Consider the following 57,671-nt stretch of genomic DNA (forward strand, 5'->3'; position numbering starts at 1 on the left):
TCGTCAAGGATGATGCCGGCAACGAAACGAACCTTCTCGGGAAGTTCCTCGGCGCGTTGCCGGCTGAAATGCACCTTGCAGTACTTTCGGGCATCCTCGCCTTCATGGACATCCCTGACGGCATCGTCGACCGGATGGCAAAGGTCTTCAAATCTTCAAAGGATACGAAGACGGACCCTACCGCGCCGCCGGCCGCCGATACGCCCACGATTGCGTCCGGCGGCTCATCGAACTCCGAAACGTAGCACAGTGGGCGGACCTGCCGCCAGAGTGGGTGGCTGAGTTGCCGGCGACGGCTTACGCCGAACTCAATCGACGGATCAGGGAACGAGACCGCTGGGTGATTCAGGATCGGGAGGCAATGAAAGTTTAGGGATGAGTGCGTTAGGCGGACAACTGGGATTCGGACTTCGGATCAGCGCCGAGAATGACACGGCGAGAGGACTGGCGTCATCTCTCTCCGGCATCACCTCGTTTCTGCGCTCGGCCGCCAAGCCGGTCACGATTCCGATTCGCATCGCCCGCAGCGGGCTCGGCCTTCTCCGCGATGTCAACCTTGGTCTGGCCCCGGCGCTGCGGCTGGCGGCGCGCGGACTTAACGGAATTCTCGATCGCGGCGGCGAGCTTGAGGTTCGACAGAAAGCCTTTAGCTCGCTCACAGGAAAGAGCGCAGCCGGGGCGGGGCACCTGGCCAAGGAATTGCAGCGGGCTTCCAGCGGGATGCTTGGATTCGGCGATGCGATGGCACTAGGGAATCGTGCGCTGGCGTCGGGGATGTCATTCAGTCAGTTGGCAACGGCGATTGAGTTTATCGGCAAAAAGTCTGTTGCCACGGGCAAGGACGCCAGGCAGTCGCTCGACACGGTGATCACAGGCCTTGTACGGGGCAGCACACTCTTCTTAGATGACTTCGGCATCCTGGTCGATGGCCTTGACGGGGTGAAGCGGTCCTACGACGCCATCCATGGAAGCGGGGCCTTCGAGTCGCTTGGCCCCGCCGCGCAGAAGGCAGAGACGGTGCGTCAGGCGATCTCCGAGATGAACGCCCAGATGGGCAAGATCAACATTTCAGGCCGCGAGACGATCTTCATTACCGCACGGATCAGGAACCAACTGAGCGACGGCGTCGATCGGCTACTGCTGGCGGCCGCGAAGAGCGACAAGGTCAAGGAATCCCTGCGCGGCGTGCGCGACACGGTCGAGGGTATCACCAACCACCTGCAGGGCGGCGGCTCGCTCAGCGAGCTCATCTTCGGCAAGGGCCAGAGCGGTGGCATCTTCGGCATCATTAAGGGTGGGCTGTTGGATGCCGGAGAAGCGCTGGGGCGCGGTATCTTCGGGGGCCTGCTCAAGGGCATCGGGACGATCGGCGGTCTGCTCATCGCCGGCTTCAACAATCTCAAGGGGCAGGTCGGCGATCTATGGGAGGGCTTCAAGCAAAAGGCGGGAGAAGCGCTGGACCGATTCCCGGCCATCGCAAAGACGGCGTTCACCGAGGTCGTTGACACGCTCACCTACCTTCCCCAGGCGATGAAGGATGTCTTCGGTCCTTTCATCGGCGACTTGAAGAGCGCGATGCTGGAAGGTGCCGGATTTCTGAAGGACGTGTTTGTCGATTTTCGCGTCTGGCTGAAGGACAAGCTGCCGAGTGTGTTCGGCGATGCGGAAGCGGATGTTGTTCCCGCAGATCAGCCCACCTTGCTTAGGGCTGCAGCCAAGGGCATGGCCACGGCATGGAACGGATTCTGGAGGGGCATCGGCAGAGCCCTCGACTATATCACCGGGCAGAACAACGTCGGCCCCGGACCTGTTGCGCTAGCGCCACTCCCCAGCAATCCCCTGCTGGCGGCGGCGGTTGCGGCGCAGCTCTCAGCATTCGGACCTACGAGCGGTGGCGCGAGCGGATTCTTTGGGGGACTTCGGCAGAGTGGTGAAAAAATTCTGAGTGGCGGAATCTTCGGCGGCAAGAGCCGGGCCAAAGATGCCTACGATCGCTTCCGCGAGGAGTTCCCAGCGCAGGTGCCGACCGACCCTCGAGACACGTCGACCGTCATTCCGTCGCCTTATCGCTTGACCATGCATGCCAGGATGTCCGCCCTTCGGCGAGCCGGCGTGCTTGAGAGCCAACTGCGCAACATTCAAGGCGGGGGCGCATTCACGCGGCAGCAGGCGCTACGGGACACTGCGGTCGAGGTGGCGCGGCTTCGCGGAGAGGGCAACTTCATCAGTCCGCGCGATCGCCGGGAGATTTTCGAGCGGATGCTTCGGCAAAGGCAGGACGCCGCCGCAGGCCCCATCAACGATGAGCTTAGCGGGATTCGAGCTCGCATCCTTGCCTCCGACGCGCGACGTGAGATCAATCGCGAGCGCCTCGGTGCCGCGCGAGCCAGCTTTGAATATGGAGATCAGGATCGGCGGCGACAGGCGGAGGAACAACTTGCCGAGGCCGCCAAGTTCATGCGCGACTCCGTCGCGAGGAGCGAGGCGACCGTCGCCCTGGCGATGGGACAGATCGGACGGTTCATGGATATTATGGCCGGCGCTGAAAACGAGATGCAGAAGATCGCTGGGAATAAGTGATATCAACCGCCGCGAATGCGGCGTGATGCAATGAATGGCAAGGATTCTCACATTCCGAAACGAAACCCTCGGCGACGGTGGCGTCATGATCCTACCGGCGACGGCTCCGGCCACGCCGCCAGCGGTCTTGACTTCGCTCTTTTCCGACAACGCTCAGATCAGCAGCGAGAGTCGCAACCTGCTCCACGCACTGACCGTCTCGGTTTACATGGTCAAGTCCGACGAAATCGCCCTCGCCAAGCGGGCCATGCAGATTCAGATGCTTGTGGGATTGTCGGGCGCGATGCTCGTCAAGGTCGACGGCGTGAGCAAGGTGCGATGGAACGACTGCATCCTCGCCGACGCGCCGCAGGTCGAAGTGCCCGAGGGATTCGGCGGACGCTTCACGCCGGGCTGGCGGCTTACGTTCTGGGGTTCATTGCCGCCGGAGTTTCCATAGCGATGCCGACGTATCAACTTCGCATCGACGGTTCGCTCGTGCCGCTTGGATCAGCGCTGCTGCCGTGTACGCTCGTGCGCTATGAGCTTTCGTATGACGGACCGGCAGAGTTGGTCGTGCGGTTCATCATTGACTGGCGCAGTCCGCCCTTCTCAACCGACGCACAGGTGGAGCTTGTGGTCGACGGCGTGCGGCGGTTCCTCGGGCTGTTCGATCCGGCGAGGCCCTACGTCGCGGCCGACAATGAAAGATACGTTGAGTACACGGCGGTCGATCTGTCTGAATGGGCAGGCCGGCTGATCCCATACTCACAGTTCGGCAAGCCGTCCTTCACGCTCTCGCCAGGACCCTTGGAGTCGGTTCTAAATCAATACCTCTCGGCACCCGAGGTGGTTGCCAAGCTTGAAGAGGTGGGGATCGCCACGGACTTCGCCTTTGTCGGCGGCGCGGCGGAGATTGAATGCTTCCCGGTTTCGCTGGAGACAGCCTCACTCGACGCGGCACTGCGGCAGATCGCGGCGGCCGCGGCCGGCGGCGTCGGCGTCTTTCTGGACTGCTCGCAGAGCCCCCCGATGTACACCTTCGTCGCGCTTTACGGCGCGCCGGTCTATGACCTGGTGGTTGACAGCACTCTTCTCGAAAAACTCGACATCCTCCAATCGATCGAGGGTCGGGCCGGCGCGGTGCAGACGCTGGCCGGCCAGACGACGGGCACGGCGGATGTCACGTCTTACCAGCGAATCGAAATGGTGCCGGCGTGGGACCGGACGCCGCGTACTTCCATTTTTGGCACCGTCATTTACCCGGAGAACGAATGGGTCATTGGCGATGCGTCTGCGGTGATTCGCACGGGAGAGGAACCCGAGATTACCGTCACGCCCGGCCCCCGCGCCGAGGTCTATCGTCGATGGTCATTCGCGGCGGCCGATCCGTCTCCAGCGCCCGGTGGGAGGATGATTGCGGAGATCCTCATCAATCGAGACGGCGACCTTGCCAACGGCGTGTGGAAACGGGTGGAAGTGCAATCGATCGACTTTGAGAACTCGACGGTCCTGCTCAAGGAACCGGCACTTGCCAACCCCGCCATTGGATTCGGCCGTTACAACGTGAATGAGCCTGGCCGGGCTAAAGGGGCAAGGGTCCATCTTGCTTGGTCGTCATCCGGTGTGGGTAGTGCGCAGATCAACATCCCTTCCGTTCGCTTCCCGGCACAGGGTTATGCGGGTCGTGTCGTCACGATGGCACCCAAGCGAGGTCGGACCGTGCGGCACATCGCCATTCCCCCTGGCGTCAACCGCGAGGCCTATGCCCGCTTTGCCCACGCGGCGATCAGCGAGCCGCTGGTTCGCGGAGAAGTGCCGATCGTGGGGCCACTGCCGGCCGCCCTGTGGGCGATGTCGCGACGGGTGAGTATCCGCTCGGCCCAACACGGGCCGACCGGTCACGAACGCATCGAGGCCCCGGTGAAGGGCGTTCGAGTCGAGTTCGAACGCGGAGGCTCGGCCCGCGTGCAACTGTCTCGAGACACTGCCTCGCTGGTGGAAGGAGGCTCGGCATGAGTCTCATCCGCCGGATCGTAACCAACTTCGACCTCGCCTTTAAGAGCACGCGAAAGCTCCGCAAGGACCTGAATGATCTGCAGCTTGAAGTGAGCGGCCTGCGAAGTCAGATCAGCGAGTTGCAGGGCGGCAGTGCGCACAGCCCTGGGCTCAACCTGGACTCTCCGCTGATCTTTCTAAAGATCACAGAGATTGCCGAGGTCGGCGCGGCGGGCCGGAGACTTAACATCGTGCCGTGGAATTCCCTGCCGTATCCTCCCGAGAATCCCGGTGACCCAGCGGGCCCCGCGATGGCTTACGAGGAGTTTGGCGAGCACAGCGCGTTTGTAGTCGACAAGGACGACACGCAGCTCTACCTCATCGAGACGGACGCAACCATGCCGCTCGTCTTCGTCGGCGCGCGCGTGCTCTGCGTGAACACGCGGCTTTTGTCTCAGGGCGACGAACCCGCCAAGGCCCTCTACCGACCGATCGCCGGTGAGGTCTTCGGCTTCTACGTGCAACTGGGAGACCCCGACGGCAATGACCGCTACCCCTGGAAACAGGTGTGGCCGATCTCTCACCAGGTCGAGGGGCACCCCGACCACTACACCGACGAGACTGAGCCGTTGGGCGTGGGCATGGGAATGCTGGGCTTGGCCCAGCCGTTTGAGCGCATCGCTCATGACACTCAGATCACCGTGCGGCATCGCAATTACGCCAACAGGAAGGTTTTCCTGTTCCAGAAGGCCCCGCCGCTCAGTGGCGGATTCTTTGAGTTCAACGGCTACGAAGAGCCGGAATACGTGGTGTGCAGCTGATGGCAGTTTACGCGTCGGGAAAGCAGAACGGGAAAGCAGAGAGAACCGGCGGACGCGCTACGCGCCGAACCGGCTGCGGCTGCCTGCTCGGCGACCTGGCGTGGGACAACTTCACGGTGCATCTCGTGAACTGGGAAGACTGTACGCCGAACGGCCCGTGCTCGGTATCGGGGGGCGGCAATCCGTTTGTCGAGGTCCAGCGCAATCTCTTGTGGACGCCGCCGCCGGGCAACTATGTGCTGCCCTACATCGGCCCGTTATCAGGACCAGGTCTGCCGGGTTGCCTCTTCGGATTGTTCAATCAGTCCGGTGAGGACTGCGGCAAGGCCATCGAATCGCCGACCTGTGATGCGCAGAGCGCGTGTCTCGATTCCATCTGCGAGTATGGCGCTGACATGATCGTTCTTGAGGTGAGATTCCAGGACAACGCCAACCCGAGCTTTCGTCGGTACGACTTCAGTCTGGGGATCGCGCTTCCCATCTATGGCACCGGTCCGATTTATCAATCGGAGGTGGGATTCCCACTGCTCAATAGCCGTATGATTGCTGGGTGCAACTTCAATCCAACCTGTGGGTGCTTCTATACGATTCCATCGCCGGCATACGTCAGCCAGTTCTCGCTCTTCAGGAACGACCTAATTGCTCAGCAGGAGGTGTTCCGCGGAAGTCTCTCCGCGACCCCATTCTGCCCGAGCGAAGGCGTGCTGAACGTCAACTGGCCCAGCAGCTCACTGAAGGTTCAACGGCGCAGCGCCTACCCGTACTCTCAGCCTCCGACCGACAACAACATCATCATCACGCAAGGACCCTGAATTGACGACGCAGGCGATCGACATCCTGACTCGCGACCGCGTCTGCATGGCGTGTGAATGCTCTGACTTCGTCGGGGATGGCGAGTATCTCACCTGCGAGCACGTGACCGATGACCACGGTCAGCCGCTCACATGCCGCCTCAAGGGAATGCTTGCCGATCCGACTGCGACGTGCCCGCATCCCGACCCGGCTCAATCGCGGCGATGGAACGAAGCGACGGTGAATCAGGGCAAGGGCTGTGGTGGCAGGTCTCCCGCCCGCGCGGCGAGTACTTCGCCGGCGAGCGTGTTGACGCTGCGAGTTCGCGCGTGCCTGGGGCACGGCGCGGACCAACCGCGATGTGAGCACGCCGGCGACGGCTGGTCTTGCGGATTGATAGGTCGATCGATCGCCGCTGACCTGAAGAATCCCGCGTTCGCTTGTCCGGGCGGGCGCTTCGCCGCGCAGGAGGATGCCGCGTCATGACGCTCATCCCCGATTTTCTGGTGACCAATCGCACACCGACCTTGCGGCTGCTGCGCTCGCACGATGTGGAGCCCGATGCGGGAGTGGTGATTCTGTGGAACGGGACGCGCGCCCCGAACGGTGATGGCGTTGGCGGCGGCGACGGCTTGATCGACTACGTGAACCCACTGGCCGGTCCGATTCAGATGTGGCGAGGCGGTCACCATCATTGGCTCGGCGGCGCCTTTCCCGGTGACGAGTTTCCGTTCTTCGGAGCCGGCTCGAATTTTGAGCTTGGCTTTTGTCACGGGCCTTTCTGCGCGGGGCCATTCGGCATCGGCACCGACTACATGACGTGGAAGTTTCCGTTTCCGCTGCGCGACGGCGACTATCGGTTCATGATGCTGCTCGTTGATGCGCTGGGCAATCGACGATCAGAGTTCGGATCGCTGCTCGCCTTTCGCGTGGAGGCCCCGCCGCGCCCGCCGAGCGGTCTGTCGGTCGTCGAGGCGTCGGGTTTTCTGCAGGCAACTTTTGATCCGTCTCCGGAGTTTGCGGCGGCGGCGTGAGGATCATATGGCTGAGCAACTATTCAGCGAACAGTACTTTCAGGATGGCGGATCGTTCGACGAGCTCACGTTCTTCAGCAACACGCCTAGGCCTGAGCTCGCCGGCCTATTGATTCCTCCGGCGACGGCGTCTGGGCCGAACAATCATCGCCAGCACTTCCTAAATATGCTTGAGTTTCTATCTCGGCGATGGTCCTCGACGTTCAAAGGCTACGTTTACAAAGCGGACACGGACGGCGACCTGGAATTCTCGGTGCCGTCGTTCACGAAGGATCACCGGGGACTCACCTACAGCTATGCCGGCGGCACCGGCATCGGCGGACTGGTTGCGGGCGCGACGCGATACATCTGGGCGAACCTTCTACCCGACAAGACCGTGACGATCGAAGTCGGGGCAGTGCTGCCGGCCACGACGCACGCAATCATCCTTGCGGCAATCGCCGCGCCGGCGACCGGTCCCTGGCGTCCCAATCACATTACGCGCATGACCGATCGACACGGCGCTTCTTCGAGTGCCGGCCAGGTGTTCACCGTCGAGACGCCGTTCACCTATCAAGACGTCGGAACCATCAGCCTCGGCAAGGTGCGCGCGGGCGGCCGCATTCACCGGATCACAACGGTGGTGGAGACGCCCTTTGACGGGGTGACGCCGACCGTCAAGTACGGTGACGCCGGCGACGATGATCGGCTGGTCGCGACCGGCTTTGTCAACCTCACCGTCGTCGAGAAGTACATCGCACAGCCGTTCCACCTGTACGCCGCCGAGACCGAGGTCATCGCCACCCTGGCGATCGGTGGATCTCCGTCACAGGGCGCTGCAACCGTCATCATGGAGCATTCATAATGAACCGAATCACGCGACAACTTACAGCGATCATCGTCGTCACCCTCAGCGCCTCGGCCGCGATCGCCGACGTGATGAATCTCACCGGCACAACCGCCACCACCTTCAAGATCGACGCAGGCTCCGCGACGCCGGTGACGCTCACGAATGACGGAGCTGGTCGCCTGCAACTGTCTGGCGGACTGCGCGTGCCATCCGGGACGATCGACCTGTCCGGTGCCACGGTGAGCGGCGGCTCGATCAACAGCGCGCCGCTCGGCGCGACCACGCCGGCGTCTGGCACCTTCACCGCGCTGACCGCAAACAACGGTCTTACCGTCACCGGCGGCAGCGTGAGCCTGTCGGGTATCACGGTAAGCAATGCCGGCATCGTCACCACCATCGACATCAACGGCGGCACGATCGACGCCACTTCGATCGGTGGCACGACGCCAGGCAGCGGAGCGTTCACAACGCTATCTGCGTCCAGTCAGTTTACGAGCTCGCTTGCGACGGGTACGGCTCCAATGTCGATTGCATCGACGACGAAGGTCGCGAACCTCAACGCCGACGCGGTCGATGGTGTCAGCGTCACCGCCGGCAGCGCGGGCGCTGTTACCTACCAGTCTGACGCGAACACGATCGCGGCCACGTCGGTTGGAACGTCTGGCCAACTCCTCGTGAGCGGCGGGAGCGGCGAGCCGACATGGACCGGGCTGGCCAGTGGCAAGATTTTCGTCGGCGGCATTGGTGGAACGCCCGCCGCAGTCGATGTGAGCGGCGACGCCACGCTTGCCTTCTCCGGCGCGTTGACGATCGCGAGCAGCGCCGTCACCGCGGCCAAGCTGGCCGACGCCGTCGTCGATGAAATCGCGGGATTTTCAGTCAGCGCGGGCGCAGAGGCATCGGATGTCATCCGCGTGACGGTGCAGATGAAGGACGCGCAGGGTAACAACCTTGCTCGTGCCGGCATGGTGTCGTGGGTGCTTTCGAGTTCGGTGGACTCAGCAGCCGTCACAATTCTTACGCCGACGATCGCCCTGGTGGATGGCACCCTGTGGCAGCAGATTACCGCGAACAAGAAGTACGTTCACTTCACCGACTCGACGGGCAAGCTCACGATCGACGTGACGCTATCTGGCGATTCGACACTGCAATTTGTCACAGCGGTCGCCGGCAAGATCACGTCCCAGGCCCTGGACTTCGACTAGGAGGAACCTGTGCCCGCATTGCTCCTGCAGAAGACGATTCCCGCCGAGCTCCTGGTACCCTGGGGCGGCTCGCCCTTGCCGGCGATTGAGCAGCCCGTCAACTCGCCCCAGCTGATGGAGATGAGTCTCGACGATACGGAGCCACAGTCGGTCCTGATTCGCTGCGGCCGAATCTTCGATGAACTGGTCTCGACGGCCGACCTGGTCATCGCCTGGTGGATGCACACCGGCTACACCAACGGGCCCTTTCAGTTCACGACACGCTGTGACTCCCGACGCATGGGCGACGATGCTGCGACCAACTCATGGGGCACAACCGTCAACGGGCAGTTGCTGGCATTCCCCGCGTCAGCGTCCGAGCTTGCCTTTGGTGAGATCGTGATCCCGGCCGGAGTAACGCGAGACAACATTCAGTATGGTGATGACCTCGACATTCAGCTCACGCTCCTGCCCGACGCTGCTCGCAGCGGCGTTTCACAGAAGCTCTATCTGAAATGGGTCGAGGTACGACTGGAGATCCCTGACGTTGCCTGATGCAGTGCTCAATTGGAAGCGGTTCGGCGGCTACGTCGTGTGGCTGCGTGCTGTTGCGCCGCCACAGATATCGACTGATGCGCCGATCGCCAGGTTGACGGCGGCCGAGATTCAATGGAACGAGTTCCTCGACCTGCTCGTCTTGGCCCCGGACACGCAGCATCACCTGATGGTGATGGCGTTCAATCGGTCCGGCTATTCAGAGCCGGTCCGCATTGCCTTCAAGACGGATGGGGCCGGATCGCCGTCGCTGATACCGTCCCCGGTGCACACGTTGCGTGTGACGCCGTTGGTTGGCGGTGAGGCTGACATCAAGTGGGAATACGACGAGCTCGTCGGCGAGGCGATCGCCGACAGCTTCGGCGTAGAACTGACTGCCCTCAGCGGGGGCGGCGAAATCATCGTGCCCGACGTTCCCTACGCTGGGCGTGTTGGCCAGGTGAGGATCGCTGGCGAAGACGGCGTCTATCGGTGCAAGGTGTTCAGCAAGCGAGCCGGGCTCTATGAGCCGGCGGTGCAAAGCGTTGATTTTGTGCTGGATGGGCTCGGCCCGGTCGGCCAGATATACGGCCCCGAGGCCGTGTCATAGAGCGGGCCTCGACGCGGCCGCGAGGCCCGTTCGAGGCGACATCGAAGGTGGACGCAAAAAGGCTGGCCCAGCGGGCCGGCCCTTTCCGCGCGCTCGAAATCCGTCCAGTTTTCCGGGCGCGCCGTCCAGTTTTCGCGGGCGCGCACCACCAACCCACGACCGCCACAAGCGTTGGCACAATCCCCGAAGCCCTTGTGTCACCTTATGTCACCTTCGATTTTGCAGGATTTACGCAAACGTCGCCGCCCCCGATCCGAGCCGCGCGCGTCAGCAAGCGGTACCAGAAAATCCGGACCCCCAATCGCAATCAACACCAACCGCCGGCCCAATCAGTACCGCCGCCTCTACATTTTCCTGGACCCTCTCGAATGCCCCCGCGCATCGCCGCCGCTCAAAATTTCGACGTTTCGACGTTTCGACTTTTCGACGTTTCCGCCCAAAAACCACCCAAATCGCGAACCACCCCAACCCACGACCGCCACAAGCGTTGGCACAATCCCCGAAGCCCTTGTGTCACCTTATGTCACCTTGCGTTTTGCCCGTCCCACGACGCCGATCCTGCCTTCAGACCGCATGGCGACTCGACGACGTTCCCCTTATATTGCCCGCGCGGACGATACCACGAGCGCCACAGGGAGAAAAAAATGGCCATCGGCAAGACCACCGAACCGTCGCCAAGACGATTCATTGACCAGTTGCAGCCCGGTGAACAGGTCGCCGATCAGGTCTTTCTCATCGCGAAGAAGGACCTCCGCACCACCACCAACGGCGGCCTCTACATCCACCTGGTCCTCGCCGATCGAACCGGCCAGCTCCTCGGCCGAATCTGGAGCGCCACCCAGGCCCAGTACGACACCATCCCCGAGGGCGGCTTTCTGCGCATTCGCGGCCGGACCGAGAGCTACAAAGGCGCATTGCAGTTCATCGTCGACGGCATGAAGCCCGCCCAGAAGAACGAGGTCGAGGTCGGCGACTTCATCCCCAGCTCCGCCTACGACGTCGACAAGATGTGGGCCCGGATGCTGGAGATCCTGCGAACCATCAAGCATCCCAGCCTGCTGGCCCTGATCAAACAGTTCGTGAAAGACGAGGGCATCGTGTCGGGCTACAAAAAGGCCCCCGCCGCCGTCGCCAATCACCACGCCTTCGTCGGCGGCCTCCTCGAGCACACCCTCAGCCTGATGGAAATGGCCACGCGGATTCTCGGCGCGACTGACGAAAAGGACAGTCACTATCCGCAGGTCAGCCGCGACCTGGTCCTCGCCGGACTCTTCCTTCACGACATCGGAAAGACGGTGGAGTTGACCTATGACACCAATTTCACCTACACCTCGCCCGGGCAACTGGTGGGGCACATCGTGCAGGCCTCGATCTGGATTGACCGAAAAGCCGCCGAGGTGGAAGACGAGACCGGCCAACCGTTCCCGGCGGACTTGCAGAATTTATTGACACATATTGTTCTTTCCCATCATGGCCAATATGAGTTCGGCAGTCCGAAGCTGCCCGCCTGCCCCGAGGCGATCCTCATTCACTACCTGGACAACATCGACGCGAAGCTGAACATGGCCTTTTCGGCGATCCGCGATGCGCGCAATGCCGAGAGCGACTGGACCGAATGGGTAAAACCGCTGGAGACGCGAATCTACAAGAAAGACGTACTGAGCCGAGAAACTCCCAACGACTAAGCCCGCCCGATGTTGCGCGGGCTAATTGGTATCGATTTTATACCAATGTCGTGCTTATGAGTGATGACAACTTCCACCGGATCGTGTAGGGTATGCGCAGAGATACAGGAGGCAATACTATGTTACTGGAGTTGACAGAATGGCTCGAAAAGTACTGACCGAACTGCAATCACTTCTCCGCAAGCTCCAAGCCGAGCGACAGTCCCATCTGGCCGCCATCCAGGAAATCGACGCCACCCTGAGCGAACTGGGTATAGACCCAGGCAAGAGTGGCGTCACGCGCGGGAAGCGCCGCGGACGACCGCCGGGCAAAGCCTCCGCAAAGATCGGCGGCCGACGCAAACGACGAAAGTATCCAACGAGCGGTACTCAGTCCATCCTGAGCTTCATCTCCAAGGGCAACCGCAACGGCGCCTCCGGCGCGGAAATCGCCAAGCATTGGAAGTCAGAAAATCGAGCGGGAAGCAGCTACAACATCATCAATATGCTGCTCAAAGCTGGCAAAGTGCGCAAGAAGAAACTCAAGGGCGAACGCGGCAGCCTGTACATGGCCGCTTAAGTCGCCGGACCGACCGATCGATAAATCTGGACTCGGCGCCGCGTTTCACCGTGGAGCGGAGTACTCTATCGCGCCCGACATCTTCAGAATCGAAGTACGGTGCTTACGAAGAATCGATCGCTGTCCGGCGCCTCACCGGTTTGCTCCACGAAATTGCCGGGTATGAAATGGGCGTACCCGATCTCGACGGTCAGCAGATTCGTGATCTTCCGTCTCGCCAAGAGGTCGATCTCGTGGCCGATGAACCGCCCGCTGTGGCCCTCGGGATCGACTCTTCCCGCACGAATCCAGGCATCCCGCTTGCTCGCCAGCCAATTGGCTCGATAGACGCATGAGAGCTGCGTTTTGGAATCCGGCTCAATGCGAATCTCCATCGCCGGCGAAAGCATGTTTGACCACTCGAAGAAATCGGTGCTGCCGTAATGGCCGTTCGACGAGCCGAACAACCGGTTGAATTGTTGTTGAACGCCATCGTTCGGCGATCGATCCCCGGAGGCGTAATTGAGCCAGGCCGCGAGCCGTGGCTTCCATTTGTGGGCAAAGGTGTAGCCCAACTCGGTGTGAGTTGCCAGGGCCCGATGAGATAGTCCAAGATTGCGACCATATTGAAAGGCGGCATCGACGTCGTAATCGAACCGGGTCTTGGGTATATCGCCGTAAGCCCGCAGGCCGAATGTATGAAGTTCGATGTCCTTTTGATCCCAACCGCGGCGGTCGTTGTCCAGAATCAGGTAGTACGGTTCAAGGGTGGTCACTGGCGCCCAGCCGCGCCATGCACCAACGAGACCGTATAGCCATCGCTGCTCGTCACCATGGTCAAATCGCCGCGGCCGAATGGCCACGGGCTGGGCCGCGAAGAATTCCAGCTCCCAAAGTGATTCCTGGTCGCCGGCGCGCAGGCGAAAACCATCAAAGGCATTCGTCGTATTACGGTAGCCATTTCGACTACGCAGGCGGCGATCGACATAATCATTTGCCAGCCGGCCCACTTGAAAGCTCAGCGGCTGTCCCTGGCCGGCGGCGTCCTTAAAGTACAGCTCGGCGTACGCCTGAAGAAAATCGTTCTCGTTCACATCCTGCGTCGAGTCGGGAAACTTGGTGTTAAACGCGCGAGAATCCTGGAACTCAACTCCGAATCGAAAGGGATCGAGGATGTCCTGAATCCCCAGGAAAGACCGAGATCGCATCAGGAATGGCTGGCTGCGTGTCAGGTCCTTGGTGTAGTCGTCGTCGAAGTAGTCATATCTTGTTCGCTGTTCCACACCGAAGAGCAACCAATCGACCGGTTCGAGCGGGTCGTAACCCCACTCGCTAATGGGCCTGGCGTAGGACGCCGGTTCCTCGCTGCGGCTCGTGGACATCGCCTTGGCGTGATAATAGTACTTTGGTGGTTTCTGATCGCTGGGCTGACTTGCGGAGCTTTCCGCAGGCTGACTTGTTACTGGGAGATTGCTGTCGGCATTGTGTTGTGGCAATGATTCGTCGGACGACTCCGACTGGGCGAGCGCAACGCCGCGCATTAAGAGCAGCAGGATGATGGAACAGGCAATTGGTAATCGGCCGACTCGCCCCGGTCCATCAATCGATGCGGCTTCCATTCAGGCAGGCCTCGCGACGATGTTCGTGTCCTGTGCCTCTTGCCGGACCCAAGCACGAACTGCTGTTCTAATCAATCTTCGCCAATGCTGAATCAAGATCCCTGGACACGTCGAAGAACTTGTCCAGATGGGTCGTCTTGAGCACAGCCTCAACGAAAGGACTGACCGCCGCAAGCATGAACTTGACGCCCTGTGAATTCGCAAGGGCGGTGATGCGCACCAGGTCGCCGAGGCCTGCGGAGCTGATGTAGCTGACCTGGGACATTTCAAGAATGACGCCGCCTTTGCCTTCATCCAGTAATTTGGTGACCGGTTCGACCCAGTCGCGATCGTCTCCCCCGGTCATCGAACCATTTAGAAAGACGACCTTGGCCGATCCTCGTTGTTCTTCGTGCACTTTCATGAATGCCTTTCGATCGGCCAGAATCGGGCCGAGTTCAATTGCCATCATTGCTCAGGGCGTCACGGTCGGCGCGGTCATCGCTAGTCTGCTGCTTGCGCTCCAGATCAATGCTCGCTCGCCCATCCTTCCAGCCGCGATCATATCCCTGGCCGTATTCCTTATCCATGATCCACAGCCACGCCCAGCCGGCATGATCATCCATCCAGGATTCCTTGGCCTCCCTCATGCCATCGCGGTAGCCACGATTGTATTCGCCGCCCGAATACTTGATGGTTCGAGCCTCGCCGGTGCTCATGCCGTCCTCGCAACCGGGAAGCGCAAGCCCGAACAGCATCGCCCCGCAGCACAGAAACAGCAGCGGTAACCCAAGATAGGCGGCGAGGCGAATGGGAAAAGATTTCGAGCGTGACCGCATCTGCTCCCCTCGAACTCTATTTCATTCTGGATTCGCGATATACGCCGCGTTCGCAGGCGACGACGAAAGTCTCTGCGTTTGTCTTGAGCAGCTCCCAATCGTGACGGATTCGGTCCGCTTCGTCCGCCTCGATGTGGCCGTCATTGGCCACGGCGTCGCTCACCTCATTGAGGAGCTCGCTGAAGGCGCGCACCAGTTGCTGGGTCGACTGGAGCAGGTCTGTGTTGATGTTCGCGCTTTGCTCCTCAGGATTGTGAACAAAGAAACCACCCGCCTCGTGGCACAGCCAACTGACCACGGGAATGTGCGAAGTGACGCGGACGATCTCTCTGATGCGATCGAGAGGATTGCGCGCGCCGCTGGCATCGGGGTCATCGCTTTCCGACTCTTCGCACCATTTGTAGACGAGCGCCGGACTGAGTCGCAACTCGGCGGCCAACGCCTTGACGCCGACCTTTTCGGCGGCTTCCTTGAGCACTTCGTGTGATTCCATTTCGCTCTCCGCCTACCGCCCTCACCCCAATGCGGCGAACAATGAACACGCCTGTCCGCTCAGCCATGCCCACGGTCGGGCTCCAATTAATTCAGTGTGCGCACTATAATCCCAACTTCGCGGGAGCACACGCATTGCCAAACGACGGCCCCATTCCTACAGCCCAATCGCTTACGAACATCAGGAAGCTCCTCGATGAGGCCGGCCTGTCACCGCGAAAGCGTCACGGTCAGCATTTTCTGATTGACGCGAATCTCATGCAAGTGCTCGTAGATGCCGCGGAACTGTCGCGAAACGACTGCGTTATCGAGGTCGGCGTCGGCACCGGAAGTCTGACGAATCTGCTCGCTGCCCGGTGCGGTCGGGTACTGGGGATCGAGATTGATACCAATATCCTGCGCGTCGCGGAAGAGGCCCTCGCCCATCGGACCAATGTCACGCTGATCAACGCGGACGCCCTGCGGAGCAAATCCACGCTGAGCGAGGAACTGCTGGCCGGAGTACGTGGCGCGATGCTCGATGGGCACAAGACCCTGAAGCTCGTCGCCAATTTGCCGTATGACATTGCCACGCCACTCGTGATCAACCTGCTGCTGTCGGACCTCCCCCTCGCGCGGCTTTGTTTTACTGTTCAGAAGGAAGTGGGCGATCGCTTCACGGCCGCGCCTGATACGTCCGATTACGGCGCGGTGGCGATCATCGCCCAGACCCTTTCGCGGGTAACCCGGATTGCGCGTGTGCCGGCGGAGGCTTTTTGGCCACGTCCAAAGGTTGAGTCCGCCATGATCCGACTGGACCCCTGCTCCGCGGACGCCCGACCGGCGGGACCACCGTCAGAATTCGCCCAGTTCGTCCGCGGCTTTTTCCAGCACCGGCGCAAGACCATGTCGCATTTAATCAAGCGGCGGCCTGAGCTGGCGAATGGCGAAGGGGCTTTGGAAGCGGCGGGCATTGACCCTCGCGCCCGTCCGGAACAACTCAGCGTTTCCCAGTGGCATCAACTGTACAAATCGACGCGATGACGGAGCAGGGTCCGGACGTTATACTCGATTCCAACGGCGCACCAGCCATTGCGGCCAAGACTCAGGATAGACGCATGCCCTCACCGGACCATCCTTACGAGACGCTGACCAACACGCACCTCGTCAAGGGCGAGGACCTGAATCATCACAAGACGCTCTATGGCGGGCGATGTGTTGAATGGTGCGTCCACATGGCTTACCTGACGGCGCAGAACTGCTTCGCGGAGTCGCGATCTCTTGTCTTTATGTCGATTCGCAGCCTCTCGATGAGGTCGTCCGCCCGAATCGGTGACATGGTCCAGTTTGTGGGCCGCGTCGATTATGTTGGTGAGTCCACGATCGGCATTCGCATCGACGCTTACAAGGTGCAACCCAAAGAAGACCAGAAGCCGGTCGCCACCGGCACGTTTCTTTTCTGCACAGTCGACGAAGACGGCAAGGCAATACCGCACGGGCTGCCGGCTTTGAAGGATCAGTCGGCCGCGAAGAACGCTCGATGGACGGCCGCCGCCCAGGAAGTCGTATCCGCCCGCAACTGACGCGGTCAGCATGAACCTCGACGACACGATTGTGGCCATCAGTTCGCCGCCGGGAGCGGGTTGGAGGGGGATTGTCCGGCTATCGGGCGATCGGGCTCTTGAGATCGCATCCGAGCATTTCTCATCTGCCGATCGAAGGCTGATCGCGGCGGCGGAGGGCGGCGAGGTGCTGTGCGGCCGTATCCTCGTCGACGGATCGGAGTTGCCCGGCCACGTTCATGTCTTCCGCGCACCTCGCAGCTACACCTGTCAGGATATGGCGGAGTTTCATTTACTTGGCGCTCCATCTGTCCTGGGAATGTTGGTCGAATCGTGCCTTCGCGATGGAGCCCGCCTTGCGGAGCCGGGTGAGTTCACCGCGCGAGCTTTCCTCGCAGGAGCGATGGACTTGTCGCAGGTTCACGGCGTCGCGGGAATGATCGCGGCACGTTCGGATCGGCAGTTGCGCGCGGCGTCGCGACTGCTGCACGGTGAACTGGCCCGCACGGCGGCGCAGGCGCGCGAGGAGATCGCCGATCTTCTCTCGCTTGTTGAAGGGGCACTTGATTTTGCGGAGGAACCCATCGAGTTCATCACCGCCGAGGCCCTTTGCGAACGGCTCAACGGGGTCGTTGCGAGGCTGGAGGCCACCGCCGCTTCCGGGCTGCGCATGGAGCGGTGGGATCGCCTTCCGCTTGTGTGCCTCGCCGGACCGCCCAACGCGGGCAAGTCGAGCCTATTGAATCAACTGACCGGTATTGACCGCGTCATCTGTACGCCAACCGCCGGGACGACCCGGGACGTGGTCAGCGCGCCGATGACGATCGATGATTTGGAGTGTCTTCTGGTTGACACCGCAGGGCTGGGCGTTCCGCGCGATGGATTGGATATGACGGCGCAGCTTGCGGCGCGGAAGGCCATGGCATCCGCCGATCTTGTGCTGATGGTCCTGGACGGCTCCGCGCTTGACGAGAATGTGAGCCCTGAGAGCTTGGCAGGGCTGTTCGCTCTTGCTAAGCCTACGGAAGTGGGATCGACGCCGTGCATTCGCGTCATCAATAAGTCCGATCTACTGGCTCATAAGCATGAGATTCGCGATGCCGCGGCGGCCGCCGACGTCCTGCTGATCAGTGCGCTGACGGGCGATGGTTGTCGCGCCTTATGTCAGCGAATCAGCGCGACACTAAGCGACCGTGAGGTGGACACCCATGAGGACGCCATCGCCCTGATGGCTCAGCATCGTGAGGCCCTGGAGCAGGCCCTCGAATCCGCTCGACGGGCGATCGAGCTTGCCGGACAATCGCGGGGCTCGCTGGGCAACGCAGACCTTGTCGCGGCCGAGCTTCACATTTCGGCCAATGCCCTCGCGGCGCTTGTGGGCCAAGAGGACACGGAATCGCTGCTGGGTCGCGTGTTCGCCCGGTTTTGCGTGGGGAAGTGAACGCATGACATATCCGCTATCATGCCGGGCGAAGAGGTGAGGCGCATGGAACTCGACGGGATTTTTTTGGATTTCTACGGTACGCTGACCGCCGGCGACCGGCATGCGGTCGAGTCCGTCTGTGCGAACATCGTGCAGGACGCCGGGCTCTCCATCAGCGCCTATGAATTGAGCGTTACATGGGGCGAGCGGTTTCTCAATTCGCTGGACTTCGCCTCGGGTAAGAACTTCAAGACGCTCTTCGATCTGGAGATTCAAACGCTGAGCGACACCATGCAGGCACTGGGGACAGAGGTCCACGCGCCAACCTATGCCCGTCAACTCAAGGATTATTGGGAGAACCCCCCGCTTCAGCCGGAGGTGCGACAGTTTCTTGACGCGGTGCGGTACCCCGTCTGCATCGTGTCCAATGCCGATCGCGAGGACATCATCGAGGCGCTGGGCAGGCACGGCGTCCGCGTCGATTGTGTTGTCACGTCGGAGGATGCGCGATCTTACAAGCCGAACCGGGAGATTTTCGAACTGGCCCTTTCTGAGACCGGTTGGCGGCGCGACCGTGTTATCCATGTCGGCGACTCGCTGCACAGCGACATCGGCGGCGCGATTATCGCAGGCATCCGAAACGGCTGGCTGAATCGGGCGCATCGCATCCACGACATCGGCACGCACCAGCCCGACAACGAATTCGAGGATCTCATGGGTCTCTTGCGATTGATTCAGCGAGACTGACCGGATGGCTTATTGACGCCGCCGAGCCTCATTAACAGGCGATTCAGATTTGCCTTCGCTTCGGGGTGGGATGGGTTCGTTCGCAGGGCTGCCCGATACTGTTCGATGGCCTCATCCACCAGGCCGGTGCGGACGAGAATATTCGCGAGATTGACCCGGGCATCGGGGAAATCTGGATCGATTCGAATCGCCGTGCGGTATTCAATTGCGGCCTCATCGTCCTTGCGCGTCGCCTCGAGGGATATGGCGAGATTGTAGTGTGCGTCGCGCAGGTCGGGGTTCAATCTGATTGCCGTTCGAAACTGCTCGATTGCGGCGGCGTGGTCGCCACGACGGGCGAGGACCGCACCAAGATTGACGTTTGCCCGGGGATAGTCCTGGCGCAGCTCCGTCACTTTGCGGAATGCCGCGAGCGCATCATCGGAACGGCCGGCTCTCAGGTAAACGTTTCCCATTTCATAGTAGGACAAGGCGTCGTTCGGGTTGACGGCGATCGCCCTGGTGTAGACATCGAGCGCATCCGCGTCACGCTGAAGCATCTGGAAGGAGTTCCCCATGTTGAAGAGCGCCTTGGTGTACGCGGGGTTCAACTCGAGACAGGTTCGGAAGGCTTCGATTGCCTCCGCGTGATTGCCCACGAGGCCCTCGGAGCAGCCCAGGTTGTAGTGAGCGAGGTAGGATGTGGGGACGACGCGAGTGCCGTGCCGCCAGAGTGTCACCCGGTCACGCCAGACTTCACATTGTTGCCAGGTGAGCGTCGACCACCAGGCGAGTAGGACGGCGATTGGAAGGGCCATTGCCGCCTGCCTGAGCTGTAACCGCTTGCCAATTAGGAACTTCCAGACACCGCCGACGAGGCCCAGGGCGAGGACAAGACCGGGGAGATAGCTGTAGCGGTCGGCGACCTCCTGTCGGCCGCTCTGGAAGATGCCCAGAACGGGAAGCAGAAGCACGGTGTAGCAAATGGCAACAGCCAGCAGGCCCGGGTACTTTTTTCGAAAACTGATCACCAGTGCCGCGATGACGACAACGATGGATGCACTCAAGACGTACTTGAGCGACGCGAGATCGACGGGCAACCTCAATTCGTAGAACGGCGCAAGTTGCAGCGGCCAGAGCGACTTGTAGAGATAGAACACCAGTCCGTAGCAGGCGACTGCCGCGCGCTCTGCGACATTGAGATAGACGAGGTCGATCGCAGCTCCGACGTCGCGCTGCGCTTCAATCGCGACGACGCCCGTGACGAGGGCCGCCGCGAAGTACGGCAGTTTCTCAAGGATCACGCGCCGTGCGTTAGGGCTGGACCAGCCGCGGTCCCAGCCGATTCGCCGAAGTGGGTACCAGTCGATGACGAGCAATATGATGGGAAGCGTGACGCCCATGGCGCGACTCAGCAGTGACGCCACATAGACCACGAAGGCGCCGGCGAGCCACGCGCGACGTCGATCAGTGGCTTCGCATTGCCGGGCTCGCAGATACATCCACAAGCAGGCCAGGAGCAGGCACGAGCTCAGCACGTCGCGGCGCTCGGTGATCCAGGCCACGGACTCCACCCGCAGCGGGTGCAGGGCGAAGAGCAGGCCGGCGGCGGCAGCTCCGATGCTGATTGCCATGCCGCCGGTCGTTGGAGATGTAAGGCCTTTGAAAATCATCCTCGCAATTAGAAACACGAGCGCGGCGCTCAGGCTGTGCAGGATGAGATTCGTCGTGTGGTAGCCGCGCGGGTTCATTCCCCACAGGGCATGGTCCGCGGCCAGCGACACCCAGGTAAGCGGCTGGTAGTGGCCCATGTGAAAGGTCGTGAACATCCATCGCAGATTCTCGGCACCGAAGCCGCGATAGTGATCGTTGCGGAGGATCATCTCGTCGTCGTCGTAGTTGAAGTCGTTGTCGAGGGATGGAAGGAAGACGACAAACGTGATCAGGGCAACGGCGGCGGCGATCAGGATTGGGGCGCGATCAGGCGATGGCGGCGCCTGCGGCGGCGCTGGCTTCGGAGCAGTCGCCTCGATTCTTCGGCGCCTGCTCAAGACTCCGCCTCCGCGAGCAACTCTCGGGTGCTGGCATGGCGGGGCGAGTCAAACACCTCGCCGGGCGGGCCGCTCTCGATCACCCGACCGCCAACCAAGACGTGAACCACATGCGCGGTCCGGCGGGCAAATCCCATGGCGTGGCTGACAACAATCATCGTCTGGCCTGCCTGGGAGAGATCAGTCATGACGGAGAGCACTTCGGCCGTCATTCGCGGATCGAGGGAGCTGGTCGGCTCGTCAAAGAGAATCGCCGCCGGTTCATTCGCCAGCGCTCGGGCAATGGCGACGCGCTGCTGCTGACCGCCAGAGAGCGTTGCCGGCCGGGCGTCGAGCTTGTCCTTCAACCCCACGCGCTCCAGGAGTGCGCGGGCCCGAGCCGCGGCCTCATCGCGCGACAAGCCCAGTGCGTGGATGGGGCCGGTCATGACGTTTTGCAGGGCGGAATAATGCGGGAACAGGTTGAACTGCTGGAACACCATTCCGACGCGACGACGGAGTTGCAGGTGCAACTTGTGATCGTCGCCATTTGAAAGGCCGGGCCGCAGGGTCAGGTCGCCGACCTTGATATGGCCCTGATCGAACTTTTCCAGCGCGTTGATGCAACGCAATAACGTACTCTTGCCGCCACCCGATTCACCAATGATAACCGCGGTCTGACCGCGCTCTACGGTGAGCGTGACACCGCGAAGAATCGGCGACTGCCCGAATCGCTTGTGGACGCCTTCTATGTGAATCATCGACAACCTCAAAGCGCAAGGCCGATCGGATCGGGATTATTCCGCGTCGCCAACCGTCGCTTAACCGACGGAAACGTGCTTTCTCTCGCCACTCAGGGCCGCCTCGGCGCGCCGCGCCACGAGCGAGAGCGGGTAGCTCATCGCCAAATAGAGCAGGGCCGTCATGGCGGCGACTTCGAGAATCGCCGTCGTGTTGTTTGCGAGCATGTTGTACTGCTTGGTCAATTCGACGACCGCGATCACCGAGCAGATTGACGTATCCTTGAACAGGGCGATGAAATCGTTGGTCACCGGCGGGATGACGATCCGCACGGCCTGCGGAACGATAATGCGGCGAAGGGCCGTGCCGCGCGTCAATCCCAGTGCCAGTGCCGCTTCCATCTGCCCGCGCGGGATGGCCTGCAGGCCGGCTCGATATATTTCCGCCTCGTAGGCCGAGTAATTAATCGCCAAACCAGCGATCGCGGCCATGACCGGATTGAAGCTGATGTGCAAGAACTTGGGCAGCAGAAAATAGATGACGTACAACTGCAGTATAACGGGCGTGCCGCGCAGGACTTCGACGTAAATCGCGAGCGGGGCTCGCAGAATCGCCGGCCCATAGAGGCGGCCGAGGGCAACGAGCAGGCCGATCACGATGGCAATGGGCATGGATGCCACGGAAAGGAGCAAAGTCATGCCCGCAGCTTTCCCGAGAATCGGCCCGTATTGACGCACCGCGGCGAGACCACGATGGCCGCGATGCTCGGTCGTGTCGAGCGTTGCCGTCGCCAGCCCTGCCTGGGTGTTGTTCCACAGGCCGTACTTATCATAGACCTGCTCGAGCCTGCCGTCTGTTATGAGATCAGCCAGCGCGCCATTGAGCGCTTCGGCCAGCCGGACCTCGCCCTTTCGAACGTACATGACGTAGTAACCGCGACCGACCGGTTCACCGATGAACTTGAGCCCGCGGGCTTGCGGAAGGGTTCGATAGAAGACGGCAATGGGCAAATCCTGAAACGTGGCGTCATGCACGCCTGCGGCGACCTGCATCATCGCATTGGTATTGCCGTCGTATTCAACGAGTTTCACCCGGTCGGAACAATGCTCGCGCAGGTACAGGGCCGGGGCCGATCCGCCGAGCACACTGACGTTGTATCGCCTGCCGGCCCCCGCACCGCACAAGTCGTCAACCGAACGAAACCGCGTCTCGCTCTCGCGACCCATGAGCTGCAACTGATAGATGTAGTACGGCCGCGTGGATGTCATCCGCTCGGCGCGGCCGGGCGTCCACTCGTATCCGTTGAGGACGACGTCGATCGCGCGGTTTTCGAGAAACTCAGGAAGCGTGGTCCAGTCCGCCTGGTAGAACTTTGGACGCACGCCCAGCTCCGCGGCGAGCAACGCGGCCAAATCAACCTCAAAGCCCCGGAGCACCCTGGGATGGTCCGGGTCGGGGAAGACAAACGGCCCGCCGCCTTCCTGATCCGCGCCCCAGACAAGTTCGCCGCGATCGCGAATGCGGTCCAAGCCATCCATCGCGTGCGATGATTCGACTGCGAGCGACGGTGGTAGTCCGATGCACAGAGTGATCCACACGGCGCGCACCCGTCGAGCGACGGCGCGCTGCCTCATGCGAAGGGCGAAGAGGGACAAGCGTTCGGGTTGCTGCAATTCAGGGCGGCCTCGAATCAAACGCAACCCGGCACGACTCCTGGGCGTCACGCCAAAGTCGCCGGGTCGGAATCAACATAGGCGAACTGCGCCGCGTTTCAAGCAGGAACTTCCCCGGTAGAATCGCTATTTGAGCGCATCGCGGCGGAAAATGGAAGCCGAGGACTCTCAAGCGAACATGGCCAAGACTCATGCAACTCGATCCGATGACTTGCCGAACGCAAGCAACGGCCCACTGGGAAATGGTCGATTCGGATTCTGGGCGATCTTCATCGTTGCGGGCCTCGTCCTGCTGGGTCATGTCGCCGTTTACAATTTCCTGTGCGACGACGCGTTCATATCGTTTCGTTATGCCCGGAATCTGGCGAACGGCGACGGGCTCGTGTTCAACCCCGGCCATGAGCGCGTTGAAGGCTATACCAATTTTCTGTGGGTCTTGATTCTTGCGGCGGGGAAAGTGATCGGCGCGGTTCCGGAGATTGCCGCTCGTCCGCTCTCCATCGCAGCGACGATCGTGCTCTTGTACCTCGTTCTTCGGTTCTGCCGGGACACGTCGTCGGCGGGCGTCCATCCCGCATGGCTAGCCGTGCCGGCTGGATTCTTGGCCTTGAACCGAAGCTTCGCGGTATGGGCAACCGGCGGTCTTGAGACGCGATTGTTCGAGGTGTTCATCGTCGCGGGACTGATCGCCACCGTCCGGGAGATGAATGCCGCGACCGAGAATCGGCGATTACCATCAAGCGCCCTTCTCCTTGCGCTGGGCACCTTAACTCGACCTGACGGGCTTCTGATTTCCTGCGCGATCATTGGTGTGCGACTCCTTGTGCAGGTCAGGCGGCGACTGATTCGGCTTCGGCCGATCCTGATCTGGCTGCTCGTTTACATTGGAATCGTCGGCGGGCACTATCTGTTTCGCAGGTTTTACTATGGAGACTGGCTGCCGAATACCTACTACGCAAAGGTGGACGGACAAACCTGGTGGTTTGAAGGGGCCATTTATCTCGCCACGTTTGCCTTTGAGTATGCGGCATTTCTCTGGCTACCGCTGATCGTGATCGGCGCGTGGCATCTTGCCGGAAGGGGCCGCAGCGAGATCGCGCTGCTGCTTCTCGCGGCGATCGTCCCGCACGGGGTGTACGTCGCCGCGATCGGGGGAGATCACTTCGAGTATCGCCCGGTGGATCTCTACATCCCGCTCATTGCCGTGCTTCTGTACTTCGGCGCCGTCGCGATAAAGGGCCCGATCGCCGTACGGGCTCTTACGGCCCTCTACTGCGCGGCGACCATCCTCCTTGGAACGCTGATCCCGACACTTTCGCACCTGTCTTTTCCGAAGGACTACCGCCCCGGCTTCCCCGGACTGACACCGCGGACCGATCAATCGCGCGATCTGATCTCGCGCGGGAAGTTCCCGGGGTTCTTCCGTGTTCCGCTTTTGGGCGACTACCTGTCGGCCTACAACGATCTGTACATCGAACTGAGCAGCCACTTCGTCGGACTGCGCCAGGAGGAACACGCGGCGTTCTTTCAGACGGTCGAGCGACAGGGCCGGCGGCTGGCGGAGCTCGTAAGCGATGGACGACTCCCGCGCAACACATATCTTGCGATCAGTTGTGTCGGGGCGATTCCCTACTACAGCGACTTGCGGGTGCTGGATCGACTGGGGCTGACCGATCGCGTCGTAGCCCGGACGCAGGCGCGCGAGACCGATTGGAAGATCATGGCCCATCAAAAAATGGCAGACCGCGAATACGTGGCCCGGGCGGGTGTGGACTTCTGGTCGTTTGATATCGTTCACCCTATTTTGCCGGCCGGACACCCGGCCCTGGAATGCGCGGCAATCCTCATGGCGCGAAGAGGGATCGCGACGCTTGCGGCAGACCTGGGTGACGGACAATACCTGCTGGTGCAGCCGATCAGACCGGCGAAGGAGATCGCATCGCGATTTCCGGGGCTCAACCTGATACCGGCAAGCACTCTTGACGGGAGTGCGCTGGACTCGAGCAGGCGCTTTACGCCGGTGCCGCGGGAAGCGCAGTTGGGACCGCCCTACGATGCGCAGTACCTCGAACAGGGCTTCTCCATGCTGGCCATCGGTGAGAAGGATGCGGCGATGGTTCAGTTTCAACATGCGCTGGCGACGAATTCCGCCAATGAGGCGGCGGCCGACGCAATCGAAACATTAAGGCAGGAATTGGATCGCCGAAGGCAACAGAGCGACAGCGCGGCCAACGACTGAGCGAGCGCGCCGTCAGGAAGTCTTGGGCTTCTTCGGCGAATCGGCTTTGGCCGGCTTGGGGGACTCGGGGGCTGAACTTTTCGTCTCGGACTTGGCCGGCGCCGGTTTCGCGGATTCGGTCTCTGACTTCGCCTTTTCCTTGTAGCCGGCGCTGCGGTAATCGGTCTGGTAGAAGCCGGAGCCTTTGAAGAGGACGGCGCCGCCGGTGCCTATCAGCCTTCGTACCGGGCGCGCTGCGTCACAAACCGGACAGTGGCTCTTGGAAAGCGGGCGCGCCTTGATGGACTGGAAGACTTCCATCTTGGCGCCGCACTTTTTACACTCATAGTCATATGTCGGCATGAAAAGGACTCCCGATGCGGATTCTCCGCCAGCATCTTATGCGCTGTCCGGTTCCTCGTCCGCCTTCTTCGTAGCGACCACGACCTTGGCCGGCCGAAGCACTCGATCGTGCATCATGTAACCGCGCTGGTACTCGGCCGTCACGGTTCCGACGGGCATGTCGGACTCATAATCAGACATCATCGCTTCATGGCGCATCGGATCGAACGGGTGCCCGACCGATTCGATCGGCTTGATGCCATGGTCGCTGAGGACCTTCGCCAGTTGATCGGCAATCAGCCTGATGCCGTCCAGCACCGAACCGTCCGCTGCGCCCGATTGAAAGCCCGCCAGGGAACGATCAAGACTATCAACGACGTGGAGAACCTCCCGTGCCAGACTCATTCCGGCGTACTTCACGGCCTCTACGTTCTGCTGATGCATGCGCTTGGAAATGTTTGCGCATTCCGCCTGGGCACGCAGCAGTTTGTCCTGAAGCTCGTCGCGCTGAGCTCTCAAAGACGCTTCCGTCTCCCCTGCCTCGGTCGACATCCTGGCTGCTGAGGCGCCGCTCCCTGCTTCGGAACTGGACTCAGCCCCGTATGGGGAGTCTCTCATCATCTCATCGTCAGTCGGCATTACAATTTTCTTCTTCTCTTCCGCCTTGAGCATCATTCGGTATTCTATAAGCGCCCGAGTCGACCTGCCCCCTTTTAATCGGCGATGGTCCCGAGAAACTCCTTTAGTCGATCGAGAAAGCCCTTACTCTCCGGCATAACGCGGATGTCTTCGGTCTTGGCAAACTCGCGGAGCAGCTCTTCCTGCTTCTTGCTCAGCCGCTGAGGGATCTCGACGAGGACGCGAATAATCTGGTCCCCAACTCGCCGTGAGCGCATGTCCGGCAGGCCGATTTTTGAGAGCCGCAGCATCTCGCCATGCTGCGTACCGGCGGGGATGGAGACCTCCACCTTGCCGGTGAGCGTGGGGACTTCGATCTTCGTACCCAGCGCAGCCTGGGTGAAGCTGAGTGGAACGTCACACAAGAGGTCATGCCCATGCCGCTGCAGGAACGGATGGTCCTGCACCCGAATGTAGCAATGAAGGTCGCCGCGCGACCCGCCCTGCTCGCCCGGCTCTCCCTCGCCTCGAAGACGTATCGCCTGGCCGTCGTGGATGCCCGCCGGCACCTTGACGGTGACGATTCGGTGCTTGGCAACGCGGCCGGACCCTTTGCAATCCGAGCATGCCTTGGTGAAGGTTGAGCCTTTGCCGCGGCAGTCCGGGCAAGCCGTCACCACACGGGAGGAAAAGAGCCCCATCCCGCTGGTTCGCTCCACCTGCCCATATCCGCCGCAGGTCGAGCACGTGTTAACTTCGGTGCCCGGCTCAGCGCCTTTTCCGCCGCAGGTGTCGCAATAGTCCCGGCGGGTGAATTCGATCTGCTTCTCTGTCTCGCGGGCGACATCGGACAGGGTGATGAACAACTCGGTCTGAAGGTCCACGCCGCGCGAGGCCCGCCCCGCACCGCCGCCGCCGAAGAAATCTCCGAAGATGTCTCCGAAGACGCTGAAGATGTCATCGGCGCGCATGTGCGAGAAGTCGTGCATCGCCGCGCCGCCCAGGCCGGCATGACCGTAGCGATCGTATCGCCCGCGCTTATCCGGATCGGAGAGGACTTCGTAGGCCTCGGCGGCCTCTTTGAACTTTCCTTCATTCTCCGCGTCGCCGCCGCGATCGGGATGGTAATTCATCGCGGCCTGGCGATAAGCGCGCTTGACCTCGTCGGGCGTCGCGTTCTTCGAGACGCCGAGCACTTCGTAGTAGTCTCTTTTTGAAGCCACCGGCATTTTTGCTCAATAGACTCAGCGTGAAGTGACGCCGAGTTCCCGCCTAAACGAGGTTCGGGACGGAGCCCGTTAGCCCCGTCCCGAATCCATTAACGCTTGGGCTCACTAAAGGTTCTATCGGACAGAACCGGGGATTTCGTTCTCCTGGTCTTTGTCCTTCAACTCGGTGATCATGACATTGGTCATCAAAAGCACGCCGGCGACGCTCGCGGCGTTCTGCAAGGCACACCGAACGACCTTGGCCGGATCGATGACACCCTGCTTGATCATGTCGCAGAACTCGCCGCGCCTGGCGTCGTAACCGTAGCTGCCCTTGTTTTCGAGAATCTCCGCGACGATGACCGCGCCGTCCTTGCCGCTGTTGTCAGCGATCTGCCGCGTCGGCCCCTCCAGAGCGCGTGTCACGAGCAACATGCCCGTTCGCTCGTCGCCTTCAGCATGCTTGGCGGCGCTCTTGATCGGCTCGATGCAGCGAAGCAGCGCTACGCCGCCGCCGGGAACAACGCCCTCTTCCATGGCGGCCTTCGTGGCGTGGAAGGCATCGTCGACGAGGTCCTTGCGTTCCTTGACCTCGGTCTCGGTTGCACCGCCGACGCGAATCACCGCGACGCCGCCGGTCAGCTTGGCAAGGCGCTCCTGGAGCTTCTCGCGATCGTAGTCGCTGGTGGTCTTCTCGATCTGGGCGCGAATCTGATCGGCTCGGGCCTTGACATCGCTCTGCTTTCCGGCGCCCTCGATGATCGTCGTCGTGTCTTTGTCGATGATAATCTTCTCGGCACGACCGAGCTGATTGAGTTCCAGGGACTCGAGCTTGAGGCCGCGATCCTCGCTGATGAACTCGCCGCCGGTCACGACGGCCAGATCGCCCAGCATCGCCTTGCGGCGATCGCCGAAGCCCGGGGCCTTGACGGCACAGCACTTGAGGATGCCGCGGAGTCGATTGACCACGAGCGCCGCGAGGGCCTCGCCCTCGAGGTCTTCGGTGATGACGAGCAGCGGCTTGCCGGCCGTGACGATTTTCTCAAGTAGCGGGACGAAATCCCGCAGCGAACTGATTTTCTTTTCGCAGATAAGAATGTAGGCGTCCTCAAGGACACATTCCATTTCCGCGGCATTGGTGATGAAGTACGGCGAGATGTAGCCCTTGTCGAACTGCATCCCCTCGACGACGCGCTTCTCGGTTTCGAGGCTCTTGCCTTCCTCGATGGTGATGACGCCTTCCTTGCCGACCTGTTCCATGGCGTCGGCGAGCATCTTGCCGATGGCCTCATCGCCGTTGGCGCTGACCGTGCCCACCTTGGTGATGTCGTCTGAACCCTTGACCTTGATGGACATCTTGGCGATCTGATCGACGGCGATTTCAACGGCCTTGTCGATGCCCCGTTTGAGGAGCATGGGGTTCGCCCCGGAGGCCACGTTCCTGAGGCCTTCCTTGAAAATGGCTTCGGCCAAAACGACGGCGGTGGTCGTACCATCACCGGCGACGTCGCTCGTCTTACTGGCGACTTCGTTGACCATCTTGGCGCCCATGTTCTCGAACGGTTGCGGAAGCTCGATCTCCTTGGAGACGCTTACGCCGTCCTTGGTCACGCGCGGCGAGCCCCAGGATTTCTGCAGGAGCACGTTTCGACCTGTCGGCCCCAGGGTCACCTTGACCGCCGCGGCCAGCTTCGAAAGCCCCGATACGACGCTTTCGGCGGCGCGCTGATCAAATAGCATTTGCTTGACAGCCATATTTTTTCCTCGATCTGTTGTCTTGGGAGCGCACGACCGAAGCGGCAGGCGACTCCTCTGTCGACTCCGCTTCGCTTACTTCTCGACTACCGCCAGCACGTCGCTCTCGCGGAGGACGGTGTACTTCTTGCCGGTCACTTCCACTTCGGTGCCGGAATACTTGCCGTAGATCACTTCGTCGCCGACCCGGACGCAGATCGGCGCCCGATTGCCGCTGTCCAGCATTTTGCCGGGGCCGGTCGCCATGACCTTGCCGCGCGTCGGCTTCTCCTTGACATTGTCGGGCAGAAGAATGCCGCCCGCTGTTCGCTCCTCCGCGACGTTCTGCTCGACGACGATCCGATCATCCAACGGATTCAAATTCAAGCGTGCCATGACTTGGTCTACTCCATATGTTTGCTTATTCAAGAATGCGTTGCACTCGTCGTTTTCTGACACTCAACGGCAGACGTTACATCATTCCGCCCATGCCACCCATGCCGCCCATTCCTCCCATGCCCATGCCACCCATGCCGCCCATGCCACCCATCTCGTCTTCCATGCCGTGATCGTGGCCGCCGGCGCCCGCGTCGTCCTTCGACTTGGGCTTCTCCGTGATGCAGCAGTTGGTTGAGAGCAGAATCCTCGCCACGCTTCCGGCGTTTTGCAGAGCGGTGCGAACGACCTTGGTCGGGTCGATCACGCCGTCCTTCACCAGGTCGGTGTATTCTTCGGTCAGGGCGTTGAACCCGAAATTGCCGGTCTTGGCTTCGACCTTGTGAAGAACCACGCCCGGTTCCAGTCCGGCGTTCTTCGCGATTGCCATTAACGGCGCGGTGACGGCCTTTCGGACGACGTTAACGCCGAATTGCTCGCCTTCGCTCTTGAGTTTGAGCTTGTCCAAAGCGGATCGGGCACGAACGAGTGCCACGCCGCCGCCGGGGACAATGCCCTCTTCAATGGCCGCGCGGGTCGCGTGCAGGGCGTCTTCGTAGCGTGACTTCTTCTCCTTCAACTCTGACTCAGTGGCCGCGCCGACATGAATCTGGGCAACACCGCCCGCGAGCTTCGCCAGACGCTCCTGGAGTTTCTCGCGATCGTAGTCGCTGGTCGTGCCTTCGATTTCCTTGCGAATCAGGCTGATGCGGCCCTGAATGTCCTTCGAGGAACCCGCCCCTTCGATGACCGTGGTGTTGTCGGCATCAATGTGGAGCTTCTTGGCCTGGCCGAGATCGGTGATGGCGACGTTTTCGAGCTCAACGCCGAGATCCTTGAAGATGGCCTTCGCGCCGGTGAGAACGGCGATGTCCTCGAGCATGGCCTTGCGACGATCTCCGTAGCCCGGCGCCTTGACGGCGGCGACCTGGAGAATGCCGCGCAGCTTGTTCACGACGAGCGTGGCGAGCGCCTCGCTCTCGACATCCTCGGCGATGATGAGAAGCGGCCGCTTGGTCTTGGCGACCTTTTCAAGGAGCGGGACCAATTTGGTTACGTTGCTGATCTTTTCCTCGAAGACGAGTACGAATGCCTTGTCCAGCACGCACTCCATCTCATCTGGATTCGTCACGAAATGCGGCGAGAGATAGCCGCGGTCGAACTGCATGCCTTCGACCACTTCGACGGTCGTTTCAAGGCTCTTGCCCTCTTCGATGGTGATAACGCCGTCCTTGCCGACTCGCTTGAAGCAGTCGGCGAGCATTTCACCGACTTCGCGATCGTTGTTCGCGGAGATGGAAGCGACGCGAATGATGTCCTCGACGTTCTTCTCGTCGGCCTTGACCGGGCGGGAGAGTTCCTTCAACTCCTCCGTGATCTTCGTGATTGCCTTCTCGATGCCCCGGCAGACCGCCATCGCGTCATTGCCGGCCGCCACGCAGCGGAGCCCTTCCTTGAAGATGGCCTCGGCGAGAACCGTGGCCGTCGTCGTGCCATCGCCCGCGGCATCGGAGGTCTTCGTCGAAGCCTCCTTCACCAGCTGCGCCCCGAGATTCTCATACTTGTCGGTAAGCTCGATCTCCTCGGCGACCGAGACGCCGTCCTTGGTCACCGTCGGTGCGCCCCAGCCCTTGTCGAGGATCGCCGTGCGACCGCGCGGGCCCAGGGTGGATTTCACCGCCGCGGCCAACTTCTCCACGCCCGCCAAAAGTGCTGTCCGGGCATCTTCATTAAACGTCAGTTGCTTTGCACCCATCGATGTACGCCTCCTGTGGCAGTGCGAATCAGTCGGGTTTTACGAAATCTCTCAGTACGCACCCGGCGCGCCGGGCGAAACGTCTCTTTTAAGGGTTAGAGCAATGCCTGTGCCGCAGAGGGAGATCGTCTTGGAATACTTTAAGATACGCTGCGACAGGCAGTTATGACGAGGATTGGCTAAGTCACAGGCCGGCCGTACCTGCCACTCCGGCAGCCGACTTCGACCCATCCTGCCGAAGTGTCACTGATACAAGAAAGGGCCCGGAAAACCGGGGCATGAAAAAAGCCCATGGAGCGGAATCCATGGGCTCTTTTGACTGTTTGAATCCGTCGCCCGAAAGCTACCAGGCAAAGTGGGCGAAGGCCTTGTTGGCGTCGGCCATGCGGTGGACGTTGTCCCGGGCCGTCATGGCGGCACCCTGTCGGTTGTAGGCATCCATCAGCTCGGAGGCCAATCGCATGTGCATCGGCCTGCCCTTCTTGGCGCGGGAGGCGTCGAGAATCCAGCGGATGGCCAGCGACTGACTTCGCCGGGAATTGACGGCCATGGGCACCTGATAGTTGCTGCCGCCGACGCGCTTGCTGCGAATCTGAATGTTGGGGCGAACGTTGTCCACTGCACGCTCGAACACCTCGATCGGCGGTACGTCGGGAATCTTCTTCGCGATCAATTCGAGCGCGTCGTAGAAAATGTGCTGGGCGACGGTCTTCTTACCGTTCCACATCATGCAGTTGATGAACTTGGCCGCCATCCGGCTGCCGTGCCTGGGGTCGGGCCGAAGCTGTTCGGCCGACTTGGTCCACTTCTTAAACGCCATCTGATGATCCTCTCATGTTCTGGGGCATCGGCCAGATGACCGATACGATCGAGGGTGCATTTATGGCACCACTCCCCATACTCGACCGGACACATTGCCGGCCGACGAGACAAGAAAAAATAAAGGCGACTATGCCTTCTTACGCTTCGTACCGTACTTGCTGCGGCTCTTGCCGCGACGGACGCCGAACTTGTCCTGATCTTCGACGCTGGCGCAGTCCAATACACCGCGAACGATGTGGTATCGAATGCCCGGCAGATCGCGCACACGACCGCCGCGGATGAGCACAATTGAGTGCTCCTGCAAATTGTGACCGATGCCCGGAATATAGGCCGTGACTTCGCGACCGTTGGACAATCGAACGCGGGCGACCTTTCGTAGAGCGGAGTTCGGCTTCTTCGGCGTCATCGTCTTGACGATGAGACAGACTCCGCGTTTCTGCGGACAGACATCCAAGTCCTTTGACTTTGATTTCCGCAATTCGTTCCGCCGCGGTTTCGAGCAAAGCTGATTAATCGTTGGCATTCAAACCTCAAATATCCTGTTACCGACCGACCCCGCGGGGCCGGGCAAAGAATCCCAGATTGTAAAAGGCGGTGACCAGCAGCGTCAACCTCACGAGACGGACGGCTCATTCTCCGCCGGGGGCTCCAGGGTCATCGTCGCCTTGGAGGCCGCCTGCTCTACCGAGTCAGCAGACCCCTCCATACTTGACTCCGAACCGCCATCCGTCGCGCGGCGAAGCTCCTCCAGGGCCTCCTGATCGGGCTGTCCGGCGATCTCCGGCATACGCACCTCGGTCGGCTCTTCGTAAATGGGCTCACCCAAATGATTGATCGTAAAGCTCTGATACCCCCTAAAGCCCGTGCCGGCCGGAATCAGGTGGCCGAGAATGACGTTTTCCTTCAGGCCGACGAGCCGGTCGACGGCGCTACTCAACGCAGCCTCGGTCAGAACCTTGGTCGTCTCCTGGAAGCTGGCCGCCGACAGGAAGGACTCGCACTGCAAGGCCGCCTTGGTGATTCCAAGAAGGACCGATGCGCCCGTGGCAGGCTTGGGCCTCTTGCCCTTGGCAGGCGCCTTTCCGGCCTCTTCCAGCTCATCATTGGTCGCGCTGAGTTCCTCCTTGAGGACAACCTGGCCTTCGGTGTACTTGGAGTCGCCGGGATCGGAAATACGCAGGCTCTTCGACAGGCGATCGTTCTCGAAGCGGAAGCGGAACTTGTCGCAGACTTCTCCGGGCAGCAGATCGGAATCGCCGGGCTGATCGACTTTCACCTTGCGGAGCATCTGGTTGATGATGATCTCGATGTGCTTGTCGTTGATACCGACGTTTTGCGATCGATAGACCGCCTGTACCTCATGGAGGAGATAGGTGTAAAGCGATTCTTCTCCCTTGATGGCGAGGATGTCGTGCGGGACCAGCGGCCCGTCGCAAAGCGGATCACCCGCCTCCACGCGATCGGTCGCGTGAACGAGGAGGTGCTTGTCCTGCGGGACATGATGCTCGCGCGGCTCCAGGTCCTTGCTGTCGGGGTGAACGACAATCGTCATCTTGCCGCGGCGGCGATCGGAACGAATCTCGACGGTGCCGGAGATCTCCGCCATGACGGCGGGCTCCTTCGGCTTGCGAGCCTCGAAGATTTCCGTGACGCGCGGCAGACCACCGGTAATGTCCTGCGTACCCGCGAGTTCGCGCGGGCGACGTGCGAGCAGCCAACCAGCCTTCACCGGCTGGCCCTCGGTGACCTCAATACGGGCCTTGGCCGGGAGGTAATGGTACTCAATGATCTTGCCGTTCTTGTCTTCGATAATAATCTGCGGATTCTTGTCTCCGCGATGCTCGACGACCACGTACTTGGACGCCTTGCCCTCGCTCTCGAGACGAACGGTCTCTCCTTCGACAATATCCTGGAAGCGGATGGAACCGGCCGCCTCGGCCAGAATCGGCGTCAGATGCGGGTCCCACATGCAGACGACGGTGCGTGCCTTGACGATATCGCCATCGGCGACGAGGACGCGACCACCGTAAGGAATCTTGTACCGCTCGAGTTCGCGATCCTTGTCGTCGTTGATGGACAGTTCGCCGTTGCGCTTGAGCACGACGAGCGACGACTCATTTGTTTCAGGGTCTTCAAACTTGACGGCGTTGAGGTCGTGGTACTTTATCTTTCCGCCGTTGATGCACTTGATTTCGCTTTCAATGACGGCACGGCTGGCGACACCTCCGGTGTGGAAGGTACGCATGGTCAACTGGGTGCCGGGCTCGCCGATCGACTGGGCCGCGATGATGCCGACGGCCATACCGTCCTCGACGATTCGACCGTTGGACATGTCCACGCCGTAACACAGTGAACACACGCCCAAGGCGCTTTCGCAGGTGAGCGGGCTGCGGACACGAATGGTCTCAAGACCGAGACCACCTTCGGCCGGCGGACTTTCGATGCGCCGGGCGATGTCCTCGGTGATGATGGAGTTTTCCTTGACGATGATCTCGTCGGTGACCGGGTGACGAATCGTGTCGCGTGCGATGCGGCCCTTGATCGACTCGGAGAGGGAGATATCCACTTCCTCGCCCTTGTAGAGCACGCCCTTGGTAATACCGGCGATCGTGCCGCAGTCGCGGTCGGTGATGATGACGTTCTGGGCGACGTCGGCGAGCTTGCGAGTCAGATAGCCCGAGTCGGCGGTCTTGAGGGCGGTATCCGCAAGACCCTTTCGCGCACCGTGGGTCGAGCTGAAGTACTCAAGCACGCTCAGACCTTCGCGGAAATTCGCCTTGATCGGCGTCTCAATGATCTCGCCCGAGGGCTTGGCCATGAGGGCTCGCATACCGGCGAGCTGCCGGATCTGATCGACGCTTCCGCGAGCGCCGGAATCGGTCATCAGATAGATCGGGTTCAGATACTTGGTCGCGCCCGGCTGGCCCGGCTGGGTGTAGCGCATTTCGGCATCGCGATAGTCGCTCTTCAGCTCGAGCATCATGGCATCGGTCACGCCTTCACGAACGTGGACCCAGATGTCGATCAGGGCGTTGTAGCGCTCCATGTCCGTAATCGCACCGCCCTGGAAGGCGCGGGTGATGCGATCCACCTTCTTCTGAGCCTCGTCGATGATGCCCTTCTTTCGCTCGGGAATGCGCATGTCAGTCAGGCCGAACGACAGACCTGCAAGGGTACTTCGCTTGAAGCCGATCTCCTTGATGCGATCGAGGAGGTCGATCGTCTCGGCTCGGCCCAGCAGGGTATGGCAGTCCGCGATCACGCGAGCTGCGCCCTTCTGGCTGAGAGGGTAGTTATAGAAGGGCATTTCCGGGGGAAGAATGTCATTGAAGATCAGGCGACCGACCGTGGTGGCGATCAGGCCGTTGGCAGGCGCGGCCGTGGGTCGCTTCTTTTGGCCGGTTACCACCTTGCTCTGGGCGATGCGAACGCGAATCGGCTCGTGGATCCCGATGCTGTGCAATTCGTGAGCCAGCATCGCCTCGGCGGCAGTCGAGAAGGATCGCTTGGGCTCGTCCAGCGCGCCGTGGGCGTGGTCGCAAGTCAGGTAGAAGATGCCCATGACGATGTCCTGGCTCGGCGACATGATCGGGGAGCCGCTCGCCGGGCTGAAGATGTTGTTGGTCGACATCATCAAGGTGTGGGCCTCTACCTGGGCCTCGATCGAAAGCGGCAGGTGGACGGCCATCTGGTCGCCGTCGAAGTCGGCGTTGAAGCCCTTGCAGACCAGCGGGTGAATCTTGATGGCGTTGCCTTCCACGAGGACGGGTTCAAAGGCCTGAATACCCATGCGGTGGAGCGTCGGCGCGCGATTCAGAAGCACCGGATGCTGGTAGATGACTTCTTCGAGGATGTCCCAGATTTCCTGGTCGCGCCGTTCGAGCATCTTCTTGGCGCTCTTGATGGTGTCGGCGAAACCGCGCTCCTTGAGCTTGCGGATAATGAAAGGCTGATAGAGCTCAAGGGCGATCTTCTTGGGCAAGCCGCACTGGTGCAGCTTGAGCTCGGGACCGACGACGATGACGCTTCGCGCGGAGTAATCGACGCGCTTGCCGAGCAGGTTTTCGCGGAAGCGACCCTGCTTGCCCTTGATCATGTCGGTCAGACTCTTGAGCGGGCGATTCGACGAGCCGAGGACCGGGCGGCGGCATCGGCCGTTGTCGAAGAGGGCGTCGACGGCCTGCTGGAGCATGCGCTTTTCGTTGCGGATGATGACCTCGGGGGCGTTGAGGTCGATCAGCTTCTTCAGGCGGTTGTTGCGGTTGATGATGCGGCGATAGAGATCGTTCAGATCGCTGGTGGCGAAGTTGCCGCTGTCGAGAAGGACGAGTGGCCGCAGGTCCGGCGGGATGACCGGGATCACATCCATGACCATCCAGGTGGGGTCATTGGTGCTGCCGCGCAGACTTTCGACGATCTTTAGTCGCTTGGAGAGGTCCTTGATCTTCTGCTTGCTGTTGGTGTTGGTGATCGCTTCACGCAATTCTCCACTCAGGCGCAGCAGGTCGATGCGCGACAGGAGCGTCTTGACCGCCTCGGCGCCGATCAGCGACTCAAAGCTGTCGCCGTACTTCTCGATGGCGCTGCGATATTCCTCCTCGGAGAGAATCTGGCAGGGCTTAAGCGGCGTGTCCTTGGGATCGGTCACGACGTAGTCCTGGAAATAGACGACCTTCTCCAGGTCCGAGGTCTTCATGTCGAGCAAGGCGCCAAGCCGCGAGGGCATGGCCTTGAAGAACCAAATGTGAACGATGGGCGCGGCGAGGTTGATATGACCCATGCGTTTTCGGCGCACGCGACTGTGCGTGACTTTCACGCCGCAACGGTCGCAGATCATGCCCTTATGCTTGGTGCCTTTGTACTTACCGCAGAAGCACTCCCAGTCGCGCTCCGGGCCGAAGATGCGCTCGCAGAAGAGGCCGTCCTTCTCGGCGCGGTAGGTGCGGTAGTTGATCGTTTCGGGCTTGCGGACCTCGCCGTAGGACCAGGAGCGGATGTCATTCGGCGATGCCAGCGAAATCCGCACTGCCCCGTAGTCGTTCACGCGATCGTAAATGCTTTCAGCCATGAGTGTCTCTATCCTCGCTGATGTATCCGGCTTGCATCTCGCAGGCCGGTCGATACTTCGAAAACCGTTTACACCGTTCGCCGTATCGCGAACGGGAAAATACCAAGTCTGTGCCGCCGCGCTTTTCGCCGACGGACTATGCCGTGGCCCCCTGCCCAGCCAGAACGCCCGGCCGCCGAGCCGCCTGAAGCGATCGGATGTCGAGCGACATCGGCACGACACCGGCCGCTCGCTTGAAGCCGAGCTCTTCGCAGAAATCCACCTCGGTGCCGTAAGCGGCAGCGTCGACGCGCTCGCAGCCCATTTCGGAAAGGGCCGCAAGCACCATTTCAGCCATCCGCTTGGCAATGCCGTACTGGTCGTGTTCGATGCGACCGTCGATGTGCGTGACGGCGCCCGGCCCCTGCCGAGCGGGATCAAGCTTGCACTCGGTCAGGTAGCCTCGAACACCGTCCGCCACGCCTCGGGCGATGCCGACGATACGCGAGTCAGGATCGCGGGCCACCACGAAGCACGCCGAGTTGTCGATCATCCTGGACAGCTTGTCGACGGCCTGCGGCATGACGCATCCCTGAGCGTCATAGAAGGCCTTCAACTCGGCGAGGTCCATTTTCGAAACCACTTCGCACGTGATGTTGTCCATAAAACACCTCGACTTTCACCGCGACACGACTAACTGCACGCCGCATTGCGCCCTCGGATCGGCGCACCTGCCGGCCGCGCAATGACGCACTAAATCAATTTGCCCTTCTCGAGCTGGATGTTCATACCCAGCCCGCGGATTTCATTGCAAAGCACGTCGAACGAAACAGGCGTTCCGGCTTCAAGCGTGTTTTCGCCCTTGACCATCGCCTCGTAAATCTTCGTGCGACCCTCGACGTCGTCGCTCTTGACGGTCAGGAGTTCCTGAAGGATGTAGGCTGCGCCGTAAGCCTCGAGACCCCAGACTTCCATCTCTCCAAATCGCTGACCGCCGGTACGGGCCTTGCCGCCCAGAGGCTGCTGCGTGATGAGGGAGTAGGGACCTGTCGCGCGGGCGTGAATCTTGTCGTCGACAAGGTGGTGCAGCTTCATCATGTAGATGTAGCCGACCGTCACGGGCTGATCGAAGACCTCGCCCGTTCGGCCGTCCGCCAGGCGCACCTTTCCGCCGTAGGGCATCTTTGCCAGAAGCAAGTTGTCCCTGGCGGCGTTTTGAATCGCCGTTTGATCCTTCTGGAGTACTTCGACCCGCGCATTCGCCTCGGCGACGGCCTTGTGCAATTCCTCTTCCTTGCAGCCGTCGAAGACCGGCGTCACTGCCTGGAACCCGAGAATCTTCGCGGCCCATGCGAGGTGGGTTTCGAGAATCTGGCCGACGTTCATACGAGAAGGCACGCCGAGCGGATTCAACATGATGTCGACCGGCGTACCGTCCTCAAGGAACGGCATGTCTTCGACCGGGAGAATCTTGGCGATGACGCCCTTGTTACCGTGTCGCCCGGCCATCTTGTCGCCGACGGAGAGGCGGCGCTTGGTGGCGATGTAGACCTTCACCATCTCAAGAACGCCGGAAGGCAGCTCATCGCCGCGCTTGATCTGGGCGATCTTGCGCTCGCGCTCCTCGATCTGCTCGGCGATGACCGGCCAGAAGCGATCGTAGATCGCCTGGCACTCATCACGCTTCGAAGCGGGTTTGATCCACTTCAAATCGAACGACCAGTTACCCGGCTCGCCGATTTGTTCCATGACGACGTCGGGGATCTCGCTTCGTCCGACCAGTTGCTTGGTATTGGGGTCGACGATCGGCGTCTCGGTGATCGCCTCCATCTCCTCGATCATTTTGCCGAAGATGGCGATCGTTCGAGTGTTGGAGGAAGTCTTGAAATCTTTGATGCGCTTCTGAAGCTGCTTCTTCTGGTCGTCGGTCATCTGAGTGCGGCGACTGAATCGCTTCGTATCAATGACGATTCCGTAGATGCCGGCGGGCACTTCGAGCGAGTCGTTTTTCACGTCTTCGCCGGCGCGGCCGAAGATCGCATGAAGCAGCTTTTCCTCCGGCGAGAGTTCGCTCTTGCTCTTCGGCGAGACCTTGCCAACGAGAATGTCGCCGGGCTTGACCTCGGTGCCGACGCTGATGACGCCGGCCTCGTCAAGATTCCGCAGGGCCCGTTCGGAGACGTTGGGAATATCCCGCGTGAACTCCTCGCGACCGAGCTTGGTCTCGCGGATCTCAATGTCGTGCTCCTCGATGTGGATGCTGGTGAAGGTGTCATTGTGGAGCAGGCGCTCGGAAATGAGGATGGCGTCCTCAAAGTTGTAACCGTCGTAGGTCATGAATGCGACGAGCACATTGCGACCCAGGGCGAGCTCGCCCTCCTTGCAGGCCGGGCCGTCCGCGATGTTCTGGCCGGCCTTGACCTTATCACCGAGCTTGACGAGCGGCGTCTGATTGAGGCAGGTTCGCTCGTTCAGGCCTTGGAACTTTCGAAGGATGTACTCATCCGTATTATCAAGAACGATGCGCGAAGCATCGACGAAACTGACCTTTCCATCTCGCTCAGCGCGGACGACCATGCCGCTGTTGCCGGCGACGATCTTTTCCATGCCCGTCGCAACGACCGGCGGCTCGGTGAGCAGGAGCGGCACGGCCTGCCGCTGCATGTTGGAACCCATCAATGCGCGGTTGGCGTCGTCGTGCTCGAGGAACGGAATCAAGGAGGCGGAGACACCGACGGTCTGCTTCGGAGAGATGTCGATGTACTCAATGTCCTTGTTCTCAACCATCGCCAGATCGCCGCGGATGCGCGCCATGATGTGAACGCCGGTCACCTTGCTCGTCTTAGGGTCGACGGCCTCAGGCGGCGCGAGAACTGTCTTCATCTCTTCATCCGCGCGAAGGAACTCGTAGCCGCCGTTGACGGAGCCGCCCTTGTCCACCTTGCGATAAGGCGTGATGAGGAAGCCGTACTCGTCGACGGTTGAGTAAATGCTGAGCGACGCAATCAGACCGATGTTCGTGCCTTCCGGCGTTTCGATCGGGCAGATGCGTCCATAGTGGCTGATGTGCACGTCGCGCACTTCAAAGCCGGCACGCTTGCGGTTCAGACCGCCGGGACCGAGGGCCGACAAACGGCGCTCGTGCGTGAGCTGGCTGAGCGGATTGGTCTGATCGACGACCTGTGACAATTCACCGCGGCCGAAGAAGAACTCAATCGCGCCGGAAATCGCCTTGGAGTTGATCAGTTCGGCGATTTTTCCGAGCTGATCGGGATCGCGCATGCTCATGCGCTCCTGGACGGTCCGTCGCAGTTTCAAAAAGCCCTTGCGAATCTCATCGCAGGCCAGTTCGTCGATCGTCCTCAACCGGCGATTACCCAGGTGATCAATGTCGTCTTCCTGGACGATGACCCGCGTGGATCGCCAGCCGTACTCATGAACATTTCCGACTGAAAGTAGATCGGCCTGGCCGTGCTTGGTCAGAATGCCGGAGGTATTCTCGAAGGTGTCAAAGGCGACATGCTTGCAGCCTGCGCCGAAGAGCTCCTTCCACTCGGCCTCAATCGTGGCATCGGCTGCTTCCGACTTTTTCTTGGATTCGGCCTCGCTAAAGGTGTAAAGGGCGCCGGGATGCAGATAGTAATTCAGGAAGTCGATCTGAGCCAAATCGGGATGCGTCAGCTTCTCGTGAGACTGGTAGGCATCAATGCCCTCCAGCAGGCGCGAAGCGCGCGTGCGAATCGTCGCCACGATGAAATCGCGAGAAAGCTTGTTGACTTCGGAATCGCGGTCGGTCTTGGTTCGTCCCAGGACACCCCGCATTTTCTCCATGTCCAGCGAAGCCACCGGGATCCATTCAGTCGGGGCATCTGAAAGGCTTCGAAGCTGTCGGGCCATTTCGGTGACGACGTCGGACGGCTGGAGCTTCTTTCGTCCGTCGCGGATGGAATCCAACTGGCCGAGGACCACGCCCTCCTTGGGATCCTTTACATGTTGACCCTTGCTCTGATACCCATTGAGCTGCTCGCCAAGCTCGCGCGTCCATCGCAGCAGGCACAGCTCAAACGGCAGACGCTGCGGAACCGAGAAGCCGACGCGCTCCTGACTTCGCAGGTCAAGCAGGTAGCGCAGGCAGGCAATGAAATCGGCCGCAGTCAGCGTATTGAGCGATGTCGGCAGTGCGAGGCCGAATTTCCGGTTGATGCGGAAACGGCCGACGCGACCGAGCCGGTATCGGTTCTGATCGTAGAACTTTTCGTGGAAGAGCTTGACCGCCTTGTCGAGCTGTGCCGGATTCCCCGGCCGCAGGCTCTTGTAAATTCGCATGAGGGCGTCCTCGTGCGAATGGCAGTTGTCTTCGGTGAGCGTATTCAGGATGAGGGGGTCGCCGACCTTTTCGACAACCTCCAATTGCTTGAGGCTGCCGCCCTGGATCTTTCCAAGGGCGTCACCGATCTGACAGCCGGCTCGAACCAGCGGCTCCGTCACGTCGGCCATGTCATCCGGCCAGACGTCCGAGACGACGAACATGTCGGCCTTCAGGCTGCCCGTCCGCACCGTCTTGGTTTGGTAGAAGAGCTTGATGATGGCCTCGTCGGTCCCGTACTTGGAATCCATCGCACGCAGGAAACAGGTTGCCGGAATCTTGCTCGACTGGTCAATTCGAACCGCCATCACGTCCTTGCGGGTGATGTTGATTTCGATCCAGCTGCCGCGCTCGGGAATGATGCGGCAGGCATGCAGCGGGCGATCGGCCTCAAGCGTCTCCTTGATAAAGTCGACGCCAGGCGAGCGGTGCAACTGGGAGACGATGACGCGCTCGGCGCCGTTAATGATGAATTCGCCGCCGCCGATCATGATCGGGATGTCGCCGAGGTAAATGCGATCCTCGAACATCTCGTCCTTGTCGCGGCGATGCAGCTTGACATGGACGCGCAGCGGCATGCCGTAGGTCAGCCGAAGCTGGCGGCACTCGTCCGGCGTGTAGCGCGGCTTGCCCAGAGAATAGTCCAAATACTCGAGGTGGATGTTCTCGTCGTAGCTCGTAATCGGGAATACCTCGCGCAGCAGACCCTCGAGGCCTGTTGGCGTGCGCTGCTCCGGCGGAATCTCCGCCTGAAGAAATCTCTTGTACGAGTCCACCTGAATCGCGATCAGGTTGGGAATCGGCATCGCGTCGCCGACTTTCCCGAAATTACGAATCGTGTTCGTGACGATCATGTTGAACCTTTCAACCTATGCCCCAAGTCGAGCCGTCGATATGAACCGTGATCTTTGCGCGCGGAACAACTGCCACCCTGATGTGCATCCGTGCAAGCGGGATGTATCGATAAGGCGGGCAGCGTCATCCAGACGGCAAGTCCGTTCTTGTACGAGTTTGATTGCCCAAGGGACTGCCCGCGCGCTGGGGGCCATCTGTTCCTGCGATCAGTCCCACACCCGATCAGAGGAGTTCCGCCCCCACGGCGGAGAAGCCAGTAAGTATAGCAGCGATCGCCAGATACGCCAGAGGTAAAAGTTTTCGAAGGGCCGGCCCTCGCCAACATTGAAAACGCGGCTCCCGGCTGAAGCGAACCTGTTAGGGACGAACAAGCCCTCCAACGGCCTTAACATACTTATTGGCAGTGGCTTACAGCAATTCCTTACCGCCAAAAGCATCCGCTTGCCGATCTGCCGGCGATCTTGAATAACGCGCCGAAGAGTTTAACCACAAAGTGCCGATACCCGCTGACAAGGCCGTGAAGGCAGACGGATCTGCAAGTCACGGGCTTCCTGGCGCCTGAGATCGGCCGGGCCACGGCGGGCCCCCCGATTTCGCAGGAATCCTGCAAACAGGAGTCCTGCGGCCAAACAGCCCGCGACTGGCGGCCTTATTTTTTCATTCCTCGATTCGACCCGGCTTGTTCCGGACGGCGTCCTTGACGCTCCACTGCGGCGCCGCTAAATAATCTCCATGGCAACCAAAGGCCCCATCGAGTGCTCGGTCATCACTCCCGAGCGGCAAGTGCTGTCCACGAGTGCGAATTCAGTCGTCTTTCCGGCTCACGACGGTCTGATCGGCATTCTGAACGGCCGTGCCCCTTTGCTCTGCGAGCTAGGGACGGGCGTTCTCCGCGTGTATTCAACCGAAGGCGACATGAAGGAAGTCTTCATCGACGCCGGCTTCGCCCAGGTGCTCAACAATGAGGTCACCATCCTCACCGAGCGAGCCGAACTCGCCGAAAACATCAGCCAAAGTGACGCAAATATGGCACTCTCCGACGCCGAGGCTCTTCCCGCCCACGATGAGGCATCCGTCGTCGCCCGCCAGAAGGCCATCGCCCGCGCGAAGACACAGCTCAGCATCGCCAAGAAATAGTTCTTCGGCCCCCCCTTCAATCCGGCAGCTCGTAGATCGCTTTGACATCGCAGCCGACGAAGGCGGTTATTTCCAGTTTGATGAAAACGGATGAGTGGGCGATCCGGTCCTCGTCATTCAGCTCGATCGAAAATGCGCCTTCATTGCCTGCCACGAGAACAACAATCCGAACCGTCAGACGGCGGCGGAACGGGAGCCGATCCATCCATGCCGCGAGTGACAATCGGGTAGGCGGGTTCCATTCGGCCCCGGCATTCCACCAATGGCCACATCCGTTGCACGCCGATGCCGCGGCACGCCTGTACGCCGCAAGCAGGTTCTCGCGTCGCACTACATGGTCCATGAGCGTCGAAACTTCGTCCCCGGTCTGCCCGATTCGTGCCGTGTCTGCTTGACGCGCGGTCCCCTTACCCTCGGCGATTTCGTCGCCTGCTCTCCAGGATCGCCCAGGCATCCCAGCCTGCTTGTCTGCGCCTTCGTCTGACATCGAACGTCCGGTCCGGTGCAGCTTCCTGTGTTCGGCCCTTCATGCCAGTGCGACGGCACTACTACGGCCTCTGCTGATTTCTGACGACTCATCACCCACATCTCTGCTCGTGATGCTTCGGACTTCGCGTCTCTTTGCCCGCTCGTCCGTCGAACGACCGCCTCGTATGCGCTTCGTGTTCCTCGGGCCGAAGCTTTGCCTGCAGCTTCCTTCCCACGACGCCTCGCGACGTTGCAGTTGCCGTTCAGCCAGGGATCCCCGCAACCGGGGCTCCCAGAGGACTCACACCTCCAAGTCATCGCGCCATGCCCGGCGCACAAAGAAACGCCGCGCCGACGAGTGACGTCGACGCGGCGATTTTATTTTGGACCAGAGCAATCGAAGAATGAGAATCAGCCCTGGAGCTTCTTCGCCTTGTCAATCGCCTCTTCTACGGTGCCGACGTACATAAAGGCCTGCTCGGGGAGGGCGTCGTGCTTGCCGTCGCATATCTCCTCGAAGCTGCGGATGGTGTCGTCGAGTTGGGTGTAGTTTCCGGCGAAACCGGTAAAGGTCTCGGCCACGTAGAACGGCTGGCTGAAGAAGCGCTCTATCTTTCGTGCGCGGGCGACGAGGAGCTTGTCCTCCTGGGACAGTTCATCGACACCGAGAATGGCGATGATGTCCTGCAGGTCGCGGTAGCGCTGGAGAATCTGCTGGACGCGCTTGGCACAGTTGTAATGGCGCTCGCCGATGAACTGGGCGTCGAGAATGCGGCTCGAAGAGGCCAGCGGATCGATCGCGGGGTAAATGCCCTTTTCGGAAATCGAGCGGGCCAACACGATGAACGCGTCGAGGTGGGTAAAGGCCGTCGCGGGGGCCGGGTCGGTCAAGTCGTCGGCAGGGACGTAGACCGCCTGTACCGACGTGACGGCGCCGCCACTGGTCGAGGTGATCCGCTCCTGAAGCTCGCCCATCTCGGTGGAGAGCGTCGGCTGATAACCGACGGCGCTGGGCATGCGGCCGAGGAGAGCGGACACTTCCGAGCCAGCCTGACTGAAGCGGAAGATGTTATCGATGAAGAGCATGGTGTCGGCACCGGACTCGTCGCGGAAGTACTCGGCCATGGTCAGCGCCGAGAGGGCGACGCGGAGACGCGCGCCCGGCGGCTCGTTCATCTGGCCGAAGACCATCGCGGTGTGCTCGATGACCTTCTTCACCTGACCTGAGGAGGTCTTGAACTCGGCCTCCTGCATTTCCAGCCAAAGGTCGTTGCCTTCGCGGGTCCGCTCGCCGACGCCGGCGAAGACGGAATAACCGCTGTGCTCGCGGGCGATGCGGGCGATCATCTCCTGGATGATGACGGTCTTACCAAGACCGGCGCCGCCGAAGAGGCCGGTCTTTCCACCGCGGACGAATGGGGCGAGAAGATCGATGACCTTAATGCCGGTGACGAGCTGCTCGGTCTTGGGGGTCAGCTCGGCAAAGGCCGGCGGCTCATGGTGGATGGGGCGACGATCTTTGGTCGCGACGGGGCCGCGGCCGTCGATGGGGTCGCCGAGCAGGTTAAAAACGCGGCCGAGGGTGTCCATGCCGACGGGCACGGCGACCGGGCTTCCCTGATCGATAATGTCGATTCCGCGGCGAAGACCATCGGTGCTGCCGAGGGCGACCGCGCGAATGCGTCCGCCGCCGAGATGGCTGGCGACCTCGCAGGTCAGGGTCTCTTTGACCTTGCGCGTGCCGAGGATGCGCTCGACTTCGCAGGTCAGTGCGTTGTAGATGTTCGGCATGGCGTCTTCGGGGAACTCGGCGTCGAGGGTTGAGCCGATGATTTGCGTGATCTTTCCGATGTTTTTCGTCGCAGCTGCAACCATTATCTAAGTCTCCGTCTCCGGGTGAATTACTTGAGGGCCTCGGCACAACCGACAATATCCAGCAACTCCATGGTGATTTGAGACTGCCGGGCGCGGTTGAACTGCCGCGACAGATTCTTAATCATGTCACCGGCGGCGTCGGTCGCGGCCTTCATGGCCACCATACGCGCCACCTGCTCGCTCACCGCCATGTCGGTGAAACACTGATATAGCCGCACTTTCACGGTCTGCGGAAGCAAAACCTTGAGCAGCTCCTTCGGCTCAGGCGAAAACTCGTACTGCACCTCCGGGCCGGCCGGAGCGGCGGTCGCATCGGCGGCAACGACGGTGTCGCTGCTGAGCGGCAGGAGCCGCATCACTTCGGGGACCTGACGGCCCGTCGAGATGAATCTCATGTAGGCGACGTTGACGCTTCGAATCTCGCCGGCCTCGAAGCGCCTCATGAACTCGGCGGCCAGGGGCTCGACCTGATCAAAACGCGGGCGATCGTCGATCGTGGTGATGGCCTGCGATAGCGGGCGCTTGATGAATTTGAAATAGGCGATGCCCTTTTTGCCGACGACGTGCAACTCGTTCTGCTTGTCGGTTTCGACATCCAGATGGGCGAGGGCCTTGCGGACGACGCCGGCGTTGTATCCGCCGCAGAGGCCGCGATTCGAGGTGAGAACCAGGAGCACATCCTTGGGCGCGTCGGGATTCTCTTTGAGCAGCGGGTGATCGACCTGGCCGGCGGCGGCGGCGGAGAGCTCTTCGACGAGCTTGGTGATTTTCTGGGTGTAGGGCTTGGTGGCGGTGGCGCGCTGGTAGGCCTGCTGGTATCGCGCGGTGGCGATGAGCTGCATCGTCTTGGTGATCTTGCGGATGTTGGTCACCGCCTTGCGGCGCTTGACGATCTGTCTTGCTTTGGCCATCGCTGCGTTCTTTCAGGGTTTCGTCATCGCCGACCGACGGTATCGGTAGGCGGTCAGAGTCCTCGATTTTTCATCTCGAAGCGTCGCCGCTTCGGCATATTCCTCGCTGAGTCTCGATTGCAATTCCTCCAGGGCATCGCCGCTGTTGCCCGAGCGAATGTGCGCCAGAATGAGCCCGCCGGCCGGCAGAACGGGCTCGACTTTCTTCCAGTCCTGAATGAGCCGGGCGGAGCCACCCACGATGATCGTGGCGTCGGGCCTTAGGGCGTCGACCAGCGGAAGAAAATGACCTCGCTGCGGGGCAGTCACCAACAGTGCGTCCGCATGGTTCAACTCGGCCACCAGTAAGGCTTGCGAGGTCTTTCCGTGAATGAGCTGAATGATTCCGAGCGGATGCGTCGCGAGTGAAAGCGACAAGAACGCGATGGCGAATCGACCTCGTCGATCCTTCCACCCTGCCTGCGCCTCGCGGACGAGAACCGCAAACATGCACACGATGACCGCCAGAAGCTGCTTTGACATCAGCGCCTGCGGCGGGAGTCGGCCGACGGCCACGAGGAGACACCAGATCACGAGCCATCCTAAGACTGCGGCGGTTAAGCGGCGGTGAACCACTGTTCGACTCATCAGACCCATGACTACGAGGGTCGCGAAACTCAGGGCGCCGAGAATCGATGGGACGAGCGTAAACTCGAACCGGCCCGGATGGTTGAACCATGCCGCGCCGATCGCCCGAAAGAGCGGCTCCAGCAAGCGGCCGGGAAGCTGGCTCAGCGGGATGGGCGTGGCCAGCATGAGCCCCGTCGGATAGGCAAGCCACCTGATGCCAAGGGGCAAGAGTACGACAAACGAGATGGTCAGCGACCAGACGACTCGCCGCACGGCGCCGGGCGTCTTCGAAAAGCACGGCGCGATGATGAGCACGAGGCAGATGCCGACCCAAATCACCGAGGCGACTTGCGACCAGAGGAGAATGGCCGGCGCGGCGGTGAGCAGGAAGATGGTTTCGCGTGAGCCGATCGCGGCCTGCCAATGGCGGATGATTGCCGCGACTGAAATCACGATGCCCAGATAGACAAAGCCGTATTGCCGCAGCTCCGTCGCAATCCACAAAGAGACCGGCGACGCGACCAGCCAGACGAGCGCGAGACATTGAAGGCCGATGGAGGCGTCCGGCCAGATGTACCGGGCGGCAAACCATGCGGCGAGGAAGATCGCGAGTGTTCCGACGAGGCGCAGCCAGGTTCTCGATTCGACGCCGAGCCGCTCGAGGGCGTGAAGAGTCAGAAAGTAGAGCGGCGGATGCCGATCGTGGGCGGCGAGCGAATAGCGAACATCGGTGGCCTTCGCGCCGGACGGCGTCAGCCATTGCTTGATCTCGGTCGCCGGAACAATTGCAATCGACCTGGAAGCGGCCTCCAGCTCGTTCAGTTTTTGAGACTTGCCCGCGGCGGCGAGCAGACTGATCGACTCGTCGTGCTCGAGCAGGGCTTGCGAGCGGCAACAGGCGGCCCAAACGTGCAGGCCGAGGGCGCCGATCAATACGACGGCCATCGACATGCGTCGCCGAAAGAGTGATTCGCTTCTCAACGTAATCGCTCGAGACCTCCACGAGTCGTCCATGACCCGCGTCAACTTGACGACTCTCTATCATCATTGCGCCGCGGTCGTCTCCTTCGCCGTAGCCGGAGCAAACCGGGCCTTGAAGTTGGCGATAATGTCTTTCAGGCGAGCCTCTATGTCGCTGGTCAATTCCATCTTTTCGTTCAGCGTTTTTCGCACTTCAGGGAACTCGTCAAGGATGTGCTTCAGGAGCTTCTCCTCGAATTCCGCAACGCGGGTAATGGGTAGGTCATCGAGGAAGCCGCGGCTGCCGGCAAAAATGCTGATGACCTGATCTGTCACGTGGAACGGCTTGAACTGCCCCTGCTTGAGGAGCTCGACCATTCGCGCGCCGCGATCGAGCTGGCGCTGAGTGGCCGCGTCGAGTTCGGTACCGAGCTGGGCGAATGCCTCCAACTCGCGAAAAGAGGCGAGGTCGAGTCGCAGCGAGCCGGCGATCTTCTTCATGGCCTTGATCTGGGCATTACCACCGACGCGACTGACCGAGATACCGACGTTAATCGCGGGCCGGACGCCGGCGAAGAACAGGTCAGGCTCCAGATAAATCTGGCCATCGGTAATGGAAATCACGTTGGTCGGGATGTAGGCGGAGACTTCGCCTTCGAGGGTCTCGATGACCGGCAGGGCCGTGAGCGAACCGCCGGAGGTCGGATCCACCGCGACTTCGTGACCTGCCATGGCCTTGGCATCGTGCTCTGCTTCGTGCTTACCGGGGACGCCGATATACGTCTTGCCGTTGGCGCCGCCCTCTTTGTAGGACTGGCCGGCGGGGACCACGGCGCGGCGCTCGGCGAGCTTGCAGGAGCGCTCCAGCAGGCGGCTGTGCAAATAGAACACGTCGCCGGGATAGGCCTCGCGACCCGGCGGACGCCGCAGCAGCAGCGAAAGCTGGCGATAGGCCTGGGCCTGCTTGGACAAGTCGTCGTAGATGCAGAGGGTGTGCTTGCCCTTGTTGTACATGAAGAATTCGGCCATCGCACAACCGGAGTACGGGGCGATGTACTGAAGCGGCGCGGGATCGCTGCTGCCGGCGGAGACGACGATGGTGTAATCCATCGCGCCGTATTGCCGGAGTCGTTCGACGGTGCTGGCGACGGTCGATTCCTTCTGACCGACGGCCACATAGACACAGATGACGCCGCTTTCCTTCTGGTTGATGATGGTGTCGATGGCGATGGCGGTCTTGCCGGTCTTGCGATCGCCGATGATGAGTTCGCGCTGACCGCGACCGATGGGGATCATGCTGTCGATGGCCTTGATGCCGGTCTGCAAGGGCTGGTTCACCGGCTGACGAGCGGCGATGCCCGGCGCGGCGTATTCGAGGGGCCAGCGGACGTCGCTGACGATCTCGCCCTTGCCGTCGATGGCCCGGCCGAGCGGGTCGACGACGCGGCCGATCATCATGTCGCCGACGGGCACGGAGAGGAGGTTTCCGGTGCCGCGGACGGTGTCGCCCTCCTTGACGCCGAGATAGTCGCCGAGGACGACGGCGCCGACCGAGTTTTCTTCCAGGTTCATGACCTGGCCGATGGCGCCGTTTTCGTACTCGATCATCTCTCCGGCCATCACGTTGGAGAGGCCGTAGATCTGAGTGACGCCGTCGCCGATGGCGATGACGCGACCGACCTCGGAGGCCTCGAGAGCGCCCTGATACTGGGCGATCTCCTGTTTGATGACTGACGTGATCTCGTCAACCTGGATTCTCATCTGGTCTATCCTTCCGTCACGAAACGTGCAGTTCCCTGAAGCAGTGTTCTTTCCACGGATGCCAAGAGATCGCCGCGCAGCCTGCGGAGGCGCCGGCGAACCGAGGTGTCGTACAACCGATCGCCGATCTGGACGGTCATGCCGCCGAGGAGATCGGGCTCGACTTTCTCGAAAAAGACGGCCTCTTTGCCGCTGAGCCGCCGAACCTCGGCCGCGAGTTGTTTGCGCTGGGCATCATCCAGCGCGACGGCGGTCGTCACATTGACCGTCTGCTGATTCATCTTCGCGGCGAGCCTGCGACGATAGGCGTCGCAGACGGAGGGCAGGATCATCGAGCGCCCCCGCTCGTTGAGGACCAGCAGCAGATTCAACGTGAGCGGGTTCAGCTTGCCGGTGAAGATCTTTCGGAGGCTCTCACGCCGGGCGTCGTCGTCGATCGCCGCGGAGCGCATCATCGACGCGAAGGCCGGCTCGCTCTTCCAAAGGGACGCCAGATCGGCCAATTCCTCGCCAATGGCCTCGGCCTGCTTGGCCTCGTCGGCCAATTGCAGCAGACTGTCGGCGTAGATCGAAGCGGCTGCCTGGGAGATATCAAACTCTGATGCCATATTCGTGTCTCAGGCCGGGTTCGATGGCGGACGCCGTCGATCAACCTTCCGGGTGAATTCCTGTTTGTCAGTTATTTGTCTGCCCCAGTTCCGCGAGCGATTCCTGGAGAAGACGCTGATGGTCGTCGGCGGTCAATTCCTTCCGCACGATCTTCGAGGCCATGCTCGACGCGAGTATGATCGACTGATCCTGAAGCCGCTTGATGGCGTCGTCGGTGGCCATCTGGATATCGCGCCGGGCACGGGCAACAATTGCTTCGGCCTCGGTCTTCGCCTCGGCATGGACGCGCTTGCGGACTTCCTCGGCATCGCGGCGACCTTCGTCAACGATTGCCGAGGCTTCGTGCCGGGCATCGCTCAACTTCTTGTTGTAGTCGGCGAGGAGTTTCTCGCTTTCCTGTCGTTCGTGCTTTGCCTTGGCGAGCGACTCGGTGATGAAGCTTTCCCGCTGCTGAAGGCCGATGAGGATCGGCTTCCACGCCGTGGCGCGGAGGATCACAAGGAGAATCACGAACACGATCACCGACCAGAAGGCCGAGCCAAAATCCCATTGAAGCAGAGTGGGCTTGTCCGCGCCGTGGGCGTCGTCACCGTGACCGGCATCCTCGTGAGAGGCGGCCGCGGGTGCGTCGCCGTGGGCGGGGGCCGTATCGCTGCCCATCGCGCTGACGGCTGAGAAGGCAAACGCCGGCAGCAGACAGAGCAGGCTCAAAGTCATTCTTGGTCGCATGATCGTGTCCTGATTCCCGTTAATTCGCGATACTTAAATCTTGCCCATGATTCCGTTGCAGACGACGAGCGCGAAGAAGGTAAAGCCTTCGATCAACGCCGCCGCGATGATGAGCGAGGTGAAGATGCGGCCGCCGGCCTCGGGCTGTCGAGCGATGCCGCCCATCGCCTCACCGGCGAGGTGGCCGATCCCCTTGGCTGCGCCCAGCGTGACGATGCCGGCGCCGAGCCCGGCGCCGAGGGCGACGAGGCCCTTGTCACCCATGAGTTGGGTTCCCTGTGCAATCAAGTCCATCATGATCCAAACTCCTTACGTTTGCGGCCCCGAGGGACCGCTGCAAAACTTTCGCCGACATGGGTCAATTAACGGCCAGGGCGTCGGCTGCCCCAACCTCAGTTTGTTGAACGTTCGCGGGACGGCGAACGATGTCATTTCAGACGGCGGCGCCTAGTGCTCCGGCGAGACCGACGCACCGATGAAGAGCGTGGTCAGAAAGACGAACACATACGCCTGAAGGAAGCAGACGAACAACTCCAGACAGCTCAAGGCAGCGGCGCCGAGCGAACTGACGATGCCCATCCCGTAGTTCATGCTGACGGAGCCTTCGAACGCGAAGATCAAACCAAGGATGGACGCGAGGACGACGTGCCCGGCGACCATGTTGGCGAAGAGACGAATGGCGAGGGCGAAGGGCTTGATGACGGCGCCGATGGCCTCAAGGGCCAGCAGAATCGCCCACATAACGATATCGAGCAGCCACAGGAACAGATCGCCGACCCCCTGCATATGGTCTGGCTTGAATACGTGCGGGGCGAAGTTCCAGACATAAAGGAACGGGGCCGCGATCGCCGCGGCGGGCGGGCTCATGCCGCCGTGGGTGCGATGATGATCGTGATGGCTGTGACCGTGCCCCTCGTCGTGGCCGTGTTCTTCGTGGTGATGATGGCCGTAGGTTCCGTCGACGAGGGCGGTATAGACCTCCTTCGCGCCGGAGAAGTGGATCATCAGGAAGGCGCACAGGGCGAGGCCGGCGGTGATCATGATGTTGCCGGTGGCGGTGCCGCCGATGTGCTGAAACTTGCCGTTGGTGATCAGATAAACGATCGAGTCCAGCGGGATCATGCCGAGAAGATTGCAGATGAGGATGTAGAAAAAGACCGTCCAGAGGAACGGCAGGAAGCGATCGGTTTTGTCCGCGAGCACCGGGCGAACGACGTCGTTCCTGATGAACTGCATCGTTGCTTCGATCAGATTGGTGAATCCTGTCGGTACGCTGCGCTCGGGTCCGCCGGCGATCATTGCCGTGTAGCGTCGGCCGATCACTGGAAAGATGAGCAGCATGATGACCGCCGCGACGATCGTCATCAAAATCTGGTTGGTGAAATAGGTGTTGTGCGGCGTGAAGGAGACGATATCGAGCGGGGACGTCCAGTTCACGTTCCAATGAAATAGCGGCTTGCCGAAACGGTGCGGCAGGACGTGGTCCAGGGCGTCGTGGGATGCGAGGAGAAGCGAATTCACGCGGGGGTACCTCGATAATCGGCCGACGAGCGGTAGTATTTCTTCACGAGCAACACGCCGAAGCCCGTCTCAACGGTGAGTAGTAAGCAATAGAAGATGACGGCCCACAGGAGGAACGATTCCATCTGGGGCTTAGCCATCGTCTGATAGATGCCGCCGGCGGCCATGGTAAGTAGGAGGCGAAGGACGGTGCCAGCGAGGGCGACCTGGCCGATGTAGGCCGGACGATGAATCGAGACGACGACGAGCGGCATGAATGCCACGATGGCGGCAGCGAGACAGATCGTGCCGACGGCGTTCATGCTGCGGATTCCCTCTTCGCCCCAGCGCGACATGGTCGGTCCGTAACCGATCAGGTATGCGCCGGCGGTCGCAGCGAGCAGGCAAAGGATACAGGCGGCCACGAGTTTCACGGGGTCGGTTTGCTCCGAACTACTTCATCTTGTCCAGCTTTTCCAACTGCTTCAGCATGGACCAGATACCCAGTCCCATGCCGAGGAGGATACCGGTCAGCACGCCCCAGGGATCGCTCCCGTACTTCTGGTCCGCGCTGAGTCCGATGTATCCGAAGACGCCGAGTGTGACCGCGAACTGCGTGGCCACTCCGGCGTATTTCATCCCCTTCGCCAAGAGCCCCATTTCGTTGTTCGGGTTCGGCGACTGTGGGGGATCCTCCATCGGACTTTGTGCCAAAAGGTACGAAGTCTGGGACAAAAAAAGGGCGAAATCGCTTCCGCCGCTACATTCCGGTATGGGTCGAGCCCTGCCGGATCGGCGAGTCTAGCGAAGGTCATCGCGGGCTGTCAACTGCGTCGGCAGGCGCCATTTCTTGCGGATTTCAGGAATTCGAATTCAATCCGCCTCAGAACGTCCAAGCTGATGCCCCTACATTGGTTGGAGCGAACTTGCGCGTTCTTATTTTGAGGTTGTGAATCTTAGACATTCGGTTACAGTTAGGGTACTGACATGGCCATCGGATCAACCATCGAGTGGACCGAAGCGACTTGGAACCCGGTCACCGGCTGCACCAAGATCAGCCCGGGCTGCAAGAATTGCTACGCGGAACGAATGGCCAAACGGCTCAAGGCAATGGGCGTCCCGCAGTATCGAGACGGGTTCAAGCTCACATTACAGCCAGATGCTCTTGATATCCCGCTGCGATGGAGGCGCTCGCGGATGATTTTCGTCAATTCGATGAGCGACCTTTTCCATAAGGATGTGCCGCTGGAGTTCATACAGCGCGTGTTCGCGGTCATGGAGCGTGCTTCGCAGCATCAGTTCCAGGTATTAACCAAGCGACCAGAGATTGCATTAGCACACGCCGAGCATTTGCCATGGCCTGAGAATGTCTGGCTGGGAACGAGCGTGGAAAGCGCCCTCTACGTTCATCGCATTCGCACGCTGAAGGCCATACCGGCGAAGATTCGGTTTCTTTCTGTCGAGCCGTTGTTGGGACCGATCCCGAGACTGCCGCTTCAGGGGATTCACTGGGTCATTGTTGGCGGCGAGAGCGGGCCGGGGGCACGGCCCATGGAGGCAGAATGGGTCAGACAAATCCGCGACCGCTGCGTCGCTCAAGATGTGCCGTTTTTCTTTAAGCAGTGGGGTGGTGTGAACAAGAAGAGGACTGGAAGACTCCTTGACGGCTGTACGTGGGACAGTTTGCCAATCGAGTCGAGCTCAAAGGAGGATGAGCGTGAAAGAAGTCGAGTTGCCTGCGCCGCAAGATGATGGTCTAAATACTCCGTTGGTAGGCGAGCACTCTAAGGACAAACACTGGTTTCTTGCGAGATATATCCACGCCTTTACAACGGCAATGAAGCCGAAGAAATGGTCAGGACTCTACTATATAGATCTCTTCGCGGGCGCAGGAATTGAGCGATTGAAGGAATCTAGCCGATTGTGTTGGGGATCTCCGTTAATTGCTGCACAGACGAGGCCTCGATTTGATGGCCTCTACTTGTGTGAAAAGACTGCGGAAAAATACGAAGCGCTCGTTCAAAGATTGGGGCGACTTGGCATCTCGTTCGCACAATCATGCCATGGCGACGCAAATGAACTCGCCAATGAACTCATTGCTCAAATCCCGGCCAAGTCATTGTCGCTAGCGTTCCTTGATCCATACGGTTTGCATCTCGATTACTCGACTGTCACCGCTATATCACGCCGAAGATGCGACTTGATTATCTTTTTCCCTGACCGAGTTGATGTGCTTAGAAACTGGAAGCTGAATTACTATGACAATCCGAACTCAAACCTTGATCGCGTGCTTGGAAAAGGTACGAACTGGCGATCAATTCTTGAGTCGGCCCCCCACCAGCAGCATCCAGAAGTGTTACGACAGCTCTATGTGTCACAGCTCAAGAAACTCGGATACCAGCACTTTGAATACGAGCGCATCTACTCAAAGAGGAAGCCGATCTATCAGCTAATCTTCTGTTCCGAGCATAGATTGGGGGCCGATATTTGGCGACGCGTGGCTAAAAAGAAGCCTGACAAACAGGACACCTTCGATTTCGGTGCGCCAGATTGATTCTCAAAATGCTTTTCGCGTTTCGTTGCGCCAGGCTACTTATGCATCTTCTCAATCAGAATCTTCGCCGTTTCCGGGCGCATGATGCGCGGGTCGGGCATTTTGCCGGCGATGAGCTGCTCGCGGACTTCGCGGCCGCTGATGGAGACGGGCTTTTCGTCGGCGTGGTTTTCCACGAGGTCAACGCGGCCGACTGACTCGTAGTAAGCGGCAAAGCCGACCTTGACCGGCTTGATGTGCAGCTCGCCCGGTAGGTTGTCGAAGATGCGCTGGGCGGCGAGGCCGTCCCAGATGTCCTTGCCGTCGTCGTAGGGGGCGTCGGCGTGCTTGCGGCCGATGACGATGTCGGTGAAGCCGTAGTTCTGGCGATAAACGCCGTGCATGACCGCTTCCTTGGGGCCTGCGTAGAACATCTTGATATCCAGACCGAGCAGGATGACGCGGTCGGTCAATTTGTAGGACTTGGTGGCCCAGAGCTTTTCGTCGCTGTCGCCCTGGCCGAGGGCCTTATTCTCGATGAGGGCGCGATAGGTTCGCATGCGCGTGGCCGCGTCGACGTCGTCGCTTTTGGTTTCGCCGATGAGCGGATTCAGCACAGCCCCGGCCGTGTCGCACCGGCGGACGAGCTGCTCCAAACCATAGACTAGGGCGTATTCGTGGGCCCGGTGCAGCGGGTTTCGCGTCTGAAACGCGACGACGCGCGTCCAGCCCTTTTGGGCGAAGAGCTTTCGCGTCTCGGTCGGCCGGAGGACAAACTGACCGTAGTCCGGGTGAACCGGCTGCGGCAGGACGTCCACATCGCCGCCGACGAGCAACTCACGTGAATCGCTCATCACCATCTTGCCGCCGGGATGGTCGGTCCGCTCGGTCTGGTAGACGCCCTTGATGTACTTTGCCTTGTCGTAGGGAAATACGTCGTTGACGGCGATCATGCCGACGAACTCGCCGCGCGCGTTTTGAAGCTGGGCCTTGACGCCGGACTTGATCGAGGTTGCCTCTTCCTTGGTAATCGGGAAGGAAATCGGGATGGTCCAGGCGTAATTCTTGCCATCGCGCTGGACGACGCCGTGATCGAGGCTTCGGTTCCACTGCTCACTGTTCATGGGACCGGTAAGCGGCGAGAGCGCGCCGTCACCGAAACGGTACAGGCTGGATAGATCAGCGTCGTCGATGCGAAGGACCGGCATGGCCGCGACGGCCTTTCTCAAGACGTCGATCCGATCGGCGGGAACGGTGCGATCGACTGGTGCGGCAAGACCACCGTGAACAGGAACCAGATCAGCCATGAGAGCAAACTCCTCAACGACGCGAAAACGGGATGACTCTTGGACGGTGCAAAGGGCGGCGGACTCGCCTCATAGCGGGCACCCGCGCGACCGACATTGCAAGATCAACCATGATAGGGAATGTGAAGGAGCGCTACAAGCAGCCGAGCGGGCTAGCTTATCTTGAGTTGCGCTGCTGCCGGACCCCTCGATAGGCCAGCCAGAGCGGGAACATGGACAGGGCC

Annotated in this window: 52 protein-coding genes (1 of these 52 running past the window's edge); 22 read left to right on the forward strand and 30 right to left on the reverse strand. The window is 60.8% G+C overall.

Annotated features, from left to right (window positions below):
- From HS101_16165 to HS101_16230, 14 genes are all read left to right on the forward strand, one after another.
- On the forward strand, positions 1-245 hold the 3' portion of the coding sequence (locus tag HS101_16165; protein MBE7507802.1) for a hypothetical protein. The gene continues 223 nt to the left of window position 1, outside the view; the window shows 245 of its 468 coding nt (coding positions 224-468); its start codon lies beyond the left edge, outside the window; it ends in the stop codon at positions 243-245.
- A gap of 130 nt (positions 246-375) precedes the next feature.
- Positions 376-2,580, forward strand: a complete 2,205-nt coding sequence (locus HS101_16170) for a hypothetical protein (GenBank protein ID MBE7507803.1) — start codon at positions 376-378, stop codon at positions 2,578-2,580.
- Between the two features lie 34 nt (positions 2,581-2,614).
- Positions 2,615-3,019 (forward strand): hypothetical protein, encoded by a 405-nt coding sequence (locus HS101_16175; protein MBE7507804.1) that lies wholly within the window; start codon positions 2,615-2,617, stop codon positions 3,017-3,019.
- A 2-nt stretch (positions 3,020-3,021) separates the two neighbouring features.
- The gene (locus tag HS101_16180; GenBank protein ID MBE7507805.1) at positions 3,022-4,578 is read left to right on the forward strand and encodes a hypothetical protein; all 1,557 of its coding nucleotides are present in this window, start codon (positions 3,022-3,024) and stop codon (positions 4,576-4,578) included.
- A complete protein-coding gene (locus HS101_16185) occupies positions 4,575-5,378 on the forward strand; it encodes a hypothetical protein (GenBank protein MBE7507806.1) in 804 nt (267 codons plus the stop codon). Before HS101_16180 ends, HS101_16185 begins: the two co-directional genes overlap by 4 nt.
- Positions 5,369-6,190 carry a hypothetical protein gene (locus HS101_16190; protein MBE7507807.1) on the forward strand — a complete coding sequence of 274 codons (822 nt, stop codon included), beginning with the start codon at positions 5,369-5,371 and terminating at the stop codon, positions 6,188-6,190. Before HS101_16185 ends, HS101_16190 begins: the two co-directional genes overlap by 10 nt.
- A gap of 1 nt (position 6,191) precedes the next feature.
- Positions 6,192-6,656 (forward strand): hypothetical protein, encoded by a 465-nt coding sequence (locus tag HS101_16195; protein MBE7507808.1) that lies wholly within the window; start codon positions 6,192-6,194, stop codon positions 6,654-6,656.
- Positions 6,653-7,204 carry a hypothetical protein gene (locus HS101_16200; GenBank protein ID MBE7507809.1) on the forward strand — a complete coding sequence of 184 codons (552 nt, stop codon included), beginning with the start codon at positions 6,653-6,655 and terminating at the stop codon, positions 7,202-7,204. Before HS101_16195 ends, HS101_16200 begins: the two co-directional genes overlap by 4 nt.
- Positions 7,205-7,211: 7 nt before the next feature.
- Positions 7,212-8,048 (forward strand): hypothetical protein, encoded by an 837-nt coding sequence (locus HS101_16205; protein MBE7507810.1) that lies wholly within the window; start codon positions 7,212-7,214, stop codon positions 8,046-8,048.
- Positions 8,048-9,238, forward strand: coding sequence for a hypothetical protein (locus HS101_16210; GenBank protein ID MBE7507811.1), 1,191 nt, complete (start codon positions 8,048-8,050; stop codon positions 9,236-9,238). The genes HS101_16205 and HS101_16210 overlap by 1 nt, the downstream gene beginning before the upstream one ends.
- Positions 9,239-9,247: 9 nt before the next feature.
- Positions 9,248-9,772 carry a hypothetical protein gene (locus HS101_16215; protein MBE7507812.1) on the forward strand — a complete coding sequence of 175 codons (525 nt, stop codon included), beginning with the start codon at positions 9,248-9,250 and terminating at the stop codon, positions 9,770-9,772.
- A complete protein-coding gene (locus HS101_16220) occupies positions 9,765-10,361 on the forward strand; it encodes a hypothetical protein (protein ID MBE7507813.1) in 597 nt (198 codons plus the stop codon). The genes HS101_16215 and HS101_16220 overlap by 8 nt, the downstream gene beginning before the upstream one ends.
- 644 nt (positions 10,362-11,005) lie before the next feature.
- Positions 11,006-12,046 carry an HD domain-containing protein gene (locus tag HS101_16225; GenBank protein ID MBE7507814.1) on the forward strand — a complete coding sequence of 347 codons (1,041 nt, stop codon included), beginning with the start codon at positions 11,006-11,008 and terminating at the stop codon, positions 12,044-12,046.
- A 139-nt stretch (positions 12,047-12,185) separates the two neighbouring features.
- Positions 12,186-12,605, forward strand: coding sequence for a hypothetical protein (locus HS101_16230; GenBank protein ID MBE7507815.1), 420 nt, complete (start codon positions 12,186-12,188; stop codon positions 12,603-12,605).
- An 83-nt stretch (positions 12,606-12,688) separates the two neighbouring features.
- Here HS101_16230 and HS101_16235 read toward each other — a convergent pair whose 3' ends face one another.
- The 4 genes from HS101_16235 to HS101_16250 all read right to left on the reverse strand — a co-directional run bounded on the left by HS101_16235 (position 12,689) and on the right by HS101_16250 (position 15,514).
- Positions 12,689-14,203: an alginate export family protein gene (locus tag HS101_16235; protein ID MBE7507816.1), complete on the reverse strand. Its 1,515-nt coding sequence runs from the start codon at positions 14,201-14,203 to the stop codon at positions 12,689-12,691.
- A gap of 67 nt (positions 14,204-14,270) precedes the next feature.
- Positions 14,271-14,651, reverse strand: coding sequence for an STAS domain-containing protein (locus HS101_16240; GenBank protein ID MBE7507817.1), 381 nt, complete (start codon positions 14,649-14,651; stop codon positions 14,271-14,273).
- Positions 14,641-15,021 carry a hypothetical protein gene (locus HS101_16245; GenBank protein MBE7507818.1) on the reverse strand — a complete coding sequence of 127 codons (381 nt, stop codon included), beginning with the start codon at positions 15,019-15,021 and terminating at the stop codon, positions 14,641-14,643. The genes HS101_16240 and HS101_16245 overlap by 11 nt, the downstream gene beginning before the upstream one ends.
- A 16-nt stretch (positions 15,022-15,037) precedes the next feature.
- Positions 15,038-15,514: a hypothetical protein gene (locus HS101_16250; protein MBE7507819.1), complete on the reverse strand. Its 477-nt coding sequence runs from the start codon at positions 15,512-15,514 to the stop codon at positions 15,038-15,040.
- Between the two features lie 134 nt (positions 15,515-15,648).
- Between HS101_16250 and rsmA the strand changes: the two genes are divergently transcribed.
- From rsmA to HS101_16270, 4 genes are all read left to right on the forward strand, one after another.
- Positions 15,649-16,536, forward strand: a complete 888-nt coding sequence (gene rsmA, locus HS101_16255) for a ribosomal RNA small subunit methyltransferase A (GenBank protein MBE7507820.1) — start codon at positions 15,649-15,651, stop codon at positions 16,534-16,536.
- Between the two features lie 74 nt (positions 16,537-16,610).
- Positions 16,611-17,075 carry a hypothetical protein gene (locus HS101_16260; protein MBE7507821.1) on the forward strand — a complete coding sequence of 155 codons (465 nt, stop codon included), beginning with the start codon at positions 16,611-16,613 and terminating at the stop codon, positions 17,073-17,075.
- Positions 17,076-17,085: 10 nt separating this feature from the next.
- A complete protein-coding gene (locus HS101_16265) occupies positions 17,086-18,495 on the forward strand; it encodes a tRNA modification GTPase (GenBank protein MBE7507822.1) in 1,410 nt (469 codons plus the stop codon).
- Positions 18,496-18,540: 45 nt separating this feature from the next.
- On the forward strand, positions 18,541-19,224 hold the full coding sequence (locus HS101_16270; protein MBE7507823.1) for an HAD family hydrolase: 684 nt from the start codon (positions 18,541-18,543) through the stop codon (positions 19,222-19,224).
- On the opposite strand, the gene HS101_16275 is transcribed toward HS101_16270, so the two are convergent.
- The 3 genes from HS101_16275 to HS101_16285 are packed head-to-tail and all read right to left on the reverse strand — an operon-like array spanning position 19,212 to position 23,503.
- A complete protein-coding gene (locus HS101_16275) occupies positions 19,212-21,254 on the reverse strand; it encodes a tetratricopeptide repeat protein (GenBank protein MBE7507824.1) in 2,043 nt (680 codons plus the stop codon). The genes HS101_16270 and HS101_16275 overlap by 13 nt on opposite strands.
- On the reverse strand, positions 21,251-21,994 hold the full coding sequence (locus HS101_16280; protein ID MBE7507825.1) for an amino acid ABC transporter ATP-binding protein: 744 nt from the start codon (positions 21,992-21,994) through the stop codon (positions 21,251-21,253). The genes HS101_16275 and HS101_16280 overlap by 4 nt, the downstream gene beginning before the upstream one ends.
- 60 nt (positions 21,995-22,054) lie before the next feature.
- Complete coding sequence (locus tag HS101_16285; GenBank protein ID MBE7507826.1) at positions 22,055-23,503, reverse strand: ABC transporter permease subunit; 1,449 nt, start codon at positions 23,501-23,503, stop codon at positions 22,055-22,057.
- A gap of 322 nt (positions 23,504-23,825) precedes the next feature.
- On the opposite strand from HS101_16285, the gene HS101_16290 reads away from it, so the two are divergent.
- A complete protein-coding gene (locus HS101_16290) occupies positions 23,826-25,886 on the forward strand; it encodes a hypothetical protein (GenBank protein ID MBE7507827.1) in 2,061 nt (686 codons plus the stop codon).
- A 12-nt stretch (positions 25,887-25,898) separates the two neighbouring features.
- Here the strand turns inward: HS101_16290 and HS101_16295 are convergent, their stop codons facing one another.
- From HS101_16295 to rpoB, 11 genes are all read right to left on the reverse strand, one after another.
- Entirely contained in the window at positions 25,899-26,228 is a 330-nt protein-coding gene (locus HS101_16295; GenBank protein ID MBE7507828.1) for a zinc ribbon domain-containing protein, read from the reverse strand.
- Between the two features lie 36 nt (positions 26,229-26,264).
- The gene (locus HS101_16300; protein MBE7507829.1) at positions 26,265-26,846 is read right to left on the reverse strand and encodes a nucleotide exchange factor GrpE; all 582 of its coding nucleotides are present in this window, start codon (positions 26,844-26,846) and stop codon (positions 26,265-26,267) included.
- A 74-nt stretch (positions 26,847-26,920) separates the two neighbouring features.
- Entirely contained in the window at positions 26,921-28,054 is a 1,134-nt protein-coding gene (gene dnaJ, locus HS101_16305; GenBank protein ID MBE7507830.1) for a molecular chaperone DnaJ, read from the reverse strand.
- 114 nt (positions 28,055-28,168) lie between these two features.
- A complete protein-coding gene (groL, locus tag HS101_16310; protein MBE7507831.1) occupies positions 28,169-29,788 on the reverse strand; it encodes a chaperonin GroEL in 1,620 nt (539 codons plus the stop codon).
- 75 nt (positions 29,789-29,863) lie between these two features.
- On the reverse strand, positions 29,864-30,163 hold the full coding sequence (gene groES / locus HS101_16315) for a co-chaperone GroES (GenBank protein MBE7507832.1): 300 nt from the start codon (positions 30,161-30,163) through the stop codon (positions 29,864-29,866).
- Positions 30,164-30,239: 76 nt separating this feature from the next.
- Positions 30,240-31,958: a chaperonin GroEL gene (gene groL, locus HS101_16320; GenBank protein MBE7507833.1), complete on the reverse strand. Its 1,719-nt coding sequence runs from the start codon at positions 31,956-31,958 to the stop codon at positions 30,240-30,242.
- A gap of 343 nt (positions 31,959-32,301) precedes the next feature.
- Complete coding sequence (rpsG, locus tag HS101_16325; protein ID MBE7507834.1) at positions 32,302-32,778, reverse strand: 30S ribosomal protein S7; 477 nt, start codon at positions 32,776-32,778, stop codon at positions 32,302-32,304.
- A gap of 129 nt (positions 32,779-32,907) precedes the next feature.
- A complete protein-coding gene (locus HS101_16330; protein MBE7507835.1) occupies positions 32,908-33,303 on the reverse strand; it encodes a 30S ribosomal protein S12 in 396 nt (131 codons plus the stop codon).
- Between the two features lie 90 nt (positions 33,304-33,393).
- Positions 33,394-37,848, reverse strand: a complete 4,455-nt coding sequence (gene rpoC, locus HS101_16335; GenBank protein ID MBE7507836.1) for a DNA-directed RNA polymerase subunit beta' — start codon at positions 37,846-37,848, stop codon at positions 33,394-33,396.
- A gap of 136 nt (positions 37,849-37,984) precedes the next feature.
- A complete protein-coding gene (locus tag HS101_16340; GenBank protein MBE7507837.1) occupies positions 37,985-38,491 on the reverse strand; it encodes a hypothetical protein in 507 nt (168 codons plus the stop codon).
- Between the two features lie 89 nt (positions 38,492-38,580).
- Positions 38,581-42,999: a DNA-directed RNA polymerase subunit beta gene (gene rpoB / locus HS101_16345; GenBank protein MBE7507838.1), complete on the reverse strand. Its 4,419-nt coding sequence runs from the start codon at positions 42,997-42,999 to the stop codon at positions 38,581-38,583.
- 781 nt (positions 43,000-43,780) lie between these two features.
- On the opposite strand from rpoB, the gene atpC reads away from it, so the two are divergent.
- The gene (atpC, locus tag HS101_16350; GenBank protein ID MBE7507839.1) at positions 43,781-44,185 is read left to right on the forward strand and encodes an ATP synthase F1 subunit epsilon; all 405 of its coding nucleotides are present in this window, start codon (positions 43,781-43,783) and stop codon (positions 44,183-44,185) included.
- A 16-nt stretch (positions 44,186-44,201) separates the two neighbouring features.
- Here the strand turns inward: atpC and HS101_16355 are convergent, their stop codons facing one another.
- From HS101_16355 to HS101_16405, 11 genes are all read right to left on the reverse strand, one after another.
- Positions 44,202-44,528: a hypothetical protein gene (locus tag HS101_16355; protein ID MBE7507840.1), complete on the reverse strand. Its 327-nt coding sequence runs from the start codon at positions 44,526-44,528 to the stop codon at positions 44,202-44,204.
- A 536-nt stretch (positions 44,529-45,064) separates the two neighbouring features.
- On the reverse strand, positions 45,065-46,528 hold the full coding sequence (gene atpD / locus HS101_16360; GenBank protein ID MBE7507841.1) for a F0F1 ATP synthase subunit beta: 1,464 nt from the start codon (positions 46,526-46,528) through the stop codon (positions 45,065-45,067).
- A gap of 26 nt (positions 46,529-46,554) precedes the next feature.
- A complete protein-coding gene (atpG, locus tag HS101_16365; GenBank protein ID MBE7507842.1) occupies positions 46,555-47,439 on the reverse strand; it encodes an ATP synthase F1 subunit gamma in 885 nt (294 codons plus the stop codon).
- A 12-nt stretch (positions 47,440-47,451) separates the two neighbouring features.
- The gene (locus HS101_16370) at positions 47,452-49,029 is read right to left on the reverse strand and encodes a hypothetical protein (protein ID MBE7507843.1); all 1,578 of its coding nucleotides are present in this window, start codon (positions 49,027-49,029) and stop codon (positions 47,452-47,454) included.
- Positions 49,030-49,092: 63 nt separating this feature from the next.
- On the reverse strand, positions 49,093-50,769 hold the full coding sequence (locus tag HS101_16375; GenBank protein ID MBE7507844.1) for a F0F1 ATP synthase subunit alpha: 1,677 nt from the start codon (positions 50,767-50,769) through the stop codon (positions 49,093-49,095).
- Positions 50,770-50,774: 5 nt separating this feature from the next.
- A complete protein-coding gene (gene atpH / locus HS101_16380) occupies positions 50,775-51,377 on the reverse strand; it encodes an ATP synthase F1 subunit delta (GenBank protein ID MBE7507845.1) in 603 nt (200 codons plus the stop codon).
- Between the two features lie 67 nt (positions 51,378-51,444).
- Positions 51,445-52,107, reverse strand: a complete 663-nt coding sequence (gene atpF / locus HS101_16385; GenBank protein MBE7507846.1) for a F0F1 ATP synthase subunit B — start codon at positions 52,105-52,107, stop codon at positions 51,445-51,447.
- A gap of 33 nt (positions 52,108-52,140) precedes the next feature.
- Entirely contained in the window at positions 52,141-52,401 is a 261-nt protein-coding gene (locus HS101_16390; GenBank protein ID MBE7507847.1) for an ATP synthase F0 subunit C, read from the reverse strand.
- A 153-nt stretch (positions 52,402-52,554) separates the two neighbouring features.
- The gene (locus HS101_16395) at positions 52,555-53,628 is read right to left on the reverse strand and encodes a F0F1 ATP synthase subunit A (protein MBE7507848.1); all 1,074 of its coding nucleotides are present in this window, start codon (positions 53,626-53,628) and stop codon (positions 52,555-52,557) included.
- Positions 53,625-54,041, reverse strand: coding sequence for a hypothetical protein (locus HS101_16400; GenBank protein ID MBE7507849.1), 417 nt, complete (start codon positions 54,039-54,041; stop codon positions 53,625-53,627). Before HS101_16400 ends, HS101_16395 begins: the two co-directional genes overlap by 4 nt.
- A gap of 19 nt (positions 54,042-54,060) precedes the next feature.
- Positions 54,061-54,306 (reverse strand): AtpZ/AtpI family protein, encoded by a 246-nt coding sequence (locus HS101_16405; protein ID MBE7507850.1) that lies wholly within the window; start codon positions 54,304-54,306, stop codon positions 54,061-54,063.
- Between the two features lie 288 nt (positions 54,307-54,594).
- Here HS101_16405 and HS101_16410 point away from each other — a divergent pair, with 288 nt between their 5' ends.
- Together HS101_16410 and tcmP are read left to right on the forward strand one after the other, a co-directional pair.
- The gene (locus HS101_16410) at positions 54,595-55,359 is read left to right on the forward strand and encodes a phage Gp37/Gp68 family protein (protein MBE7507851.1); all 765 of its coding nucleotides are present in this window, start codon (positions 54,595-54,597) and stop codon (positions 55,357-55,359) included.
- A complete protein-coding gene (tcmP, locus tag HS101_16415) occupies positions 55,325-56,161 on the forward strand; it encodes a three-Cys-motif partner protein TcmP (GenBank protein MBE7507852.1) in 837 nt (278 codons plus the stop codon). The genes HS101_16410 and tcmP overlap by 35 nt, the downstream gene beginning before the upstream one ends.
- A 35-nt stretch (positions 56,162-56,196) precedes the next feature.
- On the opposite strand, the gene HS101_16420 is transcribed toward tcmP, so the two are convergent.
- On the reverse strand, positions 56,197-57,447 hold the full coding sequence (locus HS101_16420; GenBank protein ID MBE7507853.1) for a sulfate adenylyltransferase: 1,251 nt from the start codon (positions 57,445-57,447) through the stop codon (positions 56,197-56,199).
- Positions 57,448-57,671 lie beyond the last annotated feature (224 nt).

It is taken from the genome of Planctomycetia bacterium (genome assembly GCA_015075745.1).
GTDB lineage: Bacteria > Planctomycetota > Phycisphaerae > UBA1845 > UTPLA1 > UTPLA1.

Excerpts from the sequence above, each read along its gene's own strand:
- HS101_16200 (MBE7507809.1), top strand. The coding sequence starts at position 6,653 with ATGACGCTCATCCCCGATTTTCTGGTGACCAATCGCACACCGACCTTG.
- HS101_16330 (MBE7507835.1), bottom strand. The coding sequence starts at position 33,303 with ATGCCAACGATTAATCAGCTTTGCTCGAAACCGCGGCGGAACGAATTG.
- HS101_16390 (MBE7507847.1), bottom strand. The coding sequence starts at position 52,401 with ATGGACTTGATTGCACAGGGAACCCAACTCATGGGTGACAAGGGCCTC.
- HS101_16230 (MBE7507815.1), top strand. The coding sequence starts at position 12,186 with ATGGCTCGAAAAGTACTGACCGAACTGCAATCACTTCTCCGCAAGCTC.
- HS101_16355 (MBE7507840.1), bottom strand. The coding sequence starts at position 44,528 with ATGGACCATGTAGTGCGACGCGAGAACCTGCTTGCGGCGTACAGGCGT.
- HS101_16210 (MBE7507811.1), top strand. The coding sequence starts at position 8,048 with ATGAACCGAATCACGCGACAACTTACAGCGATCATCGTCGTCACCCTC.
- groL (MBE7507831.1), bottom strand. The coding sequence starts at position 29,788 with ATGGCTGTCAAGCAAATGCTATTTGATCAGCGCGCCGCCGAAAGCGTC.
- atpD (MBE7507841.1), bottom strand. The coding sequence starts at position 46,528 with ATGGTTGCAGCTGCGACGAAAAACATCGGAAAGATCACGCAAATCATC.
- HS101_16375 (MBE7507844.1), bottom strand. The coding sequence starts at position 50,769 with ATGAGAATCCAGGTTGACGAGATCACGTCAGTCATCAAACAGGAGATC.
- HS101_16295 (MBE7507828.1), bottom strand. The coding sequence starts at position 26,228 with ATGCCGACATATGACTATGAGTGTAAAAAGTGCGGCGCCAAGATGGAA.
- HS101_16250 (MBE7507819.1), bottom strand. The coding sequence starts at position 15,514 with ATGGAATCACACGAAGTGCTCAAGGAAGCCGCCGAAAAGGTCGGCGTC.
- rpoB (MBE7507838.1), bottom strand. The coding sequence starts at position 42,999 with ATGCCGATTCCCAACCTGATCGCGATTCAGGTGGACTCGTACAAGAGA.
- HS101_16420 (MBE7507853.1), bottom strand. The coding sequence starts at position 57,447 with ATGGCTGATCTGGTTCCTGTTCACGGTGGTCTTGCCGCACCAGTCGAT.
- HS101_16205 (MBE7507810.1), top strand. The coding sequence starts at position 7,212 with ATGGCTGAGCAACTATTCAGCGAACAGTACTTTCAGGATGGCGGATCG.
- atpC (MBE7507839.1), top strand. The coding sequence starts at position 43,781 with ATGGCAACCAAAGGCCCCATCGAGTGCTCGGTCATCACTCCCGAGCGG.
- HS101_16265 (MBE7507822.1), top strand. The coding sequence starts at position 17,086 with ATGAACCTCGACGACACGATTGTGGCCATCAGTTCGCCGCCGGGAGCG.
- HS101_16175 (MBE7507804.1), top strand. The coding sequence starts at position 2,615 with ATGGCAAGGATTCTCACATTCCGAAACGAAACCCTCGGCGACGGTGGC.
- HS101_16280 (MBE7507825.1), bottom strand. The coding sequence starts at position 21,994 with ATGATTCACATAGAAGGCGTCCACAAGCGATTCGGGCAGTCGCCGATT.
- atpG (MBE7507842.1), bottom strand. The coding sequence starts at position 47,439 with ATGGCCAAAGCAAGACAGATCGTCAAGCGCCGCAAGGCGGTGACCAAC.
- HS101_16290 (MBE7507827.1), top strand. The coding sequence starts at position 23,826 with ATGGCCAAGACTCATGCAACTCGATCCGATGACTTGCCGAACGCAAGC.
- HS101_16340 (MBE7507837.1), bottom strand. The coding sequence starts at position 38,491 with ATGGACAACATCACGTGCGAAGTGGTTTCGAAAATGGACCTCGCCGAG.
- HS101_16180 (MBE7507805.1), top strand. The coding sequence starts at position 3,022 with ATGCCGACGTATCAACTTCGCATCGACGGTTCGCTCGTGCCGCTTGGA.
- HS101_16270 (MBE7507823.1), top strand. The coding sequence starts at position 18,541 with ATGGAACTCGACGGGATTTTTTTGGATTTCTACGGTACGCTGACCGCC.
- HS101_16240 (MBE7507817.1), bottom strand. The coding sequence starts at position 14,651 with ATGGCAATTGAACTCGGCCCGATTCTGGCCGATCGAAAGGCATTCATG.
- atpH (MBE7507845.1), bottom strand. The coding sequence starts at position 51,377 with ATGGCATCAGAGTTTGATATCTCCCAGGCAGCCGCTTCGATCTACGCC.
- HS101_16225 (MBE7507814.1), top strand. The coding sequence starts at position 11,006 with ATGGCCATCGGCAAGACCACCGAACCGTCGCCAAGACGATTCATTGAC.
- atpF (MBE7507846.1), bottom strand. The coding sequence starts at position 52,107 with ATGCGACCAAGAATGACTTTGAGCCTGCTCTGTCTGCTGCCGGCGTTT.
- HS101_16300 (MBE7507829.1), bottom strand. The coding sequence starts at position 26,846 with ATGCCGACTGACGATGAGATGATGAGAGACTCCCCATACGGGGCTGAG.
- rpsG (MBE7507834.1), bottom strand. The coding sequence starts at position 32,778 with ATGGCGTTTAAGAAGTGGACCAAGTCGGCCGAACAGCTTCGGCCCGAC.
- HS101_16245 (MBE7507818.1), bottom strand. The coding sequence starts at position 15,021 with ATGCGGTCACGCTCGAAATCTTTTCCCATTCGCCTCGCCGCCTATCTT.
- HS101_16260 (MBE7507821.1), top strand. The coding sequence starts at position 16,611 with ATGCCCTCACCGGACCATCCTTACGAGACGCTGACCAACACGCACCTC.
- rpoC (MBE7507836.1), bottom strand. The coding sequence starts at position 37,848 with ATGGCTGAAAGCATTTACGATCGCGTGAACGACTACGGGGCAGTGCGG.
- dnaJ (MBE7507830.1), bottom strand. The coding sequence starts at position 28,054 with ATGCCGGTGGCTTCAAAAAGAGACTACTACGAAGTGCTCGGCGTCTCG.
- HS101_16185 (MBE7507806.1), top strand. The coding sequence starts at position 4,575 with ATGAGTCTCATCCGCCGGATCGTAACCAACTTCGACCTCGCCTTTAAG.
- HS101_16235 (MBE7507816.1), bottom strand. The coding sequence starts at position 14,203 with ATGGAAGCCGCATCGATTGATGGACCGGGGCGAGTCGGCCGATTACCA.
- groES (MBE7507832.1), bottom strand. The coding sequence starts at position 30,163 with ATGGCACGCTTGAATTTGAATCCGTTGGATGATCGGATCGTCGTCGAG.
- HS101_16170 (MBE7507803.1), top strand. The coding sequence starts at position 376 with ATGAGTGCGTTAGGCGGACAACTGGGATTCGGACTTCGGATCAGCGCC.
- HS101_16405 (MBE7507850.1), bottom strand. The coding sequence starts at position 54,306 with ATGGAGGATCCCCCACAGTCGCCGAACCCGAACAACGAAATGGGGCTC.
- groL (MBE7507833.1), bottom strand. The coding sequence starts at position 31,958 with ATGGGTGCAAAGCAACTGACGTTTAATGAAGATGCCCGGACAGCACTT.
- HS101_16410 (MBE7507851.1), top strand. The coding sequence starts at position 54,595 with ATGGCCATCGGATCAACCATCGAGTGGACCGAAGCGACTTGGAACCCG.